52 protein-coding genes and 1 tRNA gene (2 of these 53 cut by a window edge) are annotated in these 57,671 nt (G+C 55.1%); 50 read left to right on the top strand and 3 right to left on the bottom strand.

Annotated elements, in window-relative coordinates; genetic code table 11:
- From RDU76_06515 to RDU76_06430, 18 genes are all read left to right on the top strand, one after another.
- Window positions 1-199, top strand: partial view of a transketolase gene (locus RDU76_06515; protein MDQ7798579.1) — the 3' end only. The gene continues 614 nt to the left of window position 1, outside the view; only the last 199 of its 813 coding nucleotides appear in the window; its start codon lies off the left edge, out of view; its stop codon occupies window positions 197-199.
- A 59-nt stretch (window positions 200-258) separates the two neighbouring features.
- Window positions 259-2,001 (top strand): aryl-sulfate sulfotransferase, encoded by a 1,743-nt coding sequence (locus RDU76_06510; GenBank protein MDQ7798578.1) that lies wholly within the window; start codon window positions 259-261, stop codon window positions 1,999-2,001.
- Between the two features lie 85 nt (window positions 2,002-2,086).
- Window positions 2,087-2,587, top strand: a complete 501-nt coding sequence (locus RDU76_06505; GenBank protein ID MDQ7798577.1) for a nitroreductase family protein — start codon at window positions 2,087-2,089, stop codon at window positions 2,585-2,587.
- 131 nt (window positions 2,588-2,718) lie between these two features.
- Complete coding sequence (locus tag RDU76_06500; protein ID MDQ7798576.1) at window positions 2,719-3,855, top strand: aldo/keto reductase; 1,137 nt, start codon at window positions 2,719-2,721, stop codon at window positions 3,853-3,855.
- Window positions 3,856-3,960: 105 nt separating this feature from the next.
- Window positions 3,961-4,464, top strand: coding sequence for a hypothetical protein (locus RDU76_06495; GenBank protein MDQ7798575.1), 504 nt, complete (start codon window positions 3,961-3,963; stop codon window positions 4,462-4,464).
- 45 nt (window positions 4,465-4,509) lie between these two features.
- Window positions 4,510-5,448: a transketolase family protein gene (locus tag RDU76_06490; GenBank protein MDQ7798574.1), complete on the top strand. Its 939-nt coding sequence runs from the start codon at window positions 4,510-4,512 to the stop codon at window positions 5,446-5,448.
- A gap of 220 nt (window positions 5,449-5,668) precedes the next feature.
- A complete protein-coding gene (gene topA, locus RDU76_06485; GenBank protein ID MDQ7798573.1) occupies window positions 5,669-7,906 on the top strand; it encodes a type I DNA topoisomerase in 2,238 nt (745 codons plus the stop codon).
- Between the two features lie 465 nt (window positions 7,907-8,371).
- On the top strand, window positions 8,372-10,093 hold the full coding sequence (locus RDU76_06480; protein ID MDQ7798572.1) for an AAA family ATPase: 1,722 nt from the start codon (window positions 8,372-8,374) through the stop codon (window positions 10,091-10,093).
- A 155-nt stretch (window positions 10,094-10,248) separates the two neighbouring features.
- A complete protein-coding gene (locus RDU76_06475) occupies window positions 10,249-12,696 on the top strand; it encodes a prolyl oligopeptidase family serine peptidase (GenBank protein MDQ7798571.1) in 2,448 nt (815 codons plus the stop codon).
- Between the two features lie 67 nt (window positions 12,697-12,763).
- On the top strand, window positions 12,764-13,210 hold the full coding sequence (locus RDU76_06470; protein MDQ7798570.1) for a hypothetical protein: 447 nt from the start codon (window positions 12,764-12,766) through the stop codon (window positions 13,208-13,210).
- Entirely contained in the window at window positions 13,198-13,596 is a 399-nt protein-coding gene (locus tag RDU76_06465; GenBank protein ID MDQ7798569.1) for a hypothetical protein, read from the top strand. Before RDU76_06470 ends, RDU76_06465 begins: the two co-directional genes overlap by 13 nt.
- Window positions 13,597-13,614: 18 nt before the next feature.
- Window positions 13,615-14,244, top strand: coding sequence for a tRNA-uridine aminocarboxypropyltransferase (locus RDU76_06460; GenBank protein ID MDQ7798568.1), 630 nt, complete (start codon window positions 13,615-13,617; stop codon window positions 14,242-14,244).
- A 231-nt stretch (window positions 14,245-14,475) separates the two neighbouring features.
- Entirely contained in the window at window positions 14,476-15,819 is a 1,344-nt protein-coding gene (gene trmFO, locus RDU76_06455; protein MDQ7798567.1) for a methylenetetrahydrofolate--tRNA-(uracil(54)-C(5))-methyltransferase (FADH(2)-oxidizing) TrmFO, read from the top strand.
- A 14-nt stretch (window positions 15,820-15,833) separates the two neighbouring features.
- Window positions 15,834-16,739 carry a hypothetical protein gene (locus RDU76_06450; protein MDQ7798566.1) on the top strand — a complete coding sequence of 302 codons (906 nt, stop codon included), beginning with the start codon at window positions 15,834-15,836 and terminating at the stop codon, window positions 16,737-16,739.
- The gene (locus RDU76_06445; GenBank protein MDQ7798565.1) at window positions 16,732-17,712 is read left to right on the top strand and encodes a glycosyltransferase family 9 protein; all 981 of its coding nucleotides are present in this window, start codon (window positions 16,732-16,734) and stop codon (window positions 17,710-17,712) included. The genes RDU76_06450 and RDU76_06445 overlap by 8 nt, the downstream gene beginning before the upstream one ends.
- Window positions 17,709-18,692, top strand: a complete 984-nt coding sequence (locus RDU76_06440; protein MDQ7798564.1) for a glycosyltransferase family 9 protein — start codon at window positions 17,709-17,711, stop codon at window positions 18,690-18,692. Before RDU76_06445 ends, RDU76_06440 begins: the two co-directional genes overlap by 4 nt.
- 80 nt (window positions 18,693-18,772) lie before the next feature.
- Complete coding sequence (gene waaF / locus RDU76_06435) at window positions 18,773-19,816, top strand: lipopolysaccharide heptosyltransferase II (GenBank protein ID MDQ7798563.1); 1,044 nt, start codon at window positions 18,773-18,775, stop codon at window positions 19,814-19,816.
- Window positions 19,807-19,881: transfer RNA gene (locus RDU76_06430), tRNA-Gly, on the top strand. Before waaF ends, RDU76_06430 begins: the two co-directional genes overlap by 10 nt.
- Before the next feature lie 65 nt (window positions 19,882-19,946).
- Here RDU76_06430 and RDU76_06425 read toward each other — a convergent pair.
- On the bottom strand, window positions 19,947-20,267 hold the full coding sequence (locus RDU76_06425; GenBank protein MDQ7798562.1) for a DUF3467 domain-containing protein: 321 nt from the start codon (window positions 20,265-20,267) through the stop codon (window positions 19,947-19,949).
- A 129-nt stretch (window positions 20,268-20,396) separates the two neighbouring features.
- On the opposite strand from RDU76_06425, the gene RDU76_06420 reads away from it, so the two are divergent.
- From RDU76_06420 to RDU76_06320, 21 genes are all read left to right on the top strand, one after another.
- A complete protein-coding gene (locus tag RDU76_06420; GenBank protein ID MDQ7798561.1) occupies window positions 20,397-22,853 on the top strand; it encodes a FlgD immunoglobulin-like domain containing protein in 2,457 nt (818 codons plus the stop codon).
- 145 nt (window positions 22,854-22,998) lie between these two features.
- The gene (locus RDU76_06415) at window positions 22,999-23,634 is read left to right on the top strand and encodes a Crp/Fnr family transcriptional regulator (protein ID MDQ7798560.1); all 636 of its coding nucleotides are present in this window, start codon (window positions 22,999-23,001) and stop codon (window positions 23,632-23,634) included.
- A gap of 54 nt (window positions 23,635-23,688) precedes the next feature.
- Entirely contained in the window at window positions 23,689-24,552 is an 864-nt protein-coding gene (gene thyA, locus RDU76_06410) for a thymidylate synthase (GenBank protein MDQ7798559.1), read from the top strand.
- The gene (locus tag RDU76_06405; protein ID MDQ7798558.1) at window positions 24,549-25,025 is read left to right on the top strand and encodes a dihydrofolate reductase; all 477 of its coding nucleotides are present in this window, start codon (window positions 24,549-24,551) and stop codon (window positions 25,023-25,025) included. Before thyA ends, RDU76_06405 begins: the two co-directional genes overlap by 4 nt.
- A gap of 9 nt (window positions 25,026-25,034) precedes the next feature.
- On the top strand, window positions 25,035-26,339 hold the full coding sequence (gene purB / locus RDU76_06400; GenBank protein ID MDQ7798557.1) for an adenylosuccinate lyase: 1,305 nt from the start codon (window positions 25,035-25,037) through the stop codon (window positions 26,337-26,339).
- A gap of 18 nt (window positions 26,340-26,357) precedes the next feature.
- Entirely contained in the window at window positions 26,358-27,578 is a 1,221-nt protein-coding gene (locus RDU76_06395) for a sensor domain-containing diguanylate cyclase (GenBank protein ID MDQ7798556.1), read from the top strand.
- Window positions 27,575-28,231 carry a phosphatidylserine decarboxylase family protein gene (locus tag RDU76_06390; GenBank protein MDQ7798555.1) on the top strand — a complete coding sequence of 219 codons (657 nt, stop codon included), beginning with the start codon at window positions 27,575-27,577 and terminating at the stop codon, window positions 28,229-28,231. Before RDU76_06395 ends, RDU76_06390 begins: the two co-directional genes overlap by 4 nt.
- A 222-nt stretch (window positions 28,232-28,453) precedes the next feature.
- Complete coding sequence (gene pssA, locus RDU76_06385) at window positions 28,454-29,203, top strand: CDP-diacylglycerol--serine O-phosphatidyltransferase (GenBank protein ID MDQ7798554.1); 750 nt, start codon at window positions 28,454-28,456, stop codon at window positions 29,201-29,203.
- Window positions 29,190-29,441: a phosphoribosylformylglycinamidine synthase subunit PurS gene (gene purS, locus RDU76_06380; GenBank protein ID MDQ7798553.1), complete on the top strand. Its 252-nt coding sequence runs from the start codon at window positions 29,190-29,192 to the stop codon at window positions 29,439-29,441. Before pssA ends, purS begins: the two co-directional genes overlap by 14 nt.
- On the top strand, window positions 29,438-30,133 hold the full coding sequence (purQ, locus tag RDU76_06375) for a phosphoribosylformylglycinamidine synthase subunit PurQ (GenBank protein ID MDQ7798552.1): 696 nt from the start codon (window positions 29,438-29,440) through the stop codon (window positions 30,131-30,133). The genes purS and purQ overlap by 4 nt, the downstream gene beginning before the upstream one ends.
- Before the next feature lies 1 nt (window position 30,134).
- Window positions 30,135-30,932: an HD domain-containing protein gene (locus RDU76_06370; GenBank protein ID MDQ7798551.1), complete on the top strand. Its 798-nt coding sequence runs from the start codon at window positions 30,135-30,137 to the stop codon at window positions 30,930-30,932.
- 1 nt (window position 30,933) lies between these two features.
- Entirely contained in the window at window positions 30,934-33,174 is a 2,241-nt protein-coding gene (purL, locus tag RDU76_06365) for a phosphoribosylformylglycinamidine synthase subunit PurL (GenBank protein ID MDQ7798550.1), read from the top strand.
- A 218-nt stretch (window positions 33,175-33,392) separates the two neighbouring features.
- Window positions 33,393-34,001 (top strand): peptide-methionine (S)-S-oxide reductase MsrA, encoded by a 609-nt coding sequence (gene msrA / locus RDU76_06360; protein ID MDQ7798549.1) that lies wholly within the window; start codon window positions 33,393-33,395, stop codon window positions 33,999-34,001.
- A 257-nt stretch (window positions 34,002-34,258) separates the two neighbouring features.
- Complete coding sequence (locus RDU76_06355; GenBank protein MDQ7798548.1) at window positions 34,259-35,128, top strand: radical SAM protein; 870 nt, start codon at window positions 34,259-34,261, stop codon at window positions 35,126-35,128.
- 17 nt (window positions 35,129-35,145) lie between these two features.
- Complete coding sequence (locus RDU76_06350) at window positions 35,146-35,928, top strand: GNAT family N-acetyltransferase (GenBank protein MDQ7798547.1); 783 nt, start codon at window positions 35,146-35,148, stop codon at window positions 35,926-35,928.
- Between the two features lie 26 nt (window positions 35,929-35,954).
- The gene (locus tag RDU76_06345; GenBank protein MDQ7798546.1) at window positions 35,955-36,731 is read left to right on the top strand and encodes an aminoglycoside 3'-phosphotransferase; all 777 of its coding nucleotides are present in this window, start codon (window positions 35,955-35,957) and stop codon (window positions 36,729-36,731) included.
- Between the two features lie 158 nt (window positions 36,732-36,889).
- Window positions 36,890-37,438, top strand: coding sequence for a redoxin domain-containing protein (locus RDU76_06340; GenBank protein MDQ7798545.1), 549 nt, complete (start codon window positions 36,890-36,892; stop codon window positions 37,436-37,438).
- 3 nt (window positions 37,439-37,441) lie between these two features.
- Entirely contained in the window at window positions 37,442-38,752 is a 1,311-nt protein-coding gene (locus tag RDU76_06335; protein ID MDQ7798544.1) for a PEGA domain-containing protein, read from the top strand.
- 7 nt (window positions 38,753-38,759) lie between these two features.
- Window positions 38,760-39,662: a hypothetical protein gene (locus tag RDU76_06330; protein MDQ7798543.1), complete on the top strand. Its 903-nt coding sequence runs from the start codon at window positions 38,760-38,762 to the stop codon at window positions 39,660-39,662.
- A 1,508-nt stretch (window positions 39,663-41,170) separates the two neighbouring features.
- Window positions 41,171-45,268, top strand: a complete 4,098-nt coding sequence (locus RDU76_06325; GenBank protein MDQ7798542.1) for an Ig-like domain-containing protein — start codon at window positions 41,171-41,173, stop codon at window positions 45,266-45,268.
- 63 nt (window positions 45,269-45,331) lie between these two features.
- The gene (locus RDU76_06320) at window positions 45,332-46,033 is read left to right on the top strand and encodes a hypothetical protein (protein MDQ7798541.1); all 702 of its coding nucleotides are present in this window, start codon (window positions 45,332-45,334) and stop codon (window positions 46,031-46,033) included.
- A 70-nt stretch (window positions 46,034-46,103) separates the two neighbouring features.
- Here the strand turns inward: RDU76_06320 and RDU76_06315 are convergent, their stop codons facing one another.
- A complete protein-coding gene (locus RDU76_06315) occupies window positions 46,104-46,943 on the bottom strand; it encodes a class I SAM-dependent methyltransferase (protein MDQ7798540.1) in 840 nt (279 codons plus the stop codon).
- Between the two features lie 557 nt (window positions 46,944-47,500).
- On the opposite strand from RDU76_06315, the gene RDU76_06310 reads away from it, so the two are divergent.
- The 10 genes from RDU76_06310 to RDU76_06265 all read left to right on the top strand — a co-directional run bounded on the left by RDU76_06310 (window position 47,501) and on the right by RDU76_06265 (window position 56,900).
- Window positions 47,501-47,941, top strand: a complete 441-nt coding sequence (locus RDU76_06310) for a hypothetical protein (protein ID MDQ7798539.1) — start codon at window positions 47,501-47,503, stop codon at window positions 47,939-47,941.
- Between the two features lie 19 nt (window positions 47,942-47,960).
- Window positions 47,961-49,562, top strand: coding sequence for a hypothetical protein (locus RDU76_06305; protein ID MDQ7798538.1), 1,602 nt, complete (start codon window positions 47,961-47,963; stop codon window positions 49,560-49,562).
- On the top strand, window positions 49,556-49,771 hold the full coding sequence (locus tag RDU76_06300) for a hypothetical protein (GenBank protein ID MDQ7798537.1): 216 nt from the start codon (window positions 49,556-49,558) through the stop codon (window positions 49,769-49,771). Before RDU76_06305 ends, RDU76_06300 begins: the two co-directional genes overlap by 7 nt.
- On the top strand, window positions 49,771-51,810 hold the full coding sequence (locus tag RDU76_06295) for a hypothetical protein (protein ID MDQ7798536.1): 2,040 nt from the start codon (window positions 49,771-49,773) through the stop codon (window positions 51,808-51,810). Before RDU76_06300 ends, RDU76_06295 begins: the two co-directional genes overlap by 1 nt.
- Window positions 51,811-51,818: 8 nt before the next feature.
- The gene (locus RDU76_06290) at window positions 51,819-52,550 is read left to right on the top strand and encodes a hypothetical protein (protein ID MDQ7798535.1); all 732 of its coding nucleotides are present in this window, start codon (window positions 51,819-51,821) and stop codon (window positions 52,548-52,550) included.
- Window positions 52,551-52,678: 128 nt separating this feature from the next.
- Window positions 52,679-53,236: a hypothetical protein gene (locus tag RDU76_06285; GenBank protein MDQ7798534.1), complete on the top strand. Its 558-nt coding sequence runs from the start codon at window positions 52,679-52,681 to the stop codon at window positions 53,234-53,236.
- Window positions 53,237-53,313: 77 nt separating this feature from the next.
- Complete coding sequence (locus RDU76_06280) at window positions 53,314-54,309, top strand: hypothetical protein (protein MDQ7798533.1); 996 nt, start codon at window positions 53,314-53,316, stop codon at window positions 54,307-54,309.
- 87 nt (window positions 54,310-54,396) lie between these two features.
- Window positions 54,397-55,662: a hypothetical protein gene (locus tag RDU76_06275; protein MDQ7798532.1), complete on the top strand. Its 1,266-nt coding sequence runs from the start codon at window positions 54,397-54,399 to the stop codon at window positions 55,660-55,662.
- 149 nt (window positions 55,663-55,811) lie between these two features.
- Window positions 55,812-56,519, top strand: a complete 708-nt coding sequence (locus RDU76_06270) for a hypothetical protein (GenBank protein MDQ7798531.1) — start codon at window positions 55,812-55,814, stop codon at window positions 56,517-56,519.
- Window positions 56,520-56,522: 3 nt separating this feature from the next.
- Window positions 56,523-56,900, top strand: a complete 378-nt coding sequence (locus RDU76_06265; protein ID MDQ7798530.1) for a hypothetical protein — start codon at window positions 56,523-56,525, stop codon at window positions 56,898-56,900.
- Here RDU76_06265 and RDU76_06260 read toward each other — a convergent pair.
- Entirely contained in the window at window positions 56,897-57,406 is a 510-nt protein-coding gene (locus tag RDU76_06260) for a hypothetical protein (GenBank protein MDQ7798529.1), read from the bottom strand. The genes RDU76_06265 and RDU76_06260 overlap by 4 nt on opposite strands.
- A 75-nt stretch (window positions 57,407-57,481) precedes the next feature.
- On the opposite strand from RDU76_06260, the gene RDU76_06255 reads away from it, so the two are divergent.
- Window positions 57,482-57,671, top strand: the 5' portion of a protein-coding gene (locus RDU76_06255; GenBank protein MDQ7798528.1) for a hypothetical protein. Its footprint extends 218 nt past the window's final position; only the first 190 of its 408 coding nucleotides appear in the window; its start codon is at window positions 57,482-57,484; the stop codon falls past the right edge of the window.

Below are 57,671 nucleotides of genomic sequence, written 5' to 3'. Positions count from 1 at the left end.
CGAAGTTGACGGGCATGATATTCTACAGATCAAGAAGGCCTTCATCAAGGCGGGGCAGTCAAAGACAAAGCCCACCGCCATCATAGCCCGGACGGTCAAGGGCAAGGGCGTTTCCTTCATGGAGAACCAGGCCGGCTGGCACGGCCGGGCGCCGGATAAGGAAGAATATGAAATGGCAATGAGAGAACTCCAGTTATAAAGCTATCAAAGATGCGTTACATAATATTAAAAATAATTTATCAAATGAAAGGTTAGAAAATGTTGATCAAAAAAATGTCAACAGTTTTATTGGTGAATATTACTGTATTGCTTTTATCCTTTCTCTGGGCCAGTGCCGAGGACAGAACGGTTGGCCTTATGGTCAATGACACGATAAAATCATTTGAGGGATATACTTTATTCTCGCCAATGGGTTACAAAACCACTTATTTAATCGATAATAACGGCGAGCTCATTAATAGTTGGCCCAGTGTTTATTTACCGGGACTTTCCTCATATTTACTCGATAACGGCAAACTGCTATTAGCGGGTAGAGTGTTGAACAATCATTTTTCCTTGGCTGGCGGTTCTGGTGGCGTTATTCAACTTATAAACTGGGATGGGACAGTGCATTGGGAATATAAGTATGCTGATTCGACTTATCAATCACATCACGATGTCCGGATGCTTCCTAATGGAAATATTCTAATGATCGCTTGGGAGCTCAAGTCACGCGATGAGGCAATCGCCGCTGGTCGGGACTCGACTTTGTTGATTTCCGGAGAACTTTGGCCTGAACATATTATTGAAGTGCAGCCAATTGGTCAAGACAGCGGGGATATTGTCTGGGAATGGCATGTTTGGGATCATTTAATTCAGGATATAGATTCTATCAAGCCTAATTATGGAATTGTTGCTGATCATCCGGAATTGATAAATATAAATTTTATCGGTTTGGAGTCTTCTTCTGCTGCTGATTGGATTCATTTGAATTCGATCGATTATAATCAGGAACTTGATCAGATCGTTGTCAGCTCGCGGGAGTTCGATGAAATATGGATAATAGATCATGGGACAACCACCGCGGAAGCAGCCAGCCATTCCGGAGGTATTCGAGGCAGAGGTGGGGATCTTTTGTTTCGATGGGGAAATCCTTATGCCTACAACAGAGGAACATTGGATAATCATGTTTTTTTTGGGCAGCATAATGCCAACTGGATAACTGATGGCTTCCCCGGTGCGAAGGATATTTTGGTTTTCAATAATGGGTTGGGTCGAGATGAAGGTAATTACTCTTCTATCGATCAGATCAAACCAGCATTTGACACCATAAGTGGTACGTATCAATTTAATGCTGATTCATCGTATGTGCCTTCAACGCTGGCTTGGAACTATATTAGTACCCCTGTTGATATTTTTTTTAGCCCATATATTTCCGGGGCCACACGCCAGCCGAATGGGAATACCTTGATCTGCAGCGGGTGGGGTGGCACTTTCATTGAAGTAACTCCAGATGGAGAAACAGTTTGGGAATATATCAACCCTGTTATCATTTCCGGCCCAATGACACAGGGGGATACCATACCAGGGATTGGTTTTTTCGACGGGAAAGAAAATATGGTTTTTCGTATTTATCGATACGCACCGGATTATCCTGGTCTGTTGGGCCAGAATCTAACTCCCCAAGGCCCGATCGAGATATATACCAGTGGTGTTGCTAATGATTATATCCGTCCAGCTTCGAAGGATTTTGTTTTATATCAAAACACGCCAAATCCCTTCAAAGATATCACAAAAATAAAATATCAAGTACCCGTAGCAGGGACAGTTAATCTGAAAATTTATAATATAATGGGTCAGGAAATTAGGAAACTATGTAATAAATATGAAACGGCAGGCATACATACCATAAGCTGGGATGGTAAGGATAATAGGGGAAATAAAGTAGCTAATAATATTTTATTTTATAGATTAGAATATAACGGCATATATCGAAATAAGCGGATGGTGCGTATTAATTGACTGTTTTGAATATTATAAAACCAAAGGGTAAATATTTTCCAGGCAACGCCATTTTATAAAATCGTGAAAGTAATAGATGGAAGCCCTGAAAGCCATAATGACCCGGCGCAGCATCCGCAGTTATACCGGCAGGAAGGTCACGGAAGCACAGATCAAAAAACTGCTGGAAGCGGCCATGAACGCGCCCTCGGCCTGCAATCAGCAGGCCTGGCAATTTGTAGTGGTATCGGACCGTGAAACATTGACCGCCATCACCAAGATCCACCCCTATGCCCAGATGCTGAAACAGGCCTCCTGTGCCATCGTGGTCTGCGGGGATATCAAAGCCGAGCAATGTAAGGATTATTGGGTGCAGGACTGCTCGGCGGCCACCCAGAACATCCTGCTGGCGGCCCATGCCCTGGGCCTGGGGGCGGTGTGGCTGGGGGTCTATCCCCGGATGGATAGGCTGAAGGACCTGCAGAAATTATTGGGAATGCCCAAAAGCATCATGCCGTTATCGGTAATTTCGATCGGCTACCCCAAAATTAAGGCCAAGCCGGTAAAACGATATTCCGCCAAAAAAGTTCACCATGACAAGTGGTGATTTTCCCTGTCACCCTGAGGACACACCTTCGATAGCCCAGCCGAACGGGTGGACAGTGTCATTCTTCAACCTGTCTTCCCTCAAAGTGTCCTCAGGATGACAAAAATCTTACAAAATTTACAGTCAATTTTATGCACTACCGTAAGTTCGGAACAGATGGCTTTCAGGCATCCATATTGGGCTTCGGGGCTATGCGACTGCCGCTTAACAGTCCGGATACGGCAGATATTGATCTATCCCAGACCATAGAAATGATCCGCCTAGCGGTGGACAATGGGGTCAATTATATCGATACCGCCTATGGCTATCACAATGGAAAGAGCGAGTCGGTGGTGGGGCAGGCCCTCAGGGACGGTTACCGAAAGAAGGTCCGGCTGGCCACCAAACTTCCCTATTGGGCGGTCAATTCAATCGAAGATATGGACCGGATATTTGCCGAGCAGCTGGCCAGGCTGGAGACAGGGAAGATAGATTATTATCTGCTGCACGCCCTCAGCCAGACCGCCTGGGACAAGCTGAAAGGCTTTAAGGTGCTGGAATGGGCCCAAAGAAAGTTGGAGGCCGGACAGATCGGCTCCCTGGGCTTTTCCTTTCACGACGGGCCGGAGGTCTTTAAACAGATAATTGACGAACATAAGTGGGATTTCTGCCAGATCCAGTATAACTACATGGACACCGAGAACCAGGCCGGCACTGCCGGTCTGCAATACGCCGCCTCAAAGAGCATCCCGGTGATAGTGATGGAGCCGCTTCGGGGAGGCTCTTTGGCAAATCCTCCGGAAAACGTAAAAGCAATATTGGCTAAGTCCGGCATCGACCATACTCCGGCGGAGTGGGGTCTTCTATGGGCTTGGAGCCAGCCGGGGGTTTCCCTGGTGCTCAGCGGGATGAGCAACCTGAAACAGGTCAGGGATAATCTACTGATCGCTGAGAACTCCGGGTCGTTGAAAATGTCCGAGAACGATTTGAAGGTCATAGCAGAGGTCAGAAAGGCCTACCTCGATTCCAAGGCCATAAACTGCACCCAGTGCGGCTATTGTATGCCGTGCCCCTATGGGGTCAATATCCCGGCCAATTTCGCCATGTACAACGAGGCCGAACGCTATAATAACTATAATGGCCCTAAATGGCAGTATGCCAACCGGCTGAAAGAGGGGGAGAGGGCGGCATCTTGCACCGGCTGTCAAAGATGCCTGCCTAAATGTCCCCAAAAACTGGGGATCCCCGATCTGCTGGAAAAGGTTCATCAGTCCTTAAGATCACAATAAAGCACAATGTCTAATAAATTGATTCATAGGTCATTAGCAATTATATTTAATGTGTTTCTTCTAGTTGGATGTTCTTCAAGTAAAACGCCAACCGAACCTTACTCCATGCGTCTGGACGGCTCCAAGTATCTTTGGGAGCCTGATCCCGTCGCCGGTTTCACCATCGAGGGATATGATGATCTGGGACCGCGCCCAAAATTCATAAATGTTGTGTTTCCTGTTAAAAAGATCTCATCCTTTCCCCTGCCGGGCCTCGAAATTGAATTGAATGTTGATAGCCTCGCCGTCGGAGTGGAGATCGAATTTGGCGATAGTCTGAATTCCGGGCACTCCAGTGTTTCTTTTAGGCCGCCCTATCGCCCCACCACAAAAGAGGGGTTGGTCCTGGCCTACGAATCCCGGGAGCCGGGCGGCTATGCCAGGATCGTCATGGATGAAATGGATGCCCGTTATCGGGGCCTGGTAAAAGGCAGGTTGGTCTACGCCAGACTGCCGGGATATTATTATGACATCAATTCCGGCGAAATAAAACCGGCCCAAAAACCAACGGTGATGGAGTTATTCAATTGGCCGTTCACGGGTTTGTTGGATAAACACCCTCTGAAATAGATTATGAGCGATCTTCATTTGGCAAAGATAACGGAACTTGGGTCAATGGAACAGCAACCCACCCGCTTCGGCTATGCCGAAGCCCTGCTGGAACTGGGGGCCAAGGACAAAAGGGTGGTGGTGCTGGACGCCGACCTGTCAAAGTCCACCCTGACCAGCCGCTTTGCCGAGAAATATCCCAAAAGGTTCTTCGATATCGGCATCGCCGAGCAGAACATGCTGGGGATGGCCGGAGGCCTGTCTTTGACCGGAAAGATCCCGTTCGTCACCACCTACGGGGTCTTTCTGGCCGGGAGGGCCTGGGACCAGATACGGACCTCCATCTGCTATGCCGATCTTAACGTCAAGCTGGCCGGGGCCCACGGCGGCCTGTCGGTCGGCCCGGATGGGGCCACCCACCAGGCCCTGGAGGAGATCTCCATCATGCGGGTCCTGCCCAACATGAAGCTGATCGTCCCCTGCGACACCCACCAGGCGCGGCTGACAACTTTGGAAGCTGTAAAGATATCCGGGCCGGTATATATCCGCTTGGGTCGCGAGCCGATACCGGTGATAACCACCGATAAGACGCCATTCAAGTTCGGCCAAGCTCAGATCATGCGGCCGGGCAGGGATGTCACCATCGTCGCCTGCGGATTGATGGTCTACTTATCTCTGCTGGCGGCCCAGAAGCTGGCCAAAGATGGCATCTCCTGCCAGGTGATCAACCTGCACACCATCAAGCCGATAGACCGGAAGGCGCTGATAGCTTCGGCCAAAAAGACCGGAGCCGTAATCACGGCTGAGGAGCACCAGCTGGCCGGGGGCATGGGCAGCGCGGTGGCCGAGGTGCTGGGGCAGGAATGTCCGGTTCCCATGGAGATGGTGGGGGTCAAAGACACCTTCGGCGAATCCGGCCAGCCCTGGGAGCTGATGAAGAAATATCATCTGATGGACGGGGATATCATCAAGGCGGTGAAAAGGGCTATTCAGAGGAAGAAATAATGCTTGGTTTCGGATTGTATATCCACGGTGTGTTCTGGCAATGACCTCAGGACAAGTTCTTTCTCTCCCCTTACTAGGGGAGATGTGAACAAAGCAAGAAGAGTTAAAAGAAAACTTTGTGTCTTGGTGTCTCTGTGGTTTAATTAAGTCTGTGGTAATCTGTTCCAATTTGTGTAATCTGTGTGAAAATAAATCTTAAACTTAAATATAGGCTGATCCAATGTCAAAGAACCTGGTAGTTGTGGAATCTCCGGCCAAGGCCAAGACCATCAAAAAATACCTGGGCAAGGATTTTGAGGTCCTGTCGTCCATGGGCCATGTGATAGACCTGCCGGCCAGCAAGCTGGGGGTGGACATCAAGGACGACTTCAAGCCCCAGTATGTGACCATCAAGGGCAAGACCAAGACCCTGTCACAGATCAAGAAAAGCGCCAACGCCGCCGAAAAGGTCTACCTGGCCTGCGACCCCGATCGCGAGGGGGAGGCCATCGCCTGGCACATCTCCGGGCAGGTCAAGGACGCCAAGAAAAAGGTCCACCGGGTGATGTTCTACGAGATCACCAAGGACAGCATCACCAAGGGCATTTCCCATCCCGGCAAGATCGACATGAACCGGGTGGAGGCCCAGCAGGCCCGGCGTATCCTGGACCGGCTGGTGGGCTACCAGGTCAGCCCGTTTTTGTGGACCACCGTGCGGCGCGGACTTTCGGCCGGCCGGGTGCAGACCGTGGCTTTGCGCCTGATCTGCGAGCGCGAGGATGAGATCAACGCTTTCAAACCCCAGGAATACTGGTCGCTGGCCGCCCGGCTGGAGGGAAAATCAAAATCGCCCTTCGAAGCTTCGCTTTTAAAGATAGACGGCAAGAAGGCGGCCATCAAGGACGGGAAGACCTCCCAGGCCATTGTCAAAGAGCTGAATAAATCCCAGTTCTCCATCACCAGCATCGACGAGAAGGACCGCAAGCGTTCCACCTATCCGCCGTTCATCACCAGCACCCTGCAGCAGGCCGCCGCCCGGGCCTACGGCTACAGCGCCAAGAAGACCATGATGCTGGCCCAGCAACTTTACGAGGGTGTCGAGATCGGGGAGGAAGGCGCGGTGGGTCTGATCACCTACATGCGCACCGATGCCGTCCGCCTGGCGCCGGAGGCCGTAAGCGCGGCCCGGGAATTCATTGCCCGGAAATACGGGGCCGAATACCTGCCGGCCGAGGCCAACCATTACAAATCGCGCAAAGGGGCCCAGGAGGGCCACGAGGCCATCCGTCCCACCATGGCCGGAAGGACCCCGGAGGCGGTCAAGAATTTTCTGAGCCTGGACCAGTTCAAATTATACGGCCTGATCTGGAGCCGCTTCATCGCCTGCCAGATGACCCCGGCGGTCTATTCCACCAAGGCGGTGGACATCACCGCCGGCAAATATCTTTTCCGGGCCACCGGGTCCACCTTGAAATTCCCGGGATTCCTGGCTGCTTACGGGGTGCAGGAGGACGACTCCGGAGAATACGCCGACTCCAAGATGCTGCCGGAGCTGACCGCGGGAGAGGCTTTAAATTTGCTGGAATTATTGCCCAAACAGCATTTCACCGAGCCCCCGGCCCGCTACAACGAGGCCAGCCTGATCAAGACCCTGGAGGCCCAGGGCATCGGGCGGCCCTCCACCTATGCCTCCATCATCAGCACCCTGCTGGACCGCAAATACGTGGACCGGGAGCAGAAACAGCTCAAGCCCACCGAGCTGGGGCAGGTGGTCAGCAAGATCCTGGTGGAGAAATTCCCCCACATCTTCCAGGTGCAGTTCACCGCCGACATGGAGAACGAGCTGGACAAGATCGAGCAGGGCAAGCTGGACCGCATCCAGGTGCTGAAGGATTTTTACGAACCGTTCTCCCGCGACCTGACCTCGGCCGAATCCTCCAAGGAGGCCATCAAACAATCGCTGGTGGAACAGACCGACATCAAATGCCCCAACTGCCAGAGCCCGATGGTCATCAAATGGGGACGTTTCGGGCGGTTCTACGCCTGTTCCAACTATCCGGAATGCAAGACCACCAAGCCCTTGGAGGAGGAGGAGGAACAGCAGAAGGCGGCGGAAGGCGTGTTATGCGACAAATGCGGCGGGCCGATGGTGCTCAAGCGGGGGCGCTTCGGGAAGTTCCTGGCCTGCTCCAACTATCCCCAGTGCAAGTCCATCAAGCCCATCTCCACCGGGGTGCCGTGCCCCGAGCCGGGCTGCGACGGCCAGCTGACCGAGCGCAAGACCAAACGGGGGAAGGCCTTCTTCTCCTGCAGCAAGTACCCCGACTGCAAGTATGCGGTGTGGAACAAGCCCCTGCCGCAGAAGTGCGAGAACTGCGGGTTCGGGCATCTGGTGGAGAAATACACCAAGCAGCGGGGGGCCTTCCCGGCCTGCCCCAAGTGCAAGTGGGAGCCGGAGGTCAAGGCGGAGAAAAAATAATTTAACCACAAAGCGCACAAAGGACACAAAGGTTTTTCAAAAGGGCTAGTCATTGCGAGGAGTCATTGCTAACTGGCAAACGAAGCAATCTATGGTGTCATTCCCGTGAAGACAGGAATCCAGGGCTTAACGGGACGCTGATTAACGCGGATTTAACTGATTTGGTTAACCGTTTCCGATCTAACCGCTACCCCTTCCCAATGTGGGAAGGGGTTTTTCTTGCCTGCCCAACCCGCATCTCCCCTAATAAGGGGAGGATAGGAGGGGTGTCCCGGTTTTGACCCAACACCTCCCCACATTGGGAAGGGCAGGGAGAGGTCAAGAAGGCGGCTTAACAGCCGCCTTTCTTATTTTATCCTTGACATATATCGGGTAAGAGGGTGTATAATGATTTATATTTGCTAGTATTTAGCAAGTAATGTCGTAGCAGTTAAATAACAGTAACAGCGTTAAGAAGGGAATAAAATGCGATTAGTCGAGTTTTATATTGGCAACTATCGCTCTTTATCAAAGCAAACGCTACAATGTAATAACATAAGTGCTTTAGTTGGTCCTAATAATGCTGGAAAAACAAATATTCTAAGTGCGGTAAAATTATTTTTTAATACGAAAACACAAACAGATTTAAATGATGCACATGCAAAAATTCAATCCAATACTATTCTTTTACGTGCCATAATACAAATTTCTGGCAAATTGGATAAAAGAGATATATCAAAATATAATTTATTGTTTCTCGTGAATAATGATCTAATGACTATCGAACGCAAGCATAAAACTAACGAAGCAGCAAAGTATTACTACATACGGGGAAAGAACCGTACATTATTGAAACAAAACCAATTGTATTATTTGCAAGGTTTGTTTAGAAAGCATTTTATATTTATTGATTTAGCAAATGATGAACATATTGATTATAATAATTTAGAAAGTATAGTCGGATATGTGATAAAAAATAAATTTAGCGATTATCAAGAAAAACAAATAAATGATAAAACAGAAGCAGCCTTAAAAAATCTTAATGCAAAAATAGACGGTCTTTACGGCCCTATAAAACAGCGTTTTCTTGATAATTTTTCGTTATCAAAGAAAGATATTAGTTTTAAGCTAGATATTGATGCGAAAAAACTAATGTCATTTGTAAAGTTATATATAAACCAAGGGGATCCCGTACACCATTTACAATCAAAAGGTCATGGTATAAAAAATATTGCTGCATATATATTTTTGGGATTATTTAAATATCACTCACCTAGCATCATCGTGATTGAAGAACCTGAATCTCATTTACATCCTTCATACTTAAGACCATTTATTCAGTCTTTATTGTCTCTTTCAACGCAGAAACAAATTATATTAACAACCCACAGCTGTAATGTTGTTGACGTTATAGAACCGATGAATATTTATCGCGTATTTCAGAAAAACGGCTATACTAAAATATCTAAACCAAAAATCACGAAGAAGGATGTTTATGATTTTTATAAATATATTTATAATAAAAATGCTGAGTGCCTTTTTGCAAAACGTGTTATAATCGTTGAAGGTATCAGCGATTCTCGTATATTATCCAATTTATCTAACAAAATAATTTCCAAAGTTAATAAGAATAAAATCACGTTATCCTTTGATCAGAATGACATTCAAGTTATTGAGGTTACTGGTGGTAATTTCCACGGTCCAATATCTTTATTAGATGCATTTAATATTGATTGGATGATTGTTGGTGACGATGACAAATGGCCAAAAGATTTTATGAGAACCATAGATGCATTAAAATTAAATAAAAAACATCCGATAAAATATAAATATTTAACAAAGATGCAACTGGCTAGTATTCCCATGAATAATGACATACGGAAAGTACTTTATGAACACTTTAAGATAATAAGTGTCCCAACGGATATCGAAAAAATTATTTTAAATAAAGCGAATGCGCCTATAATCAAATCTATATTTAAAAAATACCTGCCTGATCGTTATAAAGAAAAGAAAAAAGGGAGTGGGGGTAATAATGATTTGAAACTATGTTATGAGATAATGAAAAAACATAAACCTGAGTGGTCTATCATATTAAGCAAAGAGTTGCCAAACAGTAGCATATCGCAAGGTATTATTGAATTAATAAAATTAATTGTATTAAAACCGGCACATGGTTATATTGATCAGAAATTAACTGAGGAATAATACAGGAAATAGTTAATCTTCGAGTTTGAACGACAAGGATGCTATTTGGGTTGCTAAACAAAGCCCATTACTAAATTAGAACAACATTTAGTCTCCTGTGATAAGTCAAGCTATGAAACAAAGTAATAAAATTAGATATTATTTATAAAACCATTATGAAAAAATCATTCCTTTTTCTCTTAATCCACCTTCTCAATTTGCACCAGGCCTTTTGTCAGCAGACCTACCAAAAACCGCCCCAGGCGGTGCTGGACGTTCTCAACGCGCCGCTCTCGCCGACCGTGTTCATAGACCCCACGGCCCAGATGATGCTGCTGGCCCGGCCGTCGCTTTATCCTTCCATCTCCGACCTGGCCGAACCGATGCTTCCCCTGGCCGGGGTCCGGGTGAACCCCCGCACCAACATGGAGCGGAGTTATATTTTTTATTGGGTGAGTCTGACCCTAAAGGATATTGCTACCGGGAAAGAGACACCCGTAATTCTGCCGCCTGAGGTCAAGCGGATAGACGGCATCAAATGGAATGCCACAGGCAACCTGGTTTCTTTTATCAACGAAAGCGACAGCGGGGTGGAGCTGTGGATGCTGGATGCCGTCGCTGGAAAAGCACGAAAAATCGAAGGTATTAAAATAAATCCATTGCTGGATAATTACTTCAAATGGATGCCGGACCAGCAGAGCCTGTTGGTCAAGACCATTCCGGCGAACAGAGGCTTGCCGCCTAAGACTGAGGCAGTGCCTCCGGGCCCCAGGATCTTGGAAAGTTCCGGTTCGGCAACAGCCAGCAGCACCTACGAAGCCAGGGACGTGCTGAAAACTCCGGGAGACGCCGATCTTTTCGATCATTACGCCACCTCGCAATTGGTCCTGGTCCGACTGCCTTCGGGCAAGGTTGAATTTATCGGCAGACCGGCGATCTATGATCAGGTTGAACCGTCGCCGGACGGTCGTTACCTGTTGGTGAATTGGATCCACCGGCCGTATTCCTACCAGCGTTCCTACGAACGCTTTCCCCGCGAGGTGGAGGTGTGGTCAGCCGAGGGGAAAATGATAGAACACCTGGCCAGCCAGCCGCTGGCCGAGCAGGTGCCCATCGACGGAGAGATCACCGGACCCCGCGAGCATGCCTGGCGGCCCACCGCCGACGCCACGGTGATCTGGGCCGAGGCCTTGGACGGGGGTGATCCCGATAAAAAGGTGCCCCATCGCGACCGCCTGATGCAAAAAACCATCGGCCGGCCTCCCGAGGAATTATGCCGAACAGAAAATCGCTATTACAAGATGCGCTGGATACAGCAAAGCGGGAAAGTATTGGTCTGGGGATACGACCGGGACCGCAAATGGGTCAAGGTGTATCTGCATGATGCCGATGATGCCGCCCAGGCCCCGCTTCTGGTGTGGAACATGAGCATCCATGAAAGATATCAAAAACCCGGCGATCCGGTGATGAAGATAATGCCCAACGGCGTCAATGTCATCAGGCGGCAGGGGAATCGGATATACCTGAACGGACCGGGTAGCTCTCCCGAGGGAGACCGGCCGTTCCTGGACCGGATGGATCTGAATACCCTTGAAACGGAAAGGCTTTTTCGGTCCGACCAGGACTGCTACGAGACCTATTACGCCTGGATCGATCCCGAAAAAGGAACCTTCATCACCCGGCGGGAGTCCCCCACCGACCCGCCCAATTATTTTAAGCGAAGACTGGATAAAAAGCCCCTGGGTAAATATACCCCGGGCGAAGCTTCCTGGATATCTTCTTCAAAACCCATAACAAAATTTCCCGACCCGGCCCCGGTATTGCGCAAAATAAAGAAGCAGATCGTCACCTATCAGCGGGATGACGGACTGCAACTGTCATTCACCCTGTACCTGCCGCCGGGGTATAAAAAGGGGATCCGCCTGCCCACCCTGTTGTGGGCCTATCCCAGCGACCTGGCCCAAAAAGAGGTGGCCGGGCAGCTGGAGGGAAGCTCCCAAAGGTACACCACCATCCGGGGGACCTCGGAGCTGTTCTTCCTGCTTAACGGCTATGCCGTGCTGGATGACGCCTCGATGCCGGTGGTCGGCCCGCCCGGCACCGCCTATGATGGTTTTGTCGAACAGATAGCGGCCAATGCCAAAGCGGCGGTGGACAAGGCCGTGGAGATGGGCGTGACAGATCCAAACAGAGTGGGGGTGGCCGGGCACAGCCACGGCGCCCTGATGACCGCAGATCTGCTGGCCTATACCGACATCTTTCGGGCCGGCATCGCCCGCAGCGGGGCCTATAACCACACCCTGCGGCCCTTCGGCTATCAGAACGAAAAGAGGACGCTGTGGCAGGCCAGGGATACCTACATCAAGAATTCCCCGGTGCTCCAGGCCGACAAGATCAACGAGCCGCTGCTGATCATCCACGGAGAAATGGACGCCAACCCCGGAACGGTGCCCCTGCAGTCGGAAAAGCTTTATGACGCCGTCCGGGGGGCGGGCGGCACCGCCCGGCTGGTGATGCTGCCCTATGAGAACCACGGTTACATCGCCCGGGAATCGGTGGAGCATGTGCTGTATGAAATGCTGGACTGGTTCGACCGTTATGTCAAGAATGCCCCGGCCAGATAGAAAAGATAGGGTTTATCGCCCAAGAGATATTTAAACCAAGATATATCAACAAAAAAGGAGCAGGTCCATGTCTAAACAGCACTTGTTCAGCCAGATATACGGATATACCGTATGTCTTATAGCTCTCATTTTCTCGATCGTCTCCATTCCGGCATTTGTGGTATCGGTAATGGATCAAAGTGATTCGGCAATCTCTTCAAGGCTATCCCTCAAATACACATCATTTGAAAGTTTTAAATATAAACAGCTTGCCAGCCAGAAGAAAGCCGAGGCAGTAGAGAAAGAAATTATCGAGAAGGTTCAAACGCCCGATGATCAAGCGCTAAGGATAATGTACGACAGCGAGAAAACCTCGGAGATGGATAGACTGACATATCAGGCGAAGCGATATTTTATCAAAAGGCTCCTAATGATGATAATATCACTGCTGGTATTCATCATGCATTGGATATGGGTGCGCAATATAACTGAAACCAAATCAGAGAAGGAGACACAATCTCATTGCCTAACCTGAAAAACAAAGCCCCGGTGAAATTCTCGGGCATGAGCGAGATCCGGATGGGCTCGCCCTACAACGTGGGCAAGGTCCGGGTGGAAGGTTTCGATCATCCCTACCTGAATCAGGGGGATTTTCAGGACCGCTGCGCCTACGACCCCGCAAAACAGCGGCTGATCCTGGTGCGCTGGGATCCGGGGTACAACATTCCCGGGTTCTACCTTCTGATGCTGGACCTCAAAAAACAGAGGATCTTCCGGTCGCCCACCATCTTCGGCTGCTGCCAGACCATGACCCTGGAAGAGGGCGGAGTGATGCTGGAGATATTCGACCGGGGGAAGATCATCGACCGAAACTTCAAATTGGCGATGATCAATCAGCATCTCACCCATGATCCCTGCTGAAAAGGAAATATCCGGACGATGAGACAGAAACTGGATCAGAGATTGCGCTGTCCGGACTGCCGGATGCACCTTGAGTTGTGCGTCTGCCACCTTTCCCCCCGGCTGGACCTGAAAACCAGGGTGGAGGTGGTGATCCATTATGCCGATATCCGCAAGATGAGCAACAGCGGAAGGCTGGTCAAGCTGGCCCTCCAAAACAGCGCAGTGCATGTCCGGGGTTTAAAGGACAAGCCGGTGGAAGCCGCCCCCGACAAAAAATATGAGACCGACCTGGTGCTTTTCCCCGGCCATGGCTCGATGGAGCTGAATGAGAAGTTCCTGTCCCCAGCAGCGCATCCCCTTCGCCTGCTGATCCCGGACGGCAGCTGGAACCAGGCCTCCAGCATGGTCAAGCGCGAACCGCTGATGCAAACGGCCGTCAAGGTGCATCTCCCGGCCGGCATCCGGGCCAGATACCGGATCCGCGCCCAAGAGGATCCCTTTAAGTTATGCACTTTCGAGGCCATCATCCGGGCCCTGGGGGTGATAGAGGGGAGCCGGGCCGAGGAGCAGCTGGACGCTTTCTTCCGGGTATGGATCTACCGCAGTTTGTATATCAAGGGGCGGATCGCCAAGGCCGACATGCCGGAGGGAATACTGATGGCATAAAGAGGTTTACTTGCCCGCGAAATACACGAAAATACCGAAAGGGTTTTTTACCGCAGAGACGCAGAGAACGAATTACTTGTCATATCCTGAGTTGTGGGATGACAAAGGGTCCCCGTTCGGCTTGCCGGATGGTTGCCGAACTCAGGGTGACGGAATTACTTCCCCGGCCTGATCCGCCGGGTTTTGTTTTGTCTTGATTTTTAAGGGCCATTTGGTGTATCCTTAAAATCTATGCAGATTCAAACAGGCAGGATCACCATCATCGGCGGCGGGCTGGCCGGCTGCGAGGCGGCCTATCAGGCCGCCAAAAGGGACTTGAAGGTCAACCTCTATGAAATGCGCTATAGCGGGAATGAATGGCCTTCCGGATCGCATACTCCGGCCCATGAGACCGGCCTGCTGGCGGAGCTGGTCTGCAGCAACTCCCTGAAATCGGTGGAGAAGACCAACGCCCACGGACTCTTGAAGGCCGAACTGGAGGTGATGGATTCCCTGATCCTGCAATGCGCCAAAGAGACCGCCGTTCCGGCCGGCAAGGCCCTGGCGGTGGACCGGATGGAATTTGCCGGGCTGGTCACGGCCAGGATCGCTTCGGATAAAAATATAAAAGTCATCGGCCGGGAGCTGACCGAGCTGCCGGAGGGCCCGCTGATCGTGGCCTCCGGGCCGCTGACCTCGGAAAGTCTAGCCCGATCCCTGGCGCAGTTCGCCGGGGCGGACAATCTTTTCTTTTACGATGCCATCGCCCCGGTGGTGTCGGCCGAATCGCTGGATGAAAAAAAGATGTTCCGGGCCAGCCGCTATTCCGACCAGCCCGGGCAATACTGGAACTGTCCTTTAAGCAAAACACAATATCTTGAATTCGTGGAGCAACTGGTTAAGGCCGAAAGGCACCTGCCGCACGATTTCGAAAAGGGGCATTTTTACGAGGGATGCCTGCCGGTGGAGGTGATGGCCGAGCGGAACGCCAATTCCCTCCGGTTCGGCATGATGAAGCCGGTGGGGCTGATCGATCCGGCCGAGAGCCGCCGGCCCTATGCCGTTCTCCAGCTGCGCCAGGAGAACAAAGAGGGCACCATGTTGAATCTGGTGGGCTTCCAGACCCAGCTGACCCAGCCCGAACAGCGGCGGATCTTCCGGATGATACCCGCCCTGGAGCGGGCCGAATTCTACCGCTACGGCAGCATCCATCGCAACACTTATCTGCGAAGCCCGGGTTTGATCCAATCGACCATGCAGTCAAGATCAAACGACAGGATATTCTTTGCCGGGCAGGTCACCGGGGTGGAGGGATACATGGAATCGGCGGCCATGGGATTGCTGGCCGGGATCAATGCTGGCCGGTATTCCGCCGGAAAAGAATTGGTGTCCGCCCCGGAACAGACCGTGACCGGCTCGCTGGCCCGCTACGTTTCCGATGAGGAGAAGGGAAAGAATTTCCAGCCCATGAATGCCAACTTCGGGCTGCTGCCGCCGCTGGATGATCCGCCCCGGTCAAAGAAAGAACGATACGTCGCCTATGCCGAACGTTCGTTAAAGGCCATGGAAGAGTTCATCGGCATTGTAAACCGTTGATCTAGGAGGATGGCATGGAGTACGGAAAGATCATCAAACAGTCCCTGGAGATCGCCTGGCGCAAAAAATACCTGTGGGTGTTCGGCTTCTTTGCCTCGATGGGCGGGGGGGGCGGGGGAAATTACAATAATTTCATCGACCAGGACGATGCCTCCGGGGCGGCCTCCGGCCTTTGGGACTGGATAACGTCCCATCCCGGCTTGGTGGCCGTGCTGATCCTGGCGGGCATCGGACTGTTCGTCATTCTGATGGTCCTGTATCTGGTCTCCAAGGGCGGGTTGATAGGTTCCGTCAGCCGGATATCAAAAGGCCAGCCCGATAATTTCGAAAAGACATTGGGCTGCGGATTGCACTTCTTCTGGCGGATGCTGGGGATCGACATCCTGTTCGGACTGTCCTATATCCTGCTGCTGGGCCTGATCATTCTCCCGCCGGTGATGATGATCATCATGGGAGGGAGCGCGGCCAAGATCTTTGGAGTGCTGCTGATCATATTGTTGATCCTGCCGGTGATCGCTTTGATGTACGGCCTCGCCATCATCGGCAGCTTCAGCTGCCAGATAGCCGTCATCGAGGATAAGAAGGTCTTCGATTCCATCCCGGCCGGCTATGCCTTGTTCAAGGGCAACCTGGGCCGATCTGTCCTGCTGGGGCTGATAATATTCGGCCTGGCCCTGCTGTATGTCATTGCTTTTATCATAGCCCTGATGATCCTGGCCATACCGTTCATCCTTCTGGGGGTGGTCAACCTCTGGGCCGGACTGATCCCCGGGATACTGATCGGGCTTCCCCTGATCCTGGTCATCAGTGGAATATACGGCACTTTCACCAGCGGGTACTGGACCCTGGCCTACTTGGAACTATCGGCTCCCCAAAGCACTGAGTCTAAAACCGAACCGGCAATAATCCCCGATGTCTGACAAGCCGGTTAAAATATTGGTGGTCCGGCAGGACCGGCTGGGCGACGCCATCAATGCCGTACCGGTCCTTAAAGCCATCCGGAAAGCCAAACCGGAGGCGTTCATCTCTTTCATGACGGCCCAGCCGCTGGTTGAATTGTTTGCCGGACAGCCCTATCTGGACCAAGTGGTGTCCTGGGGAAGGAACTTTTTCTGTCTGGTCCATTCCCTGCGGCAGGGAAGATATGAGGCCCTGCTGATGCTGCATCCGTCAAAGATCTTGGCCTGGGCGGCATTCTTCGCCGGGATCAAACAGAAGGCCGGGCTGGGATTCAGGCCCTATTATGTTTTGACCGGATTCAAACCGGCTCATATTCCTCAAAACGATAGGGATGTTCACGAAACGGAGTATAACCTCTCGGTGGCCAGGCAGCTTTGGGATTTGCCGGAACAGATCGAGCCGCCCAGGATATTCTTGAGCGAACAGGAAATGTCCGAGGCCCGTAATATCCTGATGTCAATGGGGGTCCAAACGCCCATCGCCATTCTTCCCGCCAACCGGGGCTCCTCAGCCAACTGGCCGCCGGAGAAATGGGGCGAGCTGGTCCGGAAATTGGTGGAAGCCAAGCAGGAAGTGCTGATACTGGGCGGGCCGGGGGAGGAGGATATCCTGAAAAAAGTAAAAGGTGATGCCAATGTGCCCATTGCCGGGCCGGAGCTGACATTGCGGCGGCTGGCTGCAATTTTGGCAAATTGCCGGCAGGTGGCGGGCAGCAGCACCGGCACTCTGCACCTGGCCGCGGCGGCGGGGGCCAAGACGGTGGGGCTGTTTTGCCCGGCGCCGGCCAGCCGCCCGGAACGCTGGAGGCCGCTGGGGGAGGGGCATGTTCAGTTGGTGCCGGAGGAAGAATATTGCCGGAAATGCCAGCCACATGCCAAATGTGATCTGAAGGGTATAGCAATGGAAGAAATCTTGCAAAATATAACAAAATGAACAAATACCTTCTCATCCGCCTGGGCGCCATCGGCGACATTGTGTTGGCCACCGCCGCCATAGAGGCCATCTCCCAAGCCGAGCCCGGCTCGCAGATAGACCTCGTCTGCAAGGCCAGGTTCGCCGGGCTTTTAAAGGGCCACCCCAAACTGGCCAACGTTCACGGCTTTGACGAAACCGACCGGCACCAGGGCCTGCGGGGGCTGATAATGTTCATTCACGAACTCAGCGCCAACAATTATAACTTCATCATAGACCTGCAGAACAACCCGCGCAGCCGGATGATAGCCCTTTGCCTAAACGTCGGGAAAAAGATCCATTGGCCCAAGGACACCTGGCGCCGCCGGATGCTGGTCTGGGGACGGGGCAGGGGCAAAACTTATAAGACAGTGATCCAGCGCTACCTAGCGGCGGTGGAGAAGGCCGGAGTCAAACAACCCGAGGCCAAGCCCAAACTGTATCCGGTGGTTGATGACACCATAAAATTGCCGCAGGGGGAGTTCATAGCCATTGCTCCGGGCGCGCACTGGCCGACCAAGAGATGGACGGGATACTCGGAACTCATTACTAAAATAGGAAATGGGAAATGGGAAATAGTCGTGGTTAGTGATAAGAGCGATAGACTAGCCGTCGAGGAGATAATAAATAAGTCAAAAACATCGGTCACTAATTTATGCGGGCAGTTGGACCTGGCACAATTGACCTATGTACTTTCCAAAGCAAAACTGCTGGTCACCAATGACACCGGGGCCATGCACATCGCCGAGGCGGCGGGAACTCCGGTGGTGGCCATATTCGGACCGACGGTCAGGCAGTTCGGTTTTGCGCCCTGGCGGGCCGAAAGCAGGGTCATCGAAACTGAACTGGACTGCCGGCCCTGCGCCCTGCACGGTTCCAGGCAATGCCCCCAGGGCCACTTCAACTGCATGAAACTTATCACTGCCGATCAGGTACTCGCAGAAATGAAAGGATTGGTTTGAACCGCTAAGACGCCAAGGTCGCTAAGAAAAATAAAATATTGGTCCACTTTGCGCTCTTCGCGTCTTTGCGGTAAAGAGAAATGAGCAAGCTAAACGCTAAAATACTTATCCGGGTGCCGAACTGGATAGGCGATGCGGTGATCTCCACCGGTTTCATCGAGGCCTGCAAACAGAAGCATCCCGAAGCCTCGGTCACCATCCTGGCCCACCAGCGGGTGGCCGAACTGTTCGAGGCCAATCCCCATGTCAGCGATATCATCGCCTTCAATCGGGAAGAGGGATTGCGGCGTATCGTCCGCAGCATCAAAAGCAGGGGATTCGACCGGGCCTACATCCTGCCCTTGTCATTCTCCTCGGCTCTGATGTTCCGCCTAGCGGGGATAAAACAAAGGATCGGCTATGGCTCGGAACTCCGGGGATGGCTGTTGACCGAGAGCCTTAAATATTCGCAAAATGATTTCCGCTCCCGTCATATCCTGCAGGGGTATGCAGCCCTTCTGGGGCGTGATGCAGCGCCTGAGGCTCCGAAGATATATCTGACCGATGACGAAAAAGGAAAGGCCGAGAAGAGGATCTTTGCCCTCAAGGCCGGGCCGGAGGACCTGGTGGGCTTCGGGCCGGGCGCCGCCTACGGCCCGGCCAAGATGTGGCCGGCGGAGAACTGGATCCGGCTGGGGCGGAAATTATCGGAAGGCGGAAAGAGGGTGATGATCTTCGGCTCCGCTGCAGAGAGTGATCTCTGCCGGGATATCGCGGTGGGGATAGGGCGGGGGACGGTCAACCTGGCCGGAGAACTTAGCCTGCGGGAAAGCGCGGCCCTGCTGAGCCTGATCCCGTCCTTTGTCACCAACGACACCGGGGTGATGCACCTGGCGGCGGCCTGCGGGGCCAGAGTGACGGCCATCTTCGGCTCCACCAGCCCGGTCTGGACCGGCCCCTGGGGAGAGGGGCACCGAATAATATACAATCAGGAGCCCTGCAGTCCCTGTTACAAAAGGATCTGCCGGTACGGACATTATAACTGTCTGAAGAAGATCGATCCCGATGATGTTTTCGCCGGATGGTCCAATGGCTTGACAAAACCGGATAAATTAAGTAAAATATCCCATCACCAGCGGGTGTAGTTCAGTGGTAGAACGTCAGCTTCCCAAGCTGAATATTGTGGGTTCGATTCCCATCACCCGCTCCATTATTTTGGGAATACAAAAAAAGCGAGGCCGACGGCCTCGCTTTTTTATCCGGGCAGGTCCGAGTTTATTTCTTGTCGCCGTTCTTCTCATCACCTATCTTGAACCCGATGCCCCGGTTCTCCGAACCGAAGGTCTTGATGGCCCCGAACTGGGCCTCGAATTTCTTGATATTGTCCTCCAAGGCGTTCAGCAGCATCTTGGCATGCTGGGGGGTGGTGACGATCCGGGAATAGATCTTGGCCTTGGGGATGCCGGGCAGCACCCGGGCAAAGTCTATGATGAACTCCGAGGGGGAGTGGGCGATCAATGCCAGGTTGGAGTAGACGCCTTCGGCCTCTTTTTCGCCCAGTTCGATATTGAGCTGGTTCTGCGGGTTCTGTTCCATTTTATCTGCCTTTTATAGAATTATTTGGATAACAAAATCATTCTATCAGACAGGGACGACCGGTGTCAAGTTTAATGTTGACTTTGGGGGTTTTCCTGATATAATCATTTCAACAAATTAAGGAATACTATGAAAAAGATCGCACTTTTTTTATTGATCCTGCCGGCGGTTTGCTGCTCGGTCATCAAAGCCGACGAACTGCACCGCCTGGGCCTGATTTGGAAGGATCCCCGGGTGACGGCTCCGGGGCACGAAATAAAGGTCGCAGGGTCGAAAGGGACCTTGCCTTCTTCGGTGGACCACTCGGCCGATATGCCGCCGGTGGGCAACCAGGGCGGGCAGGGGTCCTGCACCGCCTGGGCCACGGCCTATTATCACAAGGGTTACCAGGAGTGGGTTGAGCACAACTGGTCGATGGCCGATTCCAACCACTTATTCAGCCCTTCATTCGTGTACAATCAGATCAACGGCGGGGCGGATAACGGCTCCTGGTTCGGCGATGCTTTTCAGGTATTGTGCGACATGGGAAGTTCGTCGATCTTGCTGAAGCCCTATAACGACGGGGAGTGCATCAGCTGGCCCAGCGAAGCGGCCTATGATTCGGCCATACCGTACCGCTGTGAAGATTGGTTCTGGTTCGACCTGTCCGACGATCTGGGGATAGAGGGGGTCAAGCAGTGTCTGGCTGACGGCAACAACGTGGTGATCGGACTGCTGGTCTACGCCAATTATGACAACATCTCCACCTACGACAACACTTTCTGCGTGGCCGATCTTTCCGGAGACATCCGGGGAGGGCATGCCAACTGCATCGTTGGATATGATGATTCCCTGGTGACCCATGACGGCCTGGGAGCCTTCCGGGTGGTCAATTCCTGGGGACCCTCCTGGGGAGACGGCGGATACTACTGGATGTCTTATCAGGCTGCCACCGATTACCGCACGTCATACCAGGCGGCTTTTCATTCATCGGACAGGATAGGATACCAGCCCCGACTGAAGATGCGGGCCAGGATAAACCATGAAAATCGCGGCAGCGTCCAGATCCGTGTGGGGGTTGGCCCATCACTATCACCTGATTGGTCTAGGCAATATTTTATCAATTCCCTGGATGGTTATTCTTACGGCGGCGGCCCCAATCCGTTTCCCGGGAATAATATTGTTTTGGACCTGACCGAGGGAGTTTCGTACCTGGACAGCACCGATGGGAATAATATCTATCTTCAGTGCCGGGATGTCGAAACCGACGGCATCTCCGGAACGGTCGAATATCTGGGGGCGGAGAACATGGAATGGGGAGTAGGGAACACCTCATTGGAAACGCCCTCTTCCATTGCCGACGATTATGATTACCATTATACCAACGTCTCCCTGCATTACAAAGATTTCACCATTGCCACCCTGCCCACCGAATCGGTCATTGATCAAGGCGACACCATCTATTACAAGGTAACCCTGAATTCCCACAACGGATATTCCAATCAGGTCAAATTGGTTTCGCAGATCTCCCCGCTGCCAAGTTCGGGGGGTATCGAGATCGTTTTCGATCAACCCAGCCTGTATCCCACCGATTCATGCAGCGTGCGTTTGATCGCCTCGCCGGAGGTAAACCCGGGGAAATACTCCATCGCCTTTACCGGGATCGACAGCATCGACACCTTGATACACAGTTCGGAGATGACCCTTTGGATACTGGGCTCCGGTGACGCGCTGTGCATAGGCTCGTCGTCCGGAATGTTGAATCTGGTAAGATCCCGCTGGGGCAAGGTCGACAGCCTGACCCTGATGCCACCGGTCATCGGCGGCAATTATAAGGCGTTGATACTGGAAAACGGTCTGACCATGGCCGATTCTTCAAAAGTGAGCAGTTTTATCGGATCAGGAGGATCGGCCTTGGCGGTGGGGAAATCGGTCTATAATTTAAGCGGCGGGAGCAATCTGCTGCCGGTCAGCCAATGGCTGGGGGCCACCGGTTATGCCTTTTATACCGGCACCGGGATCAACGTGATATCCGATTACCAAAATCCTTTCGGGGTAAGCTCGATCGCCTACGGGGATAACCTGGGAGTGCTTACGGCCATCAACGGCCGGCTGAGCAGCCTGCTGCCGGGGGCGGTCCCATTGGCCCATCTGGGAACCGTCACTTCGGCCATAGCGGCGGTTTATAACACCTATGGTTCGGGACAGAGTCTGTGGATCACCGCCGGGGCCGGGTTCAGCCAGCCGGTGGACTCCCTGATAACGGGATTTTTCCGGAATCCGGCGCTGGGCGTCAATTACGATGAAGAGCACAATCCTGCCGCTGCCGGATTGACGCCCGGACTTTCGGCCTATCCCAGCCCCTTCCGGCAAAAAAGCACCTTCAGCCTGAGCCTTCCCGGCAAATCACCGGTGAACCTCAGAATATACGACATCTGCGGCCGGATGATAAAAACGGTGTTCGAGGGGGAGAAACCCGGGGGACGGCACAATTTTGTTTGGGACGGCCGGGATCAAGCCGGCAAACGGGCGGCCGCCGGGGTGTACTTCATAAAGGCCGAGACCGGTTACGGGAAGATGCTGGAAAAGATCATCTCCATCCGATAAGCATCACTTCCATCCGGGGCGTCTTATTTTAAATTAAGACGCCCTTTTAGTTTTCCCTTGAAATATTCGTAAGTTAATGATATATTTATGCTTTAAAGGGGAAACCTGAAAAGTTGTCTCAACTTAAATATTGGGAGAATGCCGTATGGCTGGGCAGGAATACGAAAAGAATTTTAAGCCGGGCGAGGTCATATTCAAGCAGGGCGACGACGGCAACGAAATGTATCTGATCCGGGCCGGCAAGGTCAAGATCAGCCGCAGCGCCGGCAATATCGAGAAGGTGCTGGCCATCATCAAGGAGGGCGATTTCTTCGGGGAGATGGCGGTCATCGACGGCAGCCCCCGGTCGGCCGCCGCCACCGCGGTGGACGATGTCAACCTGCTGATAGTGGACCGGGACGCCTTCAAGTCCCAGCTCAAGGACAATCCCATGATCGAGTATGTCCTGGAGACCATGACCCGCCGCCTGAGGGACACCAACCGCCAGGTGGAGTTCCTGCTGATCCGGGACGAGATGCGCCGGGTGGTGGCCCTGCTGGTGTCCATGGCCAAGGAGCGGGGGGCCCAGACGGCCGAGGGGATCGTGGTGGACTTCCCCTATGATTACACCGCCCTGGGCGGAATAATCGGCATCGACGCCTCCAAGACCGAGGAGATAGTCAAAAAACTTCTGACCCTCAAACTGATCCGCATCGAGGACAAGAAGCTCATCATCACCAGCCTGGTGGAGATCGACGATTATTTAAGATTCATCACCCTCAAGGAAAAATTCTCATCCTAACTGCCCGATCAACCCTCTCCGCATCGGGGAGGGAAGGGAGGGGTCTGTAAATTTATGCGCGAATATCTGGACCTGGTAAAATACGTACTGGACAACGGGACGGTGCAGAAGAACCGCACCGGTGTTTCCACTTACAGCTGTTTCGGCGTTTTTTACAAGATCGACCTGCAGCAGGGCTATCCCCTGCTGACCACCAAGCAGATGTATTTCAACTCCATGCTGCACGAACTGCTTTGGTACCTGAGCGGCCAGGCCCACATCCGCGACCTCCGGCAGAAGACCAAGATCTGGAACGCCTGGGCCGACGCCGACGGCAGGCTGGAGACGGCCTATGGCAGATTCTGGCGGCGGTATCCCGTGCCCGACAGCGGGGTGGAGGGCGAGAAATGGGGCCATCGGTGGACCAGCCTGGATCCCGAAAGCGGGGGAAAGGTTTTCGACCAGATCCGGTATGTTATCGACATCCTGCGGGAGATAAAAGAAAACCCCGCCACCCCCAACCTGCGGCGGATGGTGGTGACGGCCTGGCACCCCGGCAATGCCGCCCAGAGCAAGCTGCCGCCCTGCCACTACACCTTCTGTTTCAGCGTTTCCGGGGACCAGCTCAACTGCCACCTGACCCAGCGTTCCGGCGACATCGCCCTGGGGATCCCCTTCAACCTGGCCTGTTATTCCCTGCTGACCATGATGCTGGCCCGGGAGACCGGCTACCGGCCGGGGGAATTCGCCCACACCATCATCGACGCCCATATCTATGAGAATCACCTGCCGGGGCTGAAGCTGCAGCTGGATAGGGAACCCCGGCCGCTTCCCAGGGTCAGGATCGCCGACAAGCCCCTGTTCGACCTGAAATACGAAGATGTGACCCTGGAGGATTACCAGCCTCACCCGGGAATAAAGTTCGAGGTGGCGGTTTGAGGAATGCCGAGAAATGCATCATCGTGGCCATGACCCGGGACCGGGTCATCGGGAAGGACAACCAGATGCCCTGGCACCTGCCGGAGGACCTGAAACTGTTCAAAAAAATGACCTCCGGGAATACCGTGATAATGGGGCGGAGGACCTACCAGTCCATCGGGAAGCCGCTGCCCAACCGCAACAATATCGTGGTCTCCCGGTCCCCAATGGACATCCCGGGGGGGACGGCCTGCCAAAGCATGGATCAGGCCCTGGCCCAAGCGGAGGAATACGGCAGAAAGATATTCTTCATCGGAGGGGCGGAAATTTACCGGCAGGCATTGCCCCTGGCCGATTTCCTTTGTGTATCCTGGCTCAAACAGGAATGCGCCGGGGACACAAAATTCCCGGAGTTCGATGAAACAGAATGGGAGAGGCTTTCGGAGACCGATTACCCGGAATTTACCAATATTCTTTATAAAAAGATAAGATAAGATTTCAAGATGATCGAACGCTATACCCTGCCCCAGATGAAGGCCGTCTGGAGCGAACAGAACAAGTTCCAGAAATGGCTGGACATAGAGATTCTGGCCTGCGAGGCCCAGGCCCGGCTGGGGCGCATCCCCCAAAAAGACCTGGAGAACATCAAGGCCAGGGCCGGCTTCGACATCGCCCGGATAGAGCAGATCGAGGCCGAGGTCCAGCACGACGTCATCGCCTTTCTGACCAGCGTCAACCAGCAGGTGGGCGAATCGGGCCGCTTCATCCATATGGGCCTGACCTCGTCCGACGTGCTGGACACCGCCTGGGCGGTGCTGATGAAGCAGGCCGGCCGGCTGCTGCTGGACGATCTGAATAAGCTTTCGGCGGTCCTGAAACAAAGGGCCTGGGAGCACAGGGACACCCTGATGATGGGGCGCAGCCATGGCATCCATGCCGAGCCCACCACCTTCGGGCTGAAGCTGGCCATGTGGTGGCAGGAGATACAGCGCGACATTCTCCGGATGGAGCGGGCCATCGAAACCATCTCCTGCGGAAAGATCTCCGGTGCGGTGGGCACCTTCGCCCATATCGACCCCTCGGTGGAGGAATACGTCTGCCAAAAGCTGGGATTGAAGCCGGAGCCGGTGTCCACCCAGATCGTCCAGCGGGACCGTCATGCCGAATATCTCTGCACCCTGGGCATCATCGCCTCCACCCTGGACAAGATCGCCCTGGAGATCCGCCACCTGCAGAGGACCGAGGTCCGGGAGGCGGAGGAGCCGTTCTCGGAAAAGCAGAAGGGTTCCTCGGCCATGCCCCATAAAAGGAACCCCATAATATCCGAGCGGATCTGCGGGTTGGCCCGGGTGATCCGGGCCAACGCCCTGGTGGGGATGGAGAACGTGGCCCTGTGGCATGAACGGGACATCTCCCATTCCTCGGCCGAGAGGATAGTGATCCCCGACAGCACCATCGCCCTGGATTACATTTTAAACAAGACCATCTGGCTGATCGAGGGCCTGAGGGTCTATCCGGAGAGGATGGCACGGAACATCGAGTCATCCGGGGGGCTGATCTTTTCCCAGAAACTGCTGCTGGCCTTGGTGGAGAAGGGCATCTCCCGGGAGGATGCCTACCGCATCATCCAGCGCAATGCCATGAAGGTATGGGAGGGGGGCGGAAACCTCAAGCAACTGGTCATGGCCGATTCCGAAGTTATGAAAATATTGGATGCCAAGACCATGGCCGAGGTATTCGATCCCGAAAGTTTTATCCGGAATACCGGGCATATTTATAAGCGCATCGGACTGAACGGCTCCAAATGAAAAGATAGGGGGATGACCATGGACACGTTGACATACATAGCATTTGGCCTGGCGGTCCTTTTCCTGGTGCTGTTCCTGATGGCCAGCGGCAAGGCCGGGCAGAAGACGGTGGCCTGCGGCATGGCCCAGAACGAGCTCAAACGGCTGAAGGAGGACGAACGCCGTCAGCGGGATATCATCGCCAGCATGAAGGGTTCCCTGGCCACCATGGAGAAGGACCATTCCGAGCGCTCCCGGGTGTTCATGGTCCTGCTGGAACTGGCCCGGACCCTGGGGGGCAGCCTGGAAAGGGAAAAGCTGCCGATGTTGCTGAGCCGGATAGCCCAGCAGCTGTTCGACTCCGAAGAGGTGATCTTTTTCAAGGTGGGCGACGAGGGTGCGGAGCTGACGGTGGCCGAATCCATCGGACTGGACCCCAAGATCGCCCCGGAGATAGTGGTCAAGGTGGGGGAGGGGTACGTGGGCCATACCGCCGCCAAGAGGGTGATCATGGCCAAGGAGGATTTCGAGAACGAGAGCAACCTGATAAAACAGAAGCTGGAGAACACCCGGGACAAACGGATCAATCCCGTCCTGTGCATCCCCCTGGTGCAGAGGAACAACGTGATGGGGGTGGTCTCCCTGGGCAGGATCCAGCGGCGCTCCAAGGAGGAGCGGAACCTGATGATGATCTTCCAGAGCCTGGGCTCCATGGCCCTGGACAACGCCGGGCTGTTCGAAAAGCTCTACACCAAGGACAAGCTGACCGGCCTGCTGAACCGGAGGTATTTCGACGAGCGGGCCCTGGCCGAGCTCAACCGGGCCAAGCGTTTCGGGCACAAGCTGTCGTTCACCCTGATGGACCTGGACAATTTCAGGGCCTTTGTCGAAAGCAACGGCACCCAGGCCGGGGACAAGGTGCTGGCCCGGATCGGCATGCTGCTCAACGAGCACGTCCGGAGGATAGACATCTCCTGCCGGCTGGACGAGGACAAGTTCGCCGCGGCCCTGCTGGAGACCGAAAAGGGCCAGGCCCTGCAGTTTGCCGAGAAGATCAAGAAGATCATCGATTACGATGCCACCATCAACGACCAGGCCTTCAGCTCCCAGCGCCTGACCATCAGCCTGGCGGTGTTCACCTTCCCCGATGACGGCATCTCCTACGAGCAGATATTCAGCCAGGCCTCCCAAAGGCTGCACGAGATGCAGGCCAAGGGCGGCAACGTCATCATCAGCGACATCGGGGGAGGAGGCGCATGAAGCTGGCCCCGGAGGGAATGCCGACCATCATCATCGCCGGGCTGTTCTTCGTCATCGCCCTGGCGGCCTGGCTGATCACCAAAAACCAGATAACGGCCTATCTGACCATGGCCTTTGCGGTGGTGGCCCTGTTCATGATGTTCTTCTTTCGCGACCCGGCCCGGCAGGGGGAATATCTTCCGGGCCGGCTGATCTCCCCGGCCGACGGCAAAGTGGTGATCGTAAAGGAAACCGAGGACACTTTTCTATTCCAGCAAAGGGTTTTGCAGGTCAGCGTCTTTTTATCGCCCCTGGATGTCCACATCAATTGGATCCCCATCTCCGGCCGGGTGGTATACCAGCAGTATCATCCCGGCAAATTCTTTCCGGCCTTCGAGGAAAAGGCCTCGCTGGCCAACGAGCAGATGCAACTGGGGATCGAGACCCCCCACGGGAGGATATTGATGAAACAGATCGCCGGGATCCTGGCCCGCCGGGTGGTGTGCTATCCCAGGCTGGGTGATGAGGTAAGCGCCGGGCAGAGGATGGGCCTGATGAAGTTCGGCTCCCGGATCGACCTGCTGCTGCCGCTGGGCACCAAGATCAATGTGAAAGTGGGGGACAGGGTCAAGGGCGGGGTGACGGTGATCGGGGAATTGATGGAAACGAAATAATCAGTAGCTTGAAATCACAGATTGTGGCTTCAAGCTAGATGAGGCGAAATAAAATCCTTCAGCGATAGCCTGTCGCTGGTCGTTCATAGAGGCCGCTGGGGCGGCCTGAGAGTAAGGCACGGCAGAGCCTTGATGATTTATAACGATATCATTCACGGTATCGGGACAGGGTCAAGGGCGGCATCCACCCGATCGCCATTTTCAATAAATAGGTTTTATCATATGAAACCCAAGATCAAAACCCCGTCATTCCTTCCCAGCGTCTTCACCAGCGGGAACCTGTTCTGCGGGGTGCTGGCCATCATCGAGGCCTTCAACGGCAACTATTACCGGGGGGCCTGGCTGATCATCCTGGCCGGCTTCTTCGATTCCATAGACGGGATGGTGGCCCGGCTGACCCACCACTACAGCCGCTTCGGGGCCGAGCTGGACTCGCTGTCCGACGTGGTGTCCTTCGTGCTGGCGCCCATGATCCTGATCTACCCGCTGGCCCTGAAGAACCTGGGGCTGTGGGGCAGCCTGACCGCCTTCGCCTTCGTGGTGGCCGGGGCCATCCGGCTGGCCCGGTTCAACGCCAACATCAAGAGCCTGACCGAGAAGGAGATCTTCCGCGGCCTGCCCACCCCGGCGGCCGGGGGGGTGGTGGCCAGCTTCCTGCTGTTCAGCAACGCCGTGGCCTACGACCTGTCCCCGGTGCGCTTCATCCCGCTGGTGATCATCCTGCTTTCCTTCCTGATGGTCAGCGACATCGAATATCCGCCCATCCCCAAGATGGCCGACCGCAGCTTCAGATCCTACCTGATCTACGGCGGGTTCATGCTGGCCATCCTGGGAATCATCAAAAACCCCAACCTGACGCTTTTCCCCATCCTGACCGGATACATCCTGTTCGGCCTGATGCGGAGAATATACAAATCAAGCCACCTGGAAAAATTGAAGAACAAAAGGAGAAGAAAAATTGCTGACAGCTGAGATCCACGTCACCCTCAAAGAGCTGGTGCTGGACCCCCAGGGCACCACTTTAAAGCGCTCCATGGAGACCATGGGATACCGGGACATCGAGGAGGTCCGGATGGGAAAATTCATCCAGGTGCGGTTCGACAGCCACGACCGGAAGGAAGTGGAGAAAAAGGTCGACCAGATGTGCCGGCAGATCCTCTCCAACCCGGTGATCGAGCAGTACAGCTATTCCCTGAGGGAGGGCGAATGAAGTTTGCGGTGATTACCTTCCCCGGCTCCAACTGCGACTACGACTGCTACCGGGCGGTGAAGGACCATCTTAAATGCCAGGTGGAGTATGTCTGGCACCGGGAGCATTCCCTGAACAACTGCGACTGCGTGATCCTGCCCGGCGGCTTCTCCTACGGCGACTACCTCCGGACCGGGGCCATCGCCCGCTTTTCGCCCATCATGCGGCAGGTGGTGGATTTTGCCGGTAAGGGCGGCCCGGTGATCGGCATCTGCAACGGATTTCAGATCCTGCTGGAGAGCGGCCTGCTGCCGGGGGCCATGCTGGTCAACCGCAGCCTGCAGTTCATCTGCAAAACGGTTCACCTGAAGGTGGAGAACAATACCCTGCCGTTCACCAATCGGCTGACGGCGGGACAGCTGCTGAGGGTCCCCATCGCCCACAAGGAGGGCAATTATTTTGCCGACCAGAGGACCATAAAGGAGCTGGAGGACAGCGGCCGGGTGGTATTCCGTTACAGCGACGGCTCGGGCCGGGTTGACGACAGCGCCAATCCCAACGGCTCGCTGAACAACATCGCCGGCATCACCAACCGGCAGGGCAACGTCCTGGGCATGATGCCCCACCCGGAGCGGGCCATGGAGCAGCTGCTGGGATCGTCCGACGGAAGCCTGGTATTCGACTCCATCAAGAACTTCCTGGGAGCAAGCTGACATGCTGAACAAGCCGTACAAGCAGCCGGACGTCAACGCCATCACCGACCTGCTGACCAGGCTGGACCAGATCCTGGCCGGCGACCCCGACAAGATGATCCGCCAGCTGCGCAAGCTGGCCAAGGTGGTGGACCGGCTGGTGCCCTACCATGACGGGCACATCATCCGGGTGACCTTTTACTCCCTGGCCATCGGGATGCGGATGGGCCTGCCCCAGGAGGACCTGCTGACCCTGGAGGTGGCGGCCCTGCTGCACGATTTCGGCAAGCTGGGGGTGGACGAGGCCACTTTGGATAAAGAAGAGGAATTGAGCAGCGACGACCTGACCGAGATCCATCATCATGCCGAACGGGGCTACCACATCATCTCCGGCTTTTCCAAGCTCTGCACGGTGGCCGACATCATCCGGGACCATCACGAAAAATTCGACGGCAGCGGCTACCCCAACAAAAAGAGGGGGAATGACATCAGCCGGCTGGCCCGGATAATCGCGGTGGCCGACGCCTATGATGCCATGACCGCCGACCGTCCCTACCGCAAGGGCCTGCCCCAGAAGACGGCCGAGGCTGAACTGCTGATCCATTCCGGCACCCAGTTCGATCCCGAGGTGGTGGACTTTTTTGTCAACCATGTCCAGGACAAGAAGCCGGACATAAAGATCTCGCTGCTCCGCAAGACCTTTAAGATACCGCGCCGCAAGCCCAGGGTCAATTCCCAGAACGGGCCGAAGGCCAATTCCCGAAAGACCGCCTCCCCGGGAGGCGCTAATAAACCGCAACCTTCAAATTCGAAAAGATAAGATGACAAAACACCAGGAGCCTATCGTAGATATAAAACTGGCCCAAAGCTTCGGGCTTAACCAGGAGGAATTCGACAGCATCCGGCGGATAATGGGGCGGATGCCCAGCTATACCGAGCTGGGCATCTTCTCGGTGCTGTGGTCCGAGCACTGCTCCTACAAGAATTCCAAGCCGCTGTTGAAGCTGTTCCCCACCCGGGCGCCCCAGGTGCTGCAGGGGCCGGGGGAGAACGCCGGGATAGTGGACATCGGGGACGGTCTGGGGATCGCCATGAAGGTGGAGAGCCACAACCACCCCTCGGCCATCGAGCCCTATCAGGGGGCGGCCACCGGCATCGGCGGCATCCTGCGCGACATCTTCACCATGGGGGCCAGGCCCATCGCCCTGATGGACCCGCTGTATTTCGGATCGCTGGATGACGCCCACGTCCGTCACCTGTTCTCCGGGGTGGTCTCCGGCATCGCCGATTACGGCAACTGCGTGGGCATTCCGACGGTGGGCGGATCGGTGGTGTTCGACGAGTCCTATACCACCAACCCGCTGGTCAACGTGATGTGCCTGGGGCTGGTGGAGAACAACAAGATCATGCGGGGCTTCGCTACCGGGCCGGGCAACCTGGTGATCGCGGTGGGGGCCACCACCGGCCGGGACGGCATCCACGGGGCCACCTTCGCCTCCGAGGAGCTGTCCGAGGCATCCTCGGCCAAACGGCCCTCGGTCCAGATAGGGGATCCCTTTACCAAAAAGCTTTTATTGGAAGCCACCCTGGAGCTGATCGAGTCCGGACTGGCGGTGGGCATCCAGGACATGGGGGCGGCCGGGCTGACCAGCTCGTCCATCGAGATGGCCTCCCGGGCCGGGACCGGACTGGAGATGGATATGGCCAAAGTACCGCTTCGGGAGACGGGCATGACCCCTTATGAGATCATGCTGTCCGAATCCCAGGAAAGGATGGTGGTGGTGGCGCCAAAGGAGAATTACGACCGGATCAAAGCGATATTTGACAAATGGGAACTTCATTGTTCCTCAATAGGGGTGGTCACCAATGACGGGAAAGTCAGGATCAAATGGAAGGACGAGGTCTTTGCCGACATCCCGGTAAAGGCCCTGGTTGATGAGGCCCCGGTATACCAAAGAGAAAGCAACAGACCGGGTTATCTTGATAAGTTAAAGCAATTCATACAAAACGACATAAAAGAACCAAAGGATCACAATAAGTCGCTAAATAGTGTACTATCGGCCCCTACCATTGCCAGCAAACGCTGGGTGTATCAGCAATACGATCACCAGGTGAGGACCAATACTGCTGTCCTTCCGGGCTCCGATGCAGCCGTCCTAAGGATCCGCGGCACCAACAAGGCCATCGGCATCACCACCGACTGCAACGGGCGGTACTGCTACCTGAACCCCTTCAACGGCGGGGCCATTGCGGTGGCCGAGGCCGCCCGCAACCTGGCCTGTTCCGGGGCAAAACCACTGGGACTGACCGACTGTCTGAATTTCGGCAATCCCTACAAGCCGGAGGTCTTCTATCAGATGAAGCAGGCGGTGGAGGGGCTGGCCCAGGCCTGCAAGGTGCTGGAAGTTCCGGTGATCTCCGGCAATGTCAGCCTGTATAATGAAAGTTTGACCCACAGCGTCTATCCCACGCCCTTGATAGGGATGGTGGGGCTGATCGAGGACCTGTCGCACATCACCACCCAGTGGTTCAAAGAAGCCGGCGATATCGTCTTTCTGGCCGGCGACATAAAATCCCAGCCGGACATCGGGGGCTCGGAGTATCTCAAGGTTGTGCACGGCCAGGTGAACGGAGACGCCCCGGCCATAGACCTGGAGGCCGAAAAGAAACTGCACGATTTTGTCCGGGAGGCCATCAGGGCCGGACTGGTGCGCTCGGCCCACGACTGCTCCGAGGGCGGGCTGGCGGTGGCTTTGGCCGAATGCTGTTTTTCGGACCTCTCTCCCGATGGGCGAGGGGGGACGGGCGTGACGGTCGATATTAAAGATCTGCCCGGCAGGGGCGATCTCAAGTTGTTCGCCGAGACCCAGAGCCGCATTATCCTATCAGGTAAGGCAGGGGATGTTGAGAAATTAGAAGTCTTAGCCAAGAAGCAAGGCGTGGACATTATGAAATTAGGGACGGTGGGCGGGGATCGGCTGGTGATAAAGGATCTGATAGACATCCCGGTGGCCGAGGCCCGCAAGGCCTGGGAAGAGGCTATCCCGAATATGATGAAGTGACCCCACCCTGGTGCCCGGGGCTTAATGGGACGCTGATTTTCGCAGATTTTACCGATTTGATTGAGGAACGTTTTCAGGTCATTGCGAGGTTTGCTGTTCTCTGGCAAATGAAGCAATCCACGCTTGCCATATCATGAAATATAGAATAGAAAACAAACCCCGAAACCCTTGACAAACCCTCTATTCGGCCTTATATTGGCTAAAGGAGGGTTTTTCTTATGAATAAACGAATCTATCTCAGCCTGCTGGCTTTTCTGCTGGGCTTTGTCCTAACACTTAATGCCCAGGGCCAAGACAATAAAGGCAAGGGCGGATCTCAAACCCGCCCCGATAACACCAAGGCAAAGGATAAAAAGATGGAAACCGCCATATTCGCGGCCGGGTGTTTCTGGGGGGTGGAGGCCGATTTCCAGAAACTCAAAGGCGTCGCCTCCACCGAGGTGGGCTACACCGGCGGCCACACCCAGGATCCCAGCTACCAGCAGGTCTGCACCGACACCACCGGCCACGCCGAGGCCATCCGCCTGACCTACGACCCGGCGGTCATCAGCTATGATGATCTGCTGAAGGTCTTTTGGGAGAATCACAACCCCACCACCCCCAACCGCCAGGGCCCGGATGTGGGCTCGCAATACCGCTCGGCCGTATTCTACACCACCCCGGAACAGCAGAAGGCGGCCCTGGCATCAAAAGAAAAACTGGACAGGTCAGACAAATACTCCCGGCCTATAGTCACCGAGATCACCAAGGCCGGGGAATTCTACCGGGCCGAGGAATACCACCAACAGTATTACCGGAAGAAGGGCGGCGGCAGTTGTAAGTTTTAGAAAACCCCTCTCCCTTTGGGGGAGGGGTAGGGGAGGGGTCAGCCTGCAGCAATGCGGGCTTTTTTAATCCCGTTCTTGCACTTCGTCTTGATCAGTGCCAGCTCTAAGGAGGGGACGGAGGGGTGGTTTTTTCTTGACTTTGCCAGCGTCTGATTATAAACTAATGGTATCAATGTCACACCAGTATTACTTCTTTACGGGTAAATTGAACAGTTAAATATTTTGTGCCTTGGTGTCTTGGTGGCAAAGGATTTAATATGATCAAAGAGATAACAGCCAAGACCATGCTGTCGCACGTCCCCGGGCCCGACAACTGGTTCGGCCTGAAATACAACATGAACCTCTACCGGGGCTGTGCCCACGGCTGCATCTACTGCGATTCCCGCAGTTCCTGCTACCGGATCGAGAATTTCTCCGACATCCTGGTCAAAACCAACGCCATCGAACTGCTGAAAAAAGAGCTGCCTTCCAAAAGGGTCAAAGGCACCATCGGCACCGGCTCCATGAACGATCCCTACCAGCCGGTAGAGAAGCAATACCAATTGACCCGAAAATCTTTGGAACTGATGGTCCGATACAGCTTTCCGGTGCACATGATCACCAAGAGCGACCTGGTGCTAAGGGATATCGACCTTTTGCGCCAAATATCCAAAACCTACGCCGCAGTTACCTTTACGGTCATTACCACCAACGACCAGCTGGCCGCCGTCATCGAGCCGGGCGCGCCGCTGCCGTCCCAAAGGCTGAAGGCCTTGGAAGAACTAAGCAAGAACGGCATCTATACCGGAATAACCATGATGCCTTTGCTGCCGTTCATCACCGACACCGAGGAGAATGTCAAGGATATCGTCCGCCGGGCCAGGGACAGCGGGGCAAAGTACATCATCCCGGTCTTCGGCATGTCCATCAGGCAGGGCCAGCGGGAATATTATTACCAAAAGCTGGATGAGCATTTCCCTGATCTTAAAAGCAGATACGAAAAGGATTACGGTCAACAGTATCAATGCCCCTCGCCGGACCATGACCGGCTGGGAAAGGTATTTCTTGAAGCCTGCGACAGGAATGGCCTCCGGCCCGGCATGGAATTCTACCAGCCGCAAAACAAATGCCAGCCGACACTTTTCTAATCCATCGGAGGAGAAATATGCAGATAATTGACCTTGGTCAGAAAGATCTAAGTTCGTATTTCCTGTGCCTGGAGGACTGGTCCGATGAGATCAAGGAGGCCGGCGACCACAAGGAAAAATGGTACGGCAAGATGAAGGACCGGGGCCTGGGGGTCAAGCTGGCGTTGGACGACCACGGGGTGGCCGGCGGCATGATCCAATACCTGCCCATCGAACATTCCACCGCCGAAGGACAGGACCTGTATTTCATCAACTGCATCTGGGTCCACGGATACAAAAAGGGCCGCGGCAATTTTCAGAAGGCCGGCATGGGCGAAGCTTTATTGAAAGCCGCAGAAGAGGACGTCCGGTCGCTGGGCGCCAAGGGGCTGGCCGCCTGGGGAGTGATCCTGCCTTTCTGGATGAAGGCCTCCTGGTTCAAAAGGCACGGCTACCAGAAGGCCGACCGGGACGGCATCAGCCAGCTGCTCTGGAAGCCTTTCTCCGCCGATGCCCAGGCGCCCAGATGGATCAAGCAGAGGGCCAGGCCGCAAAAGAAGCCGGGGGTGGTCACGGTCACCTCGTTCATCAACGGCTGGTGCCCGGCCCAGAATTTGACCCATGAGAGGGCCAGGCGGGCGGCATTGGAATTAGGCCCGAAGGTTGTTTTCGAAACGGTGGATACCCTGGACCGCGGCAATTTCCTGAAATGGGGAATATCCGACGCTTTATTTATCGATGACAAACAGGTAAACACCGGCCCGCCGCCTTCATTCGAGAAGATCAGAAAGATGATAGGTGCTAAGGTCAAAAAGGTTTAGATATTATATAGATGAAAGCCGGTTGAATGCAGCGGACAAAGACCAGAATAGATATATCAAAGATCCCCTCCAGTATTGCCGGGCTTATCGGCGATGCCCGGATATATAACAGCAGTTGTTCCGAAACCGCCAAGACATTCTTAATAGAGGGGAAGGATAATTTTTATCTCAAAATACGACGAAAAGGGGAATTGCTCCGGGAATACCAAATGACCTCTTTCCTATACCGCCATGGTTTTGCTTCCCGTCCGGTGGTCCATGAAACCGACGGGGATAATGATTACCTGCTGACCGAAGCCTTGGCGGGCGAGGACGGCATCTCGGGCGGGCATCTGGAGGATCCGCGAAAGCTGGCCGGCGTATTCGGAGAAAGTTTGCGGGAGCTGCATTCGTTATCCATGACGGGATGCCCTTATAATGGCCGGACGGCCGAGATGCTGCAAGAGATCGAAGATAAGATCCCCGCCGGGCCCGGAGACACCGCCATATTGGCCGAGGGAAAGGCAAAAGCAGTAAAAAAACTGCATGACATGAAGCGCATTGCCATGGATGATGCCGTGCTGCACGGGGACTACTGCCTGCCCAACATCATAATGGAAAAATATCATTTGCGTGGATTTGTAGATCTGGGATACGGCGGTATCGGCGACCGGCATTACGATATATTTTGGGGGATATGGACCTTGAACTATAATCTCCGAACCAACTCCTGCCGGGATATTTTTCTGGATGCCTATGGCCGGCGCGATCTGGACAGGGACCGCTTGGAGCTGTGCCGCCTGATAGCAGGACTGACCGGTTGACAATATTCCGGATTAAAGCCTTTCGTAAATCTTCGAAAGGCTTTAATTTTATGGCTTTCCCGGGGCAAACCACCGGTCAAAATATATAATTATTTTGGTTGACAAGGCCGTTTTTGTTCTGCTATCATTCAAAGATGATACTTTTCAACGAGAGGAATATGAAGCAGTTAAGAGTTTTCTTTTTCATGGTCCTGGCGGCCGCCTCGGCCTCCGGCCTGATGGCCCAGGACACCGTCAAGGTGGGCGCTCCGGCCCCCACCTTCTTCCTGCCGGCCCTGGACGGCTCCCGGTTCTTCCTTTCAGAACATATCGCCCCCAAGGGCCGCCAGGCGGTGCTGCTGGATTTTTACACCACCTGGTGCAAGCCCTGCCAGAAGGAGCTGCCCCTGCTGGACAGCCTGGTGAAAAGATACCCGTCCGACTCCCTGATCATGGTGCTGGTGGACGTGGGGGAGAAGAAGGACACCCTGCTCAAGTATTTCGACTCCGCCAGGTATAAATGCACCGTCCTGCTGGACCAGTTCAACGCGGTGGCCGACAAATACAACGTCAAGAGCTTTCCCACCCTGGTGCTGATCGACGGCTCGGGAAACATCCGCTATATCGGGCACGGCTTCGACCAGAAGAAGGGGGTGGCCGCGCTGGGCAAGATGCTGGACAAGGTGATATACCCCAAAAAAAGCAAATCAAAAAAAGCCAAGAGGTGAAGCATGATGAAATATAGGATCCTGATCCCGGTTCTGCTGTTGCTGCTGCCGGGCCTGTCCCGGGGGCAGGAGAAGACGGCGGTGGCGGTGCTGCAGTTCGAGCCCCGCAACATCAGCCAGGCCGAGGCGGTGATCCTGTCGGACCGCCTGCGGGCCGAGCTGGTGAACACCCGGCACTTCAATGTGCTGGAGCGGGAGCAGATGGACAAGATCCTCCGGGAGCAGAAATTCCAGCTGACCGGGGCCTGCAGCGACGCCTCCTGCCTGGTGCAGGTGGGGCAGCTGATGGCGGTGTCCAAGATGATGGGCGGCACCATCTCCAAGATCGGCAACACCTACACCGTCCAGGCCCGGGTGATCGACGTGGAGAGGGGGGTCATCGAGACCGAGGTCTCCCAGGATTTCACCGGCACCATCGAGGACCTCCAGCAGTGGGGCATGAAGAAGGTGGTGTGGAAGATGGTGCCCTCGGCCAGCCTGTTCGTCTCCTCCATCCCGGGCGATGCCGACATCTACTGGGACAGCCGGAAGGTGGGCCGGACCGATTTCAAGATCGAGAACGAGGCCCTGGGCGTCCACCGGTTGGTGATCAAAAAGCCCGGCTACAAGGATCACGACGGCAGCGTGGACCTCAAGGAGGTGCGGGACTACGACATCAAGGTGCGTCTGAATGTCATGGAGTATGCGGTCAATATCGACGGAACGCCGCCGGGGGCCCAGGTGCTGATGAACGACACCGTCAAGCTGGGGGTCCTGCCCTGCACCGCCAAGCTGCCCTTCGGGACCTACAATTTCAAGATCAGGGCCAAGGGCTACCACCAGAACGCCGGGCTGCTGAACATCGACCGGGACCAGGATTACAGCCTGAACCTCAATCTCAAGCGCAAATCCCGGACCAGGGCCGCCATATCCTCGCTGTTCCTGCCGGGCAGCGGCCAGCGCTACTCCAACCGCCCGGTGATGGGCACCCTGTACCTGCTGGCGGGGATCGGCGGACTGGCTTACAGCGCCGCCACCATAGTCCAAAAGTCGGAGGCCGAAAAGACCTGCCAGGACAGCTATGACGACTATAAGGCGGCCGACAATGCCATCGACGCCCAGGCCCTGTATCTGGAATGGGTGGCCGCCGATGAACAGCTGGATGCCCGGATCGACAAGATGAAGACCGCCATCACCCTGGCCTCGGCGGCCTGGGGCATAAATTTCCTGGACGCCATGGTGTTCTTCCCGGGCAAACCCAAGATCAAGGTTGCGCCGGTGCCGGACAAGACCGGCGCCCTGAAGGCCTCGGCCACCCTAACCTACAGCTGGTGAGGTGAAAATGATGAAAAAGAACAATGTCTTTGTCACCCCGAGAAGATCCCCCGCCGGGCTGGCTGAGGGGTGGGGGCTGATAATATTTACCGCCGTCCTAATGGCCCTGTCGGGATGCGGCCGGCCGGTGGCGCCCAGCCACAGCAACCCCTACGATCCCGACAATCCCGATTTCACCGGCCCGGCGGTGGAGATAATCTCGCCGGCCGAGGGGGCCTCCATAGCCTCCGGCACCGCCACCATCCGCCTGCACGGCTCCGGCGTGAACTATGAATACTCCTACAGGCTGGACACCGCCCAGGCCTGGCACGAACCCTGGTCCAAGGACACCATTTTGACCATCACCAATCTCAAGGAGGGCGCCCATACCATCCAGGCCATAGCCCGCGACAGGGGGGGCTACCTGGGCCTGCCGACCCCGCCGCGCAGCTTCATCATCAACCAGTATGCCAATACCTTCATAATGTACCCGCCCAGCCAGACCATCGCGGTGGGCGAGACCGCCCAGGTGTGGTGCGAGATGGAGGACATGGCCACCCCGGTGGCGGCCGTCCGCCTGATCATCTACATGAACAATCCCTATGTGATCGACACGGTGGGGGCCGGGGCCGATACCGGTTATCACTGGGTATCCAACGGCGGCTCGCCCCTGGGACCGTTCTTCAGCGATTACGGCTCCGATTATTATATGGACGTCAGCCTGGGGGTGGCCGGGGGCAGCCCGGCCGGGGTGACAGGGACCGGCAGGATCTTCAAGATCAAGGCGGTGGGGATGGCCGCGGCCACCTCGATGTATCTGTACGTCAATACCATCGAGGCCAGGGACACCCTGAACAACCCGATCACCACCACCAACCCTTATAAATATGCTTACATCTATATCGCTTCCGGCAAGGAGGGCGGGAAATGAAGAAGATTTTATTGATGACGCTGGCGCTGGCCGGATTTACGACAATGGGCTTGGCGCAGGTGGATACGGTTTGGACAAGACACTTTACGGGTAACCCTAATAGTGCTGACCTTGCACGTAGTTGTGCCTATAATAATATAACTGGTAACTTGTATGTTGCAGGCAATTTAAGGGATATGACAAATGTGGATGATTACATACTAATTAAATATGATTTGAACGGCGACACTGTATGGGTCAGGACATTCAATGGTTCCGCAAATGCAACAGATGAAGCCAACTCTTGTGCAATTGGCGATTCGAATTTCGCTTATGTAACAGGCAGATCATACAATGGAATTAATTACGACATACTAACCATAAAATATAAACCAGACGGGGATACCGTTTGGACACGAGTATATAATGGTGAATATAATTCAAATGATGAAGCATATTCTTGCGCAACCGATATAAACGGCAATATATTTGTTGCGGGCCTAAGCTACGACAGCACGCAATCAAAACTAATACTTATAAAGTATGCTTCAAATGGTGACACTATTTGGACCAGAAAATATACAGCGCCTAGCAGCACTGGCGATGTTGCCTATAGTTGCGCCATTTCTGGTGATTCAGTAATATATGTTGCTGGGAAATGTGGATTGTCCGGCCAAAACCATTTGCAATTATTAAAATATAATCAAAATGGTGATCTTATATGGGAGAGGCAAGGAATTTATGACGAAATTGCAAAGAATTGTAGTATTGACAAAACTGGTTATATATATATAAGTGGCACACGTATTGTATCAAACTATGATTATTTTTTAATAAAATATAATTCTGCTGGTGACACCCTATGGTCGAGGGTTTATAACGGGCCTGTTAATAGCGAAGATATGGCAAAAGGTTCTACTATTGATAATGAAGGTAACATATATATAACAGGCCAAAGCTATAATGGGTCAAATTATGATATTGTAACAATAAAATATAATTCTTTTGGTGATACGCTTTGGACAAAAGCATACAACGGCACTCAACTCAACCACGATAACGGTTGTGGAATTTGCACTAATGGCGACAGAGTTTTGTTTGTTACAGGATCAACATGGATGGATACTGCAGATGATGACATTATTACAATAATGTATCGCCAATATTTTACGGTACCCGAATTAATAAGCCCACCTAATGACACATTATTTGCATCAAATACTCCAACATTTAATTGGCATTCTGTAGATTCTGCAACAACCTATCGATTGCAAATATCACCTTTTAATAATTTCTCAGTTCTTGCGCGTGACACAACCGTTGTTGATACCACCTACATAGCACCAGCATTGCCGCAAAATTGGTATTTTTGGCGTGTCAAAGCATATCAGAATGTTATTGATTCAAGTATTTGGTCTGAGGTAAGAAGTTTTAGTATTTCAACACCCACAATCGGAATACCCGCGCTCACCTTTCTCCCGGCCGATACCGCCACCAACGACAGCTTCCCCAACTTCGACTGGTCCGACGTGGCCGGGGCCACTCAGTATGAACTGCAGGTGGGGAAGGGGCACCGCTGGGTTTTCGCCGCATATTACTACAACGGTCTGAACAGCTACAACCTTTCCCGGCCGTCCCAGCCGGTCTACTGCGGGCAGGTCTCGGCTGGCAACGCCTCGGACATCGCCGTGATCGACAGCTTCGCCCTGGTGGCTTCCAATCATAGCCTGTGGTCGGTCAACATTTCCGATCCGGCGGCCCCGGTATACCGGGGATGGACCTCCATCGGCTCGGGCGACCTGACCGGGATCGTCATCCGCGACACCCTGGCCTATCTGTCCGACTGGGGATACGGCCTGCGCATCGTCAATGTCAAGAACCCGCTGGCCCCGGTGCTGGTGGGGTCCTACGACAGTCCGGGAAGCCCCCGGGGCCTGGCCCTGAGCGGTAATTACGTCTACCTGGCCGACGCCAATAGCGGCCTGCAGGTGATAGACGTCTCCGATCCGGCCAACCCGGCATCGGCAGGTTCCCTGGACACCCCGGGCGACGCTTTCGCCGTGGCGGTGGCCGGCAATTATGCCTATGTGGCCGATGCCACCGGCGGCCTGCGGGTGATCAACATCTCCGATCCGGTCAGCCCGGTGGAGGCCGGCAGCTATTTCACCGGCGCCAACTATACCATGGGCGTGACCGTGAACGGCAGCCTGGCCTACCTGGCGGACGGCTCCTACGGCCTGAGGATCATCAACATCTCCAATCCGGCCAGCCCCATTCAATTCGGCCAGCATGATTCCTCCGGCCTGGCCAGCGATTACCGCCGGGTGGTGCTGGACGACACCCTGGCCTACGTGGCCGACTGGGAGAACGGCCTGTGGGTGATCAACGTCAAGGACCCCTACCAGCCCCGGACCGTCAGCCGGTACAACGCCAACAACTTTGTGTCGCTGGCCCTGCTGGATTCCTTCGCCCCGGTGCTGATCGACAGCGTGGCCGGCGCCTCGGAATGCGAAGCGGACACCTTCCTGGCCGACGGCAGCTATTACTGGCGGGCCCGGGCCGGAGCCGGGGCCTGGGGCGATTTCAGCGCACCCCGGCGCTATGTGATGGACACCCAGGCCCCGCCGGCCTGCTGGATAAACATCCCGGCCTACAACCAGCTGATCAACGACCCCACCCCGGAGTTCAACATCACCAAGCAGTACAACGAATATCATTTCCAGCTGCAGATCTCCACCGACACCGGTTTTGCGGTCATGGTAGCCGACACCGTCTCCCTGGCCGAGATCTTCGAACTGCAGACCCCGCTGCCGGACGGCTGGCTTTACGGCCGGGTGAGGGGAGGGGACCTGGCCGGCAACTGGGCGGCCTGGAGCAGCCGCCTGCCCTTCAAGCTGGACAGCCAGGCCCCGGGCCAGCTGACCGCGGTCACCGCCAACGGGGCCAGCCCCAGCCCCTGGACCAAGAACGACCTGTTCTCGGTGAACTTCACCGTGCCCCCGGACAGCTCGGCCATCAACGGTTATTTTTACAAGCTGGGGGCGGCCCCCTCGTCGAATTTCGACACCACCGGATACGGCATCAGCTTCTCCAAACCGTTCAACATCTCGGTGGGAAGCGACGGGGTGACGCCGTTTTATGTCTGGGCCCGGGACCAGGCCGGAAACCTGGATTTCCAGAACGCCGGGTCGGTCAACCTGCGCTATGATCACATCGCCCCCCAGGGGGCGGCCGCCCGCAGCAACGAGTTCAGCCGGACCCCTGGTTTTACCCTCAGCTGGAACGCCGGCAGCGACCAGGGGGGCTCGGGGCTCAACGGCAATTACTGGATAAAGTACAAGATCAATTCCGGAGGCTGGTCCGACCTGGACGTCAACTATGCCGGAACCTCATACAATTTCACCGGAGCCCAGGGCAACAAGTATTACTTTGAAGTGTCGGCCTGGGATTCGGCCGGAAACTCCGAGGCCTTCGCCACGGCGGCCGAATGCAGCACTTTGGTGGACAACACCATCACCTGCCCCATCCTGGTCCAGCCCTATAACGGGGAGGTCCGGGACAGCGCCTCGAATCTCTTTCTGTGGCAGAGGGCCTCGGCCCAGGCCGGTTCCCGCCTGCAGTGCTCCTACAATTCCTCCTTCAGCGCCCTGGCCAAGGACACTTTGCTGATCTCCGACAGCGCCGGCACCCTGGCCCTGACCGATTCCCTGTATTACTGGAGGGTGCGGGGGGAGAACTCAGCTTCAGACACCAGCGGCTGGTCCCCGGCCCGCACCCTGCGGATAGACACCCAGGCACCGGAGGCACCATTTTTGTCCGAACCAGGCAATGATACACTTTGCAACGACAATACTCCGCTGTTCGTCTGGAAGGAATCGCGAGGGGCGGTCTGGTACCGCCTGGTGGTCAGCCCGGACAGCACCTTTGCCACCATTACAGTCGACGAGGCAATTGACACCACGGCCTACACCATCCAGGTGACCCTGCCCGACAGCATTTATTACTGGCGGGTGATGGCCGGGGACGCCGCCGGCAACTGGTCGGCACCGTCCGAAAAATGGAAATTCACCGTGGACACCAAGGCCCCGGCGGTGCCGGCGCTGGCCACGCCGGCGGATGCTGCCAGCCTGAACACCAATATGCCGCAATTCGTCTGGCGAAGCTCGGCCCAGGCCGTCCGCTACCAGCTGCAGCTGGCCAAGAACACCTCGTTCTCGCCGCTGGAGACCGACAGCGCCCTGGCCGACACCTCGGCCGTCCCGGCCTGGGGGGTCAACGACGGGACCCACTACTGGCGGGTGCGCTGCCGCGACCTGGCCGGCAACTGGTCGGCCTACAGCAACTACCGCACGGTCAGCATCAGCGGGATCCTGCAGGTGGCCCTGATCACCCCGGACACCCACCAGGTCTGGCCGGCCGGCCAGTCGCTGTGGATCCAGTTCACCAAGCCCCTGTACACCGGATACATCGACACCATCCATATCAAGGTCCGGGGGAAACACACCTCCATCGTCCGGCAGACTTTTACCTGGCTGGCGGCCAGCCGCACTTTGCGGATATCGCCCGACAGCAGCTTCGCCGCCAACGACACCATCACGGTGTTCCTGCACGGCACCCTGAGGGATTCGGCCAACATCTCCACTTTGGACGGCAACAACAGCGGGACCGCCAGCGGGGATTCCTCCGACAGTTATCAGATGGCCTTCTACACCTCTTATTTCGGGGACTACGACGGCAACCGGCTGGTCAACGCCGCCGACCTGGGGATGTTCGCCTCGGGCTGGTATGCGCCCTATGACCGGCTCTACGAGGCCGGACCCTTAAGCGGCAGCTGGCCCCACCAGCGGGTGTACGTGGGCGGCTCCGCCGAACTGGACTTCGAGGACCTCAGCGGCTTCATCTACTCCTGGAACCGGGCCGACAATTCCAAGCCGGCCGGGTCCGGCGCTTATCAGGACGGCCCGGTAAGCCTGGAGGCGGCGCCCGGCGAAAAGCTCAAGCTGGTGGCCAGGATATCGCCGGAGGCGGTCTTCGCCTCGATGGATGCCGTGATGGAATACGACCAGTCGCTGCTGGCGGTAAAAGCCCTGGAAGCATCGGACCTCTGGCAGGGGGGTGACCGGCCGCAGCTTTTCTTGAGCAAGCAGGGGGAGGGCCGGACCGTCATCAGCGCCGCCAAATGGCAGGAGGGCCAGGAACCATCCGGCCAGCTGTTCTCCATGAGCTTCGAGGGGGCCAAGGCCGTCCAGGCCCCGGTCACCCTGCATTACCGGCTGTACGACGGGCAGGGGGCCGAGATCTGCAGCGGGAGCACCGCCCTGACCTTGAATGCCGGCCCGGGCATCCCGGGCGGATTCTTCCTGGGCCGGGCCGCGCCCAACCCGTCCAACCGGCCGGTGGCCGTCAGCTATCAGCTGCCCCGGCAGGCCCGGGTCAAACTGGAGGTGTACAACATCGCCGGACAGCAGGTGGCCACCCTGGTGGATGCCGACCAGCCGGCCGGGTATTACAGCCAGACCTGGGACCTTAAGGACCGGGGAGGGAACCGGGCGGCCAACGGCATCTACTTCTACCAGCTGAGCGCCGGGGAGTTCCGGAGCGTAGGCAAGATGGTGGTGGTCAGGTAAAAGGCTTGACTTTAACCCTTAACTTGGTATAACATTAAAGACAACACAATACGGAGCGCCATTATGAAGAGACTATCCCTGATGGTTTCGGCCATCATCCTGCTATCGCTTAACGCCTTTGCCCTGCCGGGACTGGAGATCGGGGTGGGGCCGTATGTCGGGCTCTACAGCCCGGCGCTGACCACCATCAACGAGCAGGTGCTGCTTTACGACCACCAGACGGCCTTCGGTTCGGCAGTCATCTTCGGCGGACAGGTTAAACTGGGCCTGCCCCTGGGATTGGGCGGCGGGGTGGACCTGGGATACTGGTCCAATTCCAAGGAATGGGCCGAGGACAACCTGGACCAGCATGCCTACAAGGTCAAACTGATGCCGGTGGATGTCTTTGTGCAGTACGCCATGCCGCTGGTGCCCATGGTGTTAAAGGCCAAGGCCGGCGTCTCGGTGGGCAACGTCTGGGCCGGACTGGATGCCAGCGAGGTCAGGCCTAACCAATGGAACCATTATTGGAACTCCGAGGGAAGCGCCGCCACCTTCGGACTCTTCGGCGGGTTGGACCTGGTGGCCCTGCCCAAGTTCAATATCAGCGCCGAGATCGGCTACAAGATGGGCGAGGTGGATCACCTGATAATCAAGGAAAGCCATGAACCGGACAATGTCAACGATGTATTGGAGTATTACAACCACGACAAGGACCAGGTCCTGCCGCTGCCGCTGGAGATCAGCGGGATCAATGCCAAACTTGTGGCAACCTACGTATTCTAAGGCAGTTGGATGCAATAATAAAAGCCCGGTCTTTATAAGACCGGGCTTTTTAGTTTAGTAAATATGTAGTTTAACTATATCTGGCAAATATACTGCAGGGCATGGAGATATCATTATTGCCCAAATGAAGTTCACCGCATTGGATCCGCTCTGGCGGCAGGATATCCGCCATCAGGTTCTTTAGGGCTTGGGGTGAATGCCCCACGTTATAGGCGTTGATCAGGAAAAACAAAGGGTTGTGGGACAACAGCTTGGAACAAACGTTCAAAAGTCTGGGCAGATCACGGTCAAATTTGAATGTTTTACCTGAGGTATCACGGCCAAAGGCTGGAGGATCCATGATGATAGCATCATATATGGCCCCGCGTTTAACCTCGCGCTCGGCGAACTTCAGGCAGTCGTCGACCATCCAGCGAATGGGCTTGTCGGACAGACCGCTCAGCTCCTGGTTGCGCTTGGCCCAGGAAACGGCCGGCTGGGATGAATCCAGGTGGCAGACCCTGGCGCCGGCCGCAGCGGCGGCCAAAGTGGCGGCCCCGGTATAAGCGAACAGGTTGAGCACATTGGGCTGACCTGGGTTGTTTTTGATCAATTCCGAGCACCAGTCCCAGTTGACGGCCTGCTCCGGGAATACCCCGGTATGCTTGTAAGGGGTCAGCTTAAGCTCTAGGGTCATATCCATGTACCTGAAAAGCCAGGGCCGGGGAGGAGGCGAAACCTGCCGCCATTTGCCGGTCTCGATGAACACCGCCTGGGCCTGGTTCCAGTCGGCGGCTGAAAGCTTTTTATCCCAGATGGCGCCGGGCTCGGGCCGGGAGATCAGATAACCGGCAAAGCGTTCCAACTTCCGGCCATTGCCGGAATCGAGGAGGGAGTGGTCTTTTAGGCTGTTTGGCGTGAGGATCTGCATTATAAACCCCTGTGTAATAAGCAATATTGATAGTTTACATAATATTTAATCTAAGCTAAAATATAAAATAGCTGTGGAGCTTGGTTTATAGATTTAAATATGTATGTAAAAGAGCGCAAGGGATTTATAATAAAGATAGGTAAGAGTGCATTTAAAACCGGCCTTTTTAAGGGGTCGGTTTTTTTATTGGCTGAATGTATGACAGAGCATAAAATAAGTTACGGCGATTATATGCTAATTGGGACATGTTTGTCAAGAGAAAAATAAAAATATTTTAATATAATTTTTAGGGGGCTTGGAATGCAGTAAATACAGGCATCTTGAAATATGGCTTTATGCTAATTGGGAAAACGAATTTGTATAAATTGGAGAATCTCGCTTAGAATATTTACAGAAAGCGAGAGGCTCCATTTTCCTTGATCGAACCAGGCAGGGGGGCTTAATCCGGGAAAACGCTGCGGAGCGGTGAGTGGAGCCATCGCATAAGCGGCGCCGGATTATCGACCCCCTGCTTGTTTTACATGCCGACCATGGCGGCAAAACCATGAGAAAAGATTATGGCCAAAAAAAAAGAAAGCAACGCCGGGAGAAAGTTCTTTGACGGCAAGGACGAAAAACTGGTTGTTTCGAAATTGGAGCGGATGTTCGCCATGGGCGCCACCGACGAGGAAGCCTGCATTTATGCCGGAATATCCCGCTCGGCCCTTGACCGCTACAGCCAGGAGCATGAGGGATTTCGGGACAGAAAGGCCCTGTTAAAGCATACTCCCAAGCTGAGGGCCAGGATCACCATAAACCGGCACAGCAGTCATCCATTAGTGGCCAGGTGGATGCTGGAACGGCTGGCCAGGGACGAGTTCGGAAGACATCTTTCGGTATCGGGTCCGAACGGAGGCCCGGTGGAAACCAGAAACAAAGTGGTGGAAGATCTATTTGAAGCGATCCTTAACCGAAATAAGACCGAGCCGAAGACCGATAAGAAAGAGGGGAGCGGCTGAAAAGAGACCGGCGGCCAGGATGGACCGTCCGGTTACTCCCGCTTCCGCCGAAGAGAAAGCCAGGGCCTTGCGCAAATACTGCGAAGAGGACCTGCTTTTTTTGTTTAACGAGATATTGATACGGGCTTTGCCTCCGGACTATGTAAAGGTGGACAACGCCTACTTCCGGGAGTTCCGAGATATTCTGAATAAACGGGCGGACAATACCCTGATAGAGGTATCCCGCGACATGATGAAGACCACGGTGATGAGCGCCTTTGTGATCCAGGAGATACTGCGCAACCCGATGATCGCCATCACCTGGGGCCACGGGGTGCAGGCCATGGCCATTAAAAAGAGCTTAGCCATAAGGCGGCACTTTGAGATGAACAAATGGCTGAAAGCCATAGCCCCGGATGTTTGCTTTGAAAACCCGGAGAAAGAGGCTGAAAAATGGACCGAGCGGGAGTGGACGGTAAAACGGCCCTATGCCCGGCCGGACATGTGCACCGTGATGGCCTTCGGAATGGATTCGCTGCCGACATCGGTGCACAGCGACCTGGTGATCTTCGACGACATTGAGGTATATGAGAACACCGATACTCCCGAGAAAGTGGACAAATTGGTGAGCAGTTTTAACAGTTTTATCCCGGTGCTTTCCTCTAAAGCCCGGAAGGTGGTGGTGGGGACCACCTGGGTGCTGGACGGGCTGATGATGCGGCTAAGGGAGCACAAAAACTATGTCCAGATGATAAAGCCCTGCTGGGATAAGAACGGACATTCCATCTGGCCGGAGCACTGGCCGGACGACAAACTAAAGGAGCGGCTGATAGAGGTGGGCTCCGAGGTGGCCGCCAGCCAGTACCTGCTGGCCCCGCTGCCGTCAAAGAGCAACATCTTTAAGCGGGAATACTTTGAGCCCAGGGGCACGGTGCCGGACGGCATGCCGTATCACCGCTTTTTATACCTGGATCCGGAGGGATATAAGCCTTCGGGCAAGGGATGCGAGAGCGGATTTTGCTCGATCCTGTGGGCCGAGGACAAAATACGGTACATTGAGGAGGCCTACGGCATAAGCGGAGGGCAGAAGGACATCATAGACCAGGTGTTCATGGAGAACGAAAAGAACTTTTTGGGCGACTGGGATCCCTCCAGGGGCTGGCAGGCCAACAAGGAATATCTGGCCAAGAACATCGAACGCAGCAGACTGAGGGCCGGACTGGGCGGCCTGGTGGTGGAGGTGAACATGCCGACCATTACCCAGGAGATCTTCAACCAGGAGCAGGTGAAGCGGTACGGCAAGGTGGTGATCCCGGTATTCGAGATAAAGCATACCGGCGACGAGCACAAGGTGGGGCAGTACAGCCGGATAGCCAAGCTGCAGAGGTATTATGCCGAAAAGACCATCATTCATTATCCCGGGCTGACCGGCGGGGCTTTGGAGAACCAGCTGCTGCAGTACCCCAAAAGCAGTTTGTGGGACGTGGCCGACGCGGCCGCCATGATGGAAGACTTTGGCTACTATCCCAAGAAAAAGGACAAACAGCCGGCGCACCAGCCGGGTGCGGCCAATCTGGACAGGGCATACCAGAAACTGATGGAGAAAAAGAACTACGGCCAAAGGAGAAGCGACAGATGGTAGATCAATACATTTTATGGGGAGTGATAGTGGTGCTGGCGGCGCTGCTGATCATCCGGGAGGCCCAGCACCTGAAACAGCTGGACATGATCATCCTGGCCATCAAAAGCGGCACGGCCATGGAATACCTGGCCGGGCGGCACAAAAAGAAAAAAGGCAAGGACGACGACCAGGCCGACAAAAGCCATAAATCACAATCAAGGTTTCAGTGATGAAGGATCCGAAGAAGATAGCCGAGCAGATAGTAAACCTGTTGACCGCCGCCGAAAAGGAGCGGGATAACAGCAAGCTTTACGGCATTAACTGGAACGCAGTGTGGTCTTACTGCTACCAGATGGCCTTTTCTCCATATCAGGAGGATTGGAGCATAAAGAACATGCGGGAATCCGGCAAAATGCTGAGGCGGAACGAGGACGGCCGGATCCGCATAACCATGAACCTGATAAACGAGCAGATCCTGGACATGGTGTCCAAGGAGACCGCAAACCCTATAGAGCCGGAGCTGGTATACGGCGGACCTGTCGAAGGGGTGAACGACGCCCTGCCGGAGAATCAAACCGACAAAAGGGGAACGCCAATATTCGTAAAGCTGACCCCGGACCAGGTAATAGACCGGGTGACCAAGGTGCTGAACGACGTGTGCGAAAAAGGTCTGAAATTCAAGAATATACGGGAAAAGCTTTGCCAGGGCCGACGGGTGTTTGGCACCATGGCCTGGCTGCTGGACTGGGATCCGGGCCAGGGCGATTACATAGACACCTTCCAGGTAAAGGCCGGAAACAAATGGAACGTGGTGACCGGGGAATACGACGCGGACGGCGAGGGATTTGCCACGGTGCAGACCAAGCAGCTGAGGGAGCAGGCCCCGGACTTCTTCAACGACCTGCACATACCGGAGGGCGAGGAGCTGGGCGACACCCTGCAGCTGGACGAAAGCCAGTGGAGAGTTGCCCGGACCTACGAAGGCAAGCCGGTGGTGGAGATGCTGTATCCCTGGCAGATATTTCCGGTGGGCCGGGTGGACAGCCATTTGAACACCAAGGGCTGGATAGTGCGGGACTATGTTTTGAAAAGCGAAGCCCAAAGGATCTACGCCAAGGAGAACATATACGGCAAGAGCGCCGAGATCAAATACGGCGACAAGGAGAACGGCCCCAAGGAGGAGGAGGTGCCGGCCATCAGCAAAGGATCGCTGCAGGAGCTGAAATACTTCGGGCTGCCGGTGGGCGAAAAGGTGTATGAGCGGCTGAGATTCTTCCGCAAGCCGCAGGGAATGGAGAAGCGGAGCCAAAGATTCACCATGCTGGGCGGCAAGCTGGTGAGGGCCTACGACTGCCGACTGCCGAGAAGCTTTGACGAGACGCTGGGCATATACATGATATTCGACCGGATAGTGCTGGGGATGATGGAGGCCATGCCCACGGCGCTGTTCATGACCACGCCCAACAAGCTGTTCAACGACAACGTTTCGTTTAAATACGAAATGCTGGACAAAATGGTGATAAACAAGTGGCTGGCGGTGGGCGGGGACCCGAATCTGAGCATACCGGAAGGCTCGGAGACCGGGATATTGGTTTCGGACCTGCCGGTGAAGGAGCTGAGATCGGCCGAGCCTCCGACCACGCTTACGGAATTCATCGTATTTTCCCAGCAGATGCTGCAGGGATACAGCGCCGACCAGTTCATGCCCGGGACCACCAAGGAGGAGATGCCGACCCTGGGCCAGAGCCAGATGCTGAACGAGCGCAACATGGGCAAGATAAGGCTGAATATAGACCGGGACGCCGAGGAGTTCTCCAGATTTTACACCGATCTTTTGAACATGCTGGCCGACAAGAACCTGGTGAGCGAGGTGAGGGAGATCGAGAGCGAAGAGGAGCTGGAGCTTAACAACGGCAAGAAGATAACCGTGGCCAAGAAGTACCCCTGGACGGCCGAGATGATGGGAGTGATATCCCGGGCCAAGGTGGGACCCAAGAGCCTGATAAGCCAGGAAATAAACCTGCAGATAAGCCGAATAATGTTCTTTTTGAAGACCATAGTGCCGATGGACACCACCGGGAACCTTCAGAAGACGGCGGTGCAGCTGATAAAGCGGCTGTTTGAGCTGATGGACATACCGGGGGTGGACAAGCCGCAGGAAGTGGCACTGGCCAACGTGCCGCAGATCCCGGGACAGCCGGGAGCCGGAATACCGACGCCACCGGGGGCGCAAGATCCCGAGAAAATATTAAACCAACCAATCATTTAGGAGAGACCATGGACAAACAAAAACTACTGGGAAGACGGATAACCGCCGACATTCCGACCGGGGAGTACCGGGAGGGCAGGCTGGTGACCGAGCGAAGGGAGGCCACCATAGTGGAGTACACCGCAGTCAATGCCACCCTGAACGACGGGAAGATCAACCACGTGCTGCCGATTAAGTTGCTGCCGGAAGGGATAGCCGGCGAGATATCCGACGAGTTCAAGCCGGAGAACCAGGCTAAAGCCGAGCCGGCTCCCAAGGATCCCAGGATAGGGAAGATGATCGACGTGATGCTGCCGAAGCTGCCGCACGAATACGAGAACGGCCAGATAGTCCGCGAGAAGACCCGGGTGCTGATCGTGGACATCAGCCAGGACGGAAAGGTGACGGCCAAGCGCAAGGAAGACGGCGCCAACGAGATATTCCCCAAGGCCTGGCTGGAGAAGAACGGCCCCAATGAAAAGATCCCACCCCCACCCCCTGAGGGAGAGGGGAATAAGACGATCGATCTGGCCGAGAACCGGGAGAAGCCGGTATCCCAGATGAACAAGGCCCAGCTGCTGGCCGTTTGCGAAGCTTTGAGCATATCCGCTCCGGAGGACGCCACCAACAAGGTGCTGGCCGGCATGATAGACGATGTCACTCTGGAGCTGGAGAACAAGGCCACGGCGGTGGACATTGACACCAAAGGGCTGGCTCCCTGGGAAGTGCTGGCCGAGCTGAGGAAGCTGGCCGGAGACTGAACCAAAGCAAAAGAGAGACCTCACCCCCAACCCCTCTGGCTGAGGTTAACCTCACCCCGACCCTCTCCAAAAGCATTTGGAGAGGGAGGAATAATAAGAATTTAACCATAATCAGGAGTTTAAGGACCATGATCAAAAAAGCAGTAATCCTTTTGGCAGTGCTGGCGCTGATCTTCAGCGTGAGCGTGTGCCAGGCCCAAAACAGCCCGCTGAGCCAGACCGAGTACCGCTCTTACCTGGGCGCCAATTCCACCCGGGGAACCTATATCCCCACCACCTATGCGGCCACCACCAACGGGACCGGATCGGACACCATGTTGGTGTATTTTGGGACCGATCAGGTGCCGTACGGGGCATACTACTTTAAATTCTATCCCAAGGACACTACGGCCACCGTGTGTTATGTGCCGGACATTGCCTACAAGTACATCGACAATGACGGCAAATGCTATGGTGACAGCGCCAACGGATGGATAGCTATTTTGGCTTCCGACAGTTTGAAACCAACCATAACCGCCAAAGATACTATTGATTGGTACAAGGCTTTTGATTATCGGCAGAGCAACGCGGCCGGCATAGCATTGAGATTAACCGGCAACGTGGCTGCCGATAGTACCGACTGCCAGCTAAAGGTATCTACATCGGACCTGATAGACAACAAGAAGAGCAAACCGGCCCAGTGGTAATGATCAATTCAACGGTTAAAAGTTCAACCCAACCAAACAAGACCGACCTGGCCGGTTAAAGCCAGAGAAAGGTTACCATGAACAATTTTCTGAGAAAGATACTGCCCGACCTGAATCCACCGGCCGGAGGCGGAGCACCCGCCGCCCCGGAGAAACCGGCAGAGATCCCGGCCGAGGCAGCGCCCGACAAACCGCAGTCACAACCGGACGCCACCGGCAAAAATGGCGCAGAACCTGCGAAAGCGCCGGACGCACAACCCAAGGACGAATTTACCCCGGACAGCCCGGAACTGGGACGCCACTATTCCACCCTGATGGCCAAGCTGACCCCGGAGGAGCGCAAGGTCCTTCAGGCCAGCTACGACTACAACATAGGCAAAAGGCTGGAGGGGGTGCGCAAAAAATACGACGGCACCCTGGGCGAGAAGACCGCCGCCCTGACCAGCCTGCAGCAGAAGCTGGCGGAATACGAACAGAAGGCGCCCCAGCAGACCTTTAGCCTGGAGATCCCGGAAGACCTGAAAGCAACCCTGACCCCGGAGGAGCAGAGGCTGTACAACGAGATCCTGCCCGGACAGCTGAACAAACTGCTCACCCCGGCCATGCAGAGGATAAACGAACTAACCGAGCAGCTGACCGACATCCGCCGGCCGATGGCCGAAAAGCAGCAGGCCGAAGAGGCTTTGCACTTTTTGAGCGAAAGCAAGAAGTTCGCCCCGGATGTTCCGGAGGCCCAGATACTGGCCATAAAGATCCTGAACGACCAGCACGGCGACGAGGTGGACCCGGTAATGGTGGCCACCCAGGCCCAGAGCGACTGGTTAGACAGTTTTGGCAAGGCCATGCAGGCCGGCAACCCGGCCCTGCAGAACCAGGTGGCCGAGTTCGTGAAGCAGAACGTGGGCAAGGACAACCCCATGATGAAGCAGATCGAGCTGTCGGTGCTGAACCACTACCGCGAAAACAAGGACAAGCTGGCCGAGCTTTCGGACATAGTCCGGGCTCCCCAGCCGGAAGCGGAAGGGGCGCCTACACCGGGGAAGACCCTGGCCAACTGGGCAATGGAGAGTTAGGAAAATTTCAGGACCATCATCCGGTGATCATGGTTAGGAAAACGACAATCACAACAATAAATCCATAAATAAACAGGAGGAATACCCATGCTCACAAGAGCGCAAGTTACCAACATAATGCAGGAGGTCCGCAGAGAGGCCATACCCCTGTACAACAGCGAGAACAAGCTTTCGAAGCTGCTGAAGACCAACCGCATCAACGAGAAGGTTGCCAACTGGAACGGCAATAAACAGCTGGTGATCGAAGGCCAGGGCCTGCACACCGGCGCGCTGCAGGGCGGCCTGCACACCACCAGCAACATCTACCTGCAGAACGCGGCACAGGCGGCCGTCGCCGACGCGGTGACCTACAACGTCGCCCAGTACCTGTACTCCCTGCGGTACGACTGGCTGCTGAAGAAGCTGAAGGACACCAGTGGCGCCAACATGCTGAAGAAGCAGATCAAAACCGCCTGGGCCTCGCTGAACAAGATGATGAACATAGCCCATTACGTGGGCTACGCCTGCCAGGTGTGCGCCAAGGCCACCAACAGCCCCGGCGGCTCCAGCATCACCATACCGGCCGGGACCCAGATAAACCACCTGTTCGAGGGGCTGGCGGTGGAGTTTGCCGATTCCGGCCAGCCGGGCTGGAACGGCTCCAGCGGGCTGAACACCGGATATTACGGCATCATCAGCACCATCACCGAGAACGACAACGGAACGGTGACCCTGGCCTGCGTGCAGAGCGACCTTTCCACCGGGGCGGCCTTTACCGCGGCCCATGCCGAGCAGCCGCTGTACATGCTGGGCTCGCACAACCTGCTGCCCTACGGGATGGTGGACCTGTACACCAAGGACAACACCATCGGCAGCAAGACCCGGACGGGCCGGACCAACCCCATCAGCATTTCGGCCGACGACGACAAGACCATCTACGAAAAGCCGTCTATGGCCATCCGCAACCTGAAAAGGCGGGTCAACGTGCGCGGCAACTTCAAGTGCGACGTGGTGCTGATCGGCAGCCAGACCAACGACTTCTTCTACGACAAGACCTTTGCCGACCGGCAGAGATACCCCATGGACGGCGAGAAGACCCTGCTGGCCATGGAGCCCGACTGGAAGGTGGACAAGGACCTTTCGGTCGTGGTGGACCCGGACATGCCGGAAGGCGTGGCCATAGTCATGCCCAGCAAGAACCTGTGGGTGGCCCCGCTGGCAGATGACGAGCCCGATTACATGGATTCCGAAGAGGGCGGCCTGAGGGTGCCCGGCCAGGCGGTGGGCGAGATAGCCATCTGGCATCCCATGCAGATGGGGCTCTACGATCTGGGACAGATCGGCGTTCTGACCGACATCGAGAAATACTTCTAGATCTGACCCCTCCCCTGCCCCTCCCCTGGGATAGGGGAAAGTGAACGGCTCCGGTGGTCTTATTAAAGGCCCCGGAGCCAGTAAAGGGAACCGACCCCACCCCTGCCCCTCCCCCTTTGGGAGAGGGAGATAAAAGCAAGGAGTGATATATGGCCTACACTACGGCGGATCTTTATACCAACTTTAGGACGGACAGCGGGGAAGGCGACGATAACCCCACTGATACCGACATTCTTTTATACATCAACCGGGCATATTCCGGGGCCAAGAGCATTTTAAAGCGGCTTTATCCGGAGTGCGCCGGGCTGATGTCCACCGCTGCCAAGGAGACCAACCAGGACCTGGCGGCCGCCACCTGCAAATACGCCGTAACCGACGCCAGCAAGATACTGGCCCTGGGATATATCAAGCTGAAATACGGGGCCAATGACGACTACCTGGTGATACCGGCCAGCCGGATAATCCAGCGGCCGATAGAGGAGAACGACAAGCTGGCGATAGCGGCCACCTGCGAAAACCCGGCAGTGGGCTACGATTCCGGCAACCTGTACATCCACCCGCAACCGTCCGACGCGGTGACCGACGGGCTGGTAGTGGGTGCGCTTTACAACCAGGACCCGATAAGCGACGGAGACAGCCTGGCTGTTTCCGACATCATAGCGGACCTGGTGGTGGCGGAGGCCATAAGGCTTTTTTATAAGGCGGAAAAGGAGTGGGAGGGCGAGAAGGCCCAAAGGGCCGAGGTGGAGGAGCTGATCTTTTCATTGAAGAAAAGCCAGCCGGGCAAACGGGCCATGATACCACTGGGCCCGGGAGGCACCGGTGGGAACCTTAGCGGTTATTCGGGGAGCTTTTAAGAGATGCCTCACGGGACTGCATATCGCGGCAATGTGGCCAGGGCTCCTTCGAACAGCAATACCGGGGCCGCCACAGCAGCCGGAGCGTCCGGAGCCGGCGGATCTTCACCCGAACAAATAGAGGCTTTGGAACGCATTGCCGAAGCCCTGGAATCAGGCAATAATGCGGCCGTTTCCGGCACCAGCGCCGACAACGACATAATGAAAAGCATCACCATACTGTCCGATCAGGTGCTTTTGATAGAGGCCGGGGCCGAAAAGGATTACTACGACGTGACCAACTACGGGACCATATTCCTTTACGGCAGAATGCAGGTGTTTGGGACGATGAGGAACCACGGAACGGTGAAGATATTCACGGACGGAAGGCTGGGGACTTAGAGCTTACGGCGGACTTGATACCGTTGATTATCATACCACCAGGAAAAATAGGCAATAGTGCTGTCAATGGAAGTGAGAGTATCATCCGCCAATAGCGGCGAAAAAGACGGATTGATGGGGTCAGATGAAAGCGGATACCAGTAATAAACAATCCACAAAGACGCATTGGATGTATCCCGGTAAGAACAATAAGGCGGCAATGCATGATCAAACGGTATCTCTATCATTTTTGAATTGTGCAGGTAACAGAAGCCGCCGACCGAATCGCTGGATGTCTTAATGTAATCGAATCCCTGAAACTTTCCAATGATCTTTACATCCAGTGCAGCGATACCAAAAGTGTCATAAGAAACGCCATTATAACTTATACAAACGGTGCTGAATAATGAAGATGAGATATTGCTGCTTGAAAGAGAAGGAATAACCGGTTGATCAACAGCCACAGGATCCTTGGCGCAGCCGATAAGCACCAGACCCAGACAGAAAGACAGAATTATCTTTTTCATGGCAATAAACCTCATATTTGACGATTGAACATTACATCAAAATTATAAAAAAGTCAATAGAAAAAGGAAAATAAAATGCCGGGATTAAACGAATTCTTCGACGGGTCCGCAGTAAAGCAGAGATCCATTTACCTTGACACCGACAACCACCTTAAAATAAAGGACAGCGCGGACGTCGAGCTTATGGACATAGAGGCCCACGGGGCGGACGGCCGGCATTCATACGGCGCAGCGGACGCTTTGCCGGCAGCAGGATTGAGGATAT

The organism is Candidatus Edwardsbacteria bacterium (assembly GCA_031082425.1).
In the GTDB taxonomy this organism is placed as follows: domain Bacteria; phylum Edwardsbacteria; class AC1; order AC1; family EtOH8; genus UBA2226.
This window is presented reverse-complemented; position numbering and strand designations above follow the sequence as displayed.

Coding starts and splice junctions, on each gene's coding strand:
- pssA (MDQ7798554.1), top strand. CDS start 28,454: ATGAAACCCAAGATCAAAACCCCGTCATTCCTTCCCAGCGTCTTCACC.
- purL (MDQ7798550.1), top strand. CDS start 30,934: ATGACAAAACACCAGGAGCCTATCGTAGATATAAAACTGGCCCAAAGC.
- RDU76_06290 (MDQ7798535.1), top strand. CDS start 51,819: ATGGACAAACAAAAACTACTGGGAAGACGGATAACCGCCGACATTCCG.
- RDU76_06480 (MDQ7798572.1), top strand. CDS start 8,372: ATGCGATTAGTCGAGTTTTATATTGGCAACTATCGCTCTTTATCAAAG.
- msrA (MDQ7798549.1), top strand. CDS start 33,393: ATGAATAAACGAATCTATCTCAGCCTGCTGGCTTTTCTGCTGGGCTTT.
- RDU76_06320 (MDQ7798541.1), top strand. CDS start 45,332: ATGAAGAGACTATCCCTGATGGTTTCGGCCATCATCCTGCTATCGCTT.
- RDU76_06315 (MDQ7798540.1), bottom strand. CDS start 46,943: ATGCAGATCCTCACGCCAAACAGCCTAAAAGACCACTCCCTCCTCGAT.
- RDU76_06370 (MDQ7798551.1), top strand. CDS start 30,135: ATGCTGAACAAGCCGTACAAGCAGCCGGACGTCAACGCCATCACCGAC.
- purQ (MDQ7798552.1), top strand. CDS start 29,438: ATGAAGTTTGCGGTGATTACCTTCCCCGGCTCCAACTGCGACTACGAC.
- waaF (MDQ7798563.1), top strand. CDS start 18,773: ATGAGCAAGCTAAACGCTAAAATACTTATCCGGGTGCCGAACTGGATA.
- RDU76_06470 (MDQ7798570.1), top strand. CDS start 12,764: ATGTCTAAACAGCACTTGTTCAGCCAGATATACGGATATACCGTATGT.
- RDU76_06355 (MDQ7798548.1), top strand. CDS start 34,259: ATGATCAAAGAGATAACAGCCAAGACCATGCTGTCGCACGTCCCCGGG.
- RDU76_06310 (MDQ7798539.1), top strand. CDS start 47,501: ATGGCCAAAAAAAAAGAAAGCAACGCCGGGAGAAAGTTCTTTGACGGC.
- RDU76_06270 (MDQ7798531.1), top strand. CDS start 55,812: ATGGCCTACACTACGGCGGATCTTTATACCAACTTTAGGACGGACAGC.
- RDU76_06450 (MDQ7798566.1), top strand. CDS start 15,834: ATGGAGTACGGAAAGATCATCAAACAGTCCCTGGAGATCGCCTGGCGC.
- RDU76_06340 (MDQ7798545.1), top strand. CDS start 36,890: ATGAAGCAGTTAAGAGTTTTCTTTTTCATGGTCCTGGCGGCCGCCTCG.
- RDU76_06475 (MDQ7798571.1), top strand. CDS start 10,249: ATGAAAAAATCATTCCTTTTTCTCTTAATCCACCTTCTCAATTTGCAC.
- RDU76_06390 (MDQ7798555.1), top strand. CDS start 27,575: ATGAAGCTGGCCCCGGAGGGAATGCCGACCATCATCATCGCCGGGCTG.
- RDU76_06265 (MDQ7798530.1), top strand. CDS start 56,523: ATGCCTCACGGGACTGCATATCGCGGCAATGTGGCCAGGGCTCCTTCG.
- topA (MDQ7798573.1), top strand. CDS start 5,669: ATGTCAAAGAACCTGGTAGTTGTGGAATCTCCGGCCAAGGCCAAGACC.
- trmFO (MDQ7798567.1), top strand. CDS start 14,476: ATGCAGATTCAAACAGGCAGGATCACCATCATCGGCGGCGGGCTGGCC.
- RDU76_06425 (MDQ7798562.1), bottom strand. CDS start 20,267: ATGGAACAGAACCCGCAGAACCAGCTCAATATCGAACTGGGCGAAAAA.
- RDU76_06510 (MDQ7798578.1), top strand. CDS start 259: ATGTTGATCAAAAAAATGTCAACAGTTTTATTGGTGAATATTACTGTA.
- RDU76_06280 (MDQ7798533.1), top strand. CDS start 53,314: ATGAACAATTTTCTGAGAAAGATACTGCCCGACCTGAATCCACCGGCC.
- RDU76_06330 (MDQ7798543.1), top strand. CDS start 38,760: ATGATGAAAAAGAACAATGTCTTTGTCACCCCGAGAAGATCCCCCGCC.
- purB (MDQ7798557.1), top strand. CDS start 25,035: ATGATCGAACGCTATACCCTGCCCCAGATGAAGGCCGTCTGGAGCGAA.
- RDU76_06350 (MDQ7798547.1), top strand. CDS start 35,146: ATGCAGATAATTGACCTTGGTCAGAAAGATCTAAGTTCGTATTTCCTG.
- RDU76_06445 (MDQ7798565.1), top strand. CDS start 16,732: ATGTCTGACAAGCCGGTTAAAATATTGGTGGTCCGGCAGGACCGGCTG.
- RDU76_06345 (MDQ7798546.1), top strand. CDS start 35,955: ATGCAGCGGACAAAGACCAGAATAGATATATCAAAGATCCCCTCCAGT.
- RDU76_06420 (MDQ7798561.1), top strand. CDS start 20,397: ATGAAAAAGATCGCACTTTTTTTATTGATCCTGCCGGCGGTTTGCTGC.
- RDU76_06295 (MDQ7798536.1), top strand. CDS start 49,771: ATGAAGGATCCGAAGAAGATAGCCGAGCAGATAGTAAACCTGTTGACC.
- RDU76_06335 (MDQ7798544.1), top strand. CDS start 37,442: ATGATGAAATATAGGATCCTGATCCCGGTTCTGCTGTTGCTGCTGCCG.
- RDU76_06285 (MDQ7798534.1), top strand. CDS start 52,679: ATGATCAAAAAAGCAGTAATCCTTTTGGCAGTGCTGGCGCTGATCTTC.
- RDU76_06415 (MDQ7798560.1), top strand. CDS start 22,999: ATGGCTGGGCAGGAATACGAAAAGAATTTTAAGCCGGGCGAGGTCATA.
- RDU76_06305 (MDQ7798538.1), top strand. CDS start 47,961: ATGGACCGTCCGGTTACTCCCGCTTCCGCCGAAGAGAAAGCCAGGGCC.
- RDU76_06260 (MDQ7798529.1), bottom strand. CDS start 57,406: ATGAAAAAGATAATTCTGTCTTTCTGTCTGGGTCTGGTGCTTATCGGC.
- RDU76_06460 (MDQ7798568.1), top strand. CDS start 13,615: ATGAGACAGAAACTGGATCAGAGATTGCGCTGTCCGGACTGCCGGATG.
- RDU76_06490 (MDQ7798574.1), top strand. CDS start 4,510: ATGGAACAGCAACCCACCCGCTTCGGCTATGCCGAAGCCCTGCTGGAA.
- RDU76_06395 (MDQ7798556.1), top strand. CDS start 26,358: ATGGACACGTTGACATACATAGCATTTGGCCTGGCGGTCCTTTTCCTG.
- RDU76_06275 (MDQ7798532.1), top strand. CDS start 54,397: ATGCTCACAAGAGCGCAAGTTACCAACATAATGCAGGAGGTCCGCAGA.
- RDU76_06500 (MDQ7798576.1), top strand. CDS start 2,719: ATGCACTACCGTAAGTTCGGAACAGATGGCTTTCAGGCATCCATATTG.
- RDU76_06495 (MDQ7798575.1), top strand. CDS start 3,961: ATGCGTCTGGACGGCTCCAAGTATCTTTGGGAGCCTGATCCCGTCGCC.
- RDU76_06300 (MDQ7798537.1), top strand. CDS start 49,556: ATGGTAGATCAATACATTTTATGGGGAGTGATAGTGGTGCTGGCGGCG.
- RDU76_06440 (MDQ7798564.1), top strand. CDS start 17,709: ATGAACAAATACCTTCTCATCCGCCTGGGCGCCATCGGCGACATTGTG.
- thyA (MDQ7798559.1), top strand. CDS start 23,689: ATGCGCGAATATCTGGACCTGGTAAAATACGTACTGGACAACGGGACG.